This window comes from Agromyces sp. CCNWLW213 (assembly GCF_037199545.1).
In the GTDB taxonomy this organism is placed as follows: Bacteria; Actinomycetota; Actinomycetes; order Actinomycetales; family Microbacteriaceae; genus Agromyces.
In genome coordinates this window covers 1-41,045 of the sequence record NZ_JBBBDX010000013.1, presented here as the reverse complement: position 1 = coordinate 41,045, position 41,045 = coordinate 1, and the positions used below count along the sequence as shown (strand labels likewise).

The window sequence follows — 41,045 nt, the reverse complement described above, 5'->3', positions numbered from 1 at the left end:
CCCCCCCCCCCCCCCCCCCCCCCCCCCCCCCCCCCCCCCCCCCCCCCCCCCCCCCCACCCCCCCCCCCCCCCCCCCCGCACCCTGCGCCACGACCCGAACACGTGAGGAGCCCCCGTGGGTGACGGAGTCAGCATCCCGCTGTCCTCGATGGAGGAGCTGGACCGGGCGCTGAAGGACATCGTCGTCGAGTTCGACGAGGCCGGCGGACGCACCGGCCGCCTCGTCGCGGCCATCGGCCGCCCCTTCGGCCGGAGCGGACTCCGGGACGCCGCCGACGAGTTCGAGGGCGCCTGGGACGACAAGCGCGAGACGCTCAAGGGCCACCTCGTCGAGCTGCAGAAGCAGGTCGAGGGGGTCCGCGACGGATGGGAATCCCTCGATCGCGACCTCGCCAAGCACCTCGAGGCGGAGTGACGATGGGCGACACGGCCTACTTCCACCGGCATATGCCGGACTCGCCCAAGGGGCGTGAGATCGACCGCCTCGAGGGCGACGCGACCGCGATCATCGAGCGCGGCACCGCCATCGAGGAACTCGGCGAGCGGATGCAGCGCGCCGCCGACACGCTGCGGTTGCTCGCCGACGGCCAGGTGGGCCGCGGCGAGTCCCTCGACGCCGTGCGCGAGCAGGCGGAGGAGGTGCACGCCGACCTCAGGACCGCCGGACTGCGGTACGCCCCGAGCGGCACGGCCCTGCGCACCTACGGCGAGGCCGTCGCCGACGTGCAGTCCTCCCTCGACGCCGCCGCACGCCGCTGCGAGGAGCTGTGGGAGACCGTCCGGGCGCGGGCCTCCGCCGTCGACGACGCCGCCGACGTGCCCGAGGGGCCCGACGGGTCGACCGATGCCCGCGACGAGGCGCAGTCGGCCGCCGACGGCGCCCTCTCCACCGCCGAGGAGGAGTGGCGCGAGGCGGCCGCACGGTTCGACGGCTTCTACGACACCTGGGACGCGGCCTACGATCGCGCCCTCGAGGGCCTCGAGCAGGCGAACGAGGACGGTGTCGAGGACGGCTTCTGGGACGACGCCCTCCCGTTGCTCGACTTCCTCGTCGAGGTCCTCGAGGTGGTGGGGCTCGTGCTGCTCGTGCTCGCCCTCGTCGTCGGCGGCCCGCTCGTCGCGGTCCTCGCGACGATCGCCGCCATCGTCACGTTGCTCGCGACCGTGGTGCTGTTCGCGAAGGGACGCAAGAACGGCATGGACCTCGGGCTCGCGATCATCGGCGTCATCCCCTTCGGCAAGCTCGGGCGCATCTTCGCCGCCGCGGGCGAGGGGAGCGCGGTGGCCCGGTTCACCGGCCCCGCCAAGCTCTTCCTCGCCGGCGACGACGTCGCGGCGCTGCGCACGCACCTCGGCAACATCAGCGACGAGGCGGCCGCGCTCTGGACGGCGCGGGGACGGGTCGTACCGTGGGCGCACGGGTCGGTCGTGAGCCAGATGCTCTTCGAGGGCCGCGCCGGACTGAGCTACGTCGCCGCCAACACCCGCCTGCCCGGGTCCGCCGACATGTTCCTCGGCCGCCTGTGGGGCGTCGGCGACTCGCTGTCGCAGACCCTCGACTCCGGGACGGCCGGGCTCATCGACGTCGCCTTCGGCACCAAGCAGCCGTGGGCCCAGGCGGTCCAGACCGCGGACTTCATCACGGGCGAGATCGGCGAGGCCGCCGACGACCGCCTCGTAGACTCGTGGCGATGAGCCTCCGCGACGAACTGACCGCATCCGTGCGCCCCCCGGTGCCGCCGTTCGTCCTCCTCCTTCCGCCCGGCTGGGTCTCGGTCGAGCCGACCCGCGAGACGTTCGACGAGCTGCTCTCCTCGGTGTCCGGCCGGCTCCGCGCCGCGCATCGTCCCGACCTCGACGCGCGGTTCCGGAGCCTGGTCAGGCGCACCGCCGACGAGTTCCTCCGGCGCGACCCCGTCCGGCTGATCTACCAGAAGTCGGTTCCGGGGGAGCGGATGCTGCCGCTCTCGATCACCGCGGCCCGGATCGCCGGTCCCGGCGGCGGCACCCTCGACGCGCAGGTCGGCGAGCTCGTCCGCTCCCGCGGCGCCCGACCGCTCGACGACGCTCGGGTCGTCATGCGCTGGAGTTCGGACTCGACCCACCGGATCGACGGCGGCACGGTCCGCACCCGGTCCTTCGACTACCTCATCGCGATCCCCGGCACCGGTCGGCGCGAGGCGCTCGTGTTCTCCGCCGTCGTGCCCCTCGCCGCGGGCGGAGCGCAGCTCGACGACGAGGCCGCCGACCGCTTCGGCCTCCTCGCCGACGCGATCATGTCCACCTTCCGATGGAGCGGTGAGTGATGCGCTTCGAGATCACCTACGACGAGCGGATCTGGGCCGTCATGCCCGAGCCCGACGCCGGCGCCGACGACCTCTGGATCGCCGAGCAGCGCATGCGCTTCACCCACGGGCCGTTCGCCGCTCACGTCGACGCGCTCGAGACCGCGGCCCGCGAAGCGCTGCTCCGGCGCCGCACGGGCGCGGTCACGTCCCTGTTCTTCCGGCCCGACGCCGTTCCCGCGACCGGCGTGCTGCACGTGACCCTCGCCGAGGGGGCGGCACCCGACGTCGACGACCCCCTGGCCTGGCTGCCCGCCGACGTGGTCGCGCGCATCGACCCGGTCGTCACGCCCTTCGAGACCGAGCTGGTCCGGTGCGGCCGCCGCATCGCCTTCGTGAGCGACCGCGACGATGCGGGCGGCGACCCCGCGACGGGCCTCGTCTACGGCTTCCCGATCGGCGGACGCACCGGGTACGTCTTCTCGGAGGAGGCGCGCAGCGACGTGACCGGCCTCATGCAGCCGCACGCCGACGCGATCGTCGGATCGCTGAGGCTCGTGGCGTGACGGGTCCCACCGCGGCGGACTGGGCGGAGCGCGCCGACGAGACCGCCGTCGCCCTCCGGGCAGACGAGCTCGACCGGCGCGTCCTGGCGGACGCGCCGGCCGCGCGGGATGCGCTCGCCGCGATCGGCGAGCAGGCCGCCGCCGATCTCCGGCGCTGGCGCGACGCGCGCCTCGCGCGCCTGCGACGCGATGAGCCCGGGGTCGCCGCCGCCGTGCGGCCCGCCGGCGGATTCACGTGCGGCGCCGTGGTCGCGACCATCGCCGTCGCGACCGCGTTCGCGCTCTTCTTCAGCCGCGGGAACCTCGGCGTCGAGGTCGAGGTCGTCCTGTCGGCCGTCTGCCTCGTGTCCGGGGCGGCCGTCGTCGCCGTCGTGCTGCCGTGGACCCCGCCCCGCGCGGTGGGCGGCACGCACGTGACCATGGCGTGGATCCTCGCCGCGCTCGGCGTCGCCGCGGCCGTCGCCACCGCCCGGCAGGCGGAGTTCGCCGAGGGCGTCGCCTGGGCGCCGCCGGTCGCGGGACTGGCCGCACTGCTCCTCGTCGCCATGGCCTCGGTCGTGACCGTGCGTCGGTTGCGCGTGCCGCACGACGCGCGACGGGCCGAGGCCGACCGTGCCGAAGCGGTGCGCGCCGAGCTCGGGGAGCGGGTGGCGCTGGTGCGACGCGAGGCGATGGCGCGCGCCGAGCCCGTGCTCGACGCGCTCGACCCCGCGGTCGCGGCGCGCGCCGAGGCGGACCTCTCCTCCGCGTACGCGGCGCTCCGCCGTCGGCGGCTCGTGTCCGCCGACGCCTCCGCCCACCGCCCGGGCGTGCTGCTCGTGGACGCGCCGATCGGGCGCGCGGCACGCGCCTCCCGGATACCCGACGAGGGACGCCTGGTCCCCGCGCTCGCGCCCAGGCGCTGACGCGTCGCCCGGCGTAGGCTCGTGGGATGGCGAGGAACCCGACCGCCGCGTGGACCGTCGCGGGACTGGCGACGGCGCTGCACGTCGCGCTCGTGGTCGCGGCGTTCGGCATGCTGAGCCTCCTCGCGGACGCGGAGCCGATCGGGGATCCCGCCGCGGGGCGCCTCGTCGGGCCCATCACGGTCGGCGTCGCCGCGCTCGCGCTGCTCGTCGTGCTCGGGACGTCGCTCGGGCGCGGCATCCGGCCGTGGTCGCTCGCGGGGATCGCGCTGCTGGCGACGTGGGCGGCCGGGGTGGTCGGAGCCGCGCTGTCGTACGCCGCCGCGACGGGCACGATCCTCGCGGCGCTCATCTTCGCCCTGTCGTTCATGACGGTCGGGTTCGGCGCGATCATCGCCGTGGCCGGGGCGCTGGTCGCGCTGCTCGCCGCGGTGACGCTCCGCGCGCAGGAGGGCGGCGTCGAGCGGCCCCGGTGGCCGTGGGAGCGCGACGACGAGGACTGACGCGCACGGTCGCGGCGTGACACCCGTTCCGCCGTTCGGCACGGCGGCGCGGCCCCCGCAGTAGGGTGAACCGCGTGGAGGGTTCGGTCGAGGCTCGCGTGAGCCACGAGGTCGACCGCTGGCTGGCGTGGCTGCCGCGATGGCGTCCGGGCACGCACCGCGGCCGCGTACGGCTGTGCACGCGCTGCTTCGGGTCGCCGCTCCTCGCGGCCGCGGGGCTCGACACCGACGTGCCGCACCCCGTGCAGCACGCGTTCTCCATGCGCATGAAGGGCATCATCGACGCGGCCGTCGACGATTACACGGCGCGGAACCTCCCCATGCTGCATCGCGAGATCCGGCTCGCCGAGGAGCGGAAGGCGCGCCGCCCCTACCGTGCGGGGGAGGGGCTCGATCCCGAGTTCCTCGGCCTCGACCTCGATCCGGAGCCGACGCCGGGTTCGCCGTTCCTCTTCACGCTGCAGGGACTCGAGGCGGATGCCGCGGCCGAGGCGTTCGAACCGGCGCCGCGGCCCTTCTCGCCGGCCGAGAAGGAGGCGCTCCGCGAGGAGGTGCGGCTCGCCGACGAGTTCGCCAAGCAGCTCGGCCGCCGCATCTGCATCGAGCTCGCCCAGCACCGGCAGCGCATCGCGAACGCCGTCGAGCGGCTCGTCGAGCCGCAGGTCGCGGAACTGCTCGCCGACCTCGACCGCGAGCTCGACGCCCCGGGCTGGCCCGGCTAGTCGGGGGCCGCGCGTTCGCTCAGGGCGTGCCCGCGTCATCCGGCGCCATTTGACCGCATGGTTACGCCCGATTACCATTGATCGGGTGTGCGCTCTGCCGCGCGCTCGTTCATGCCCGCGATCCGCCAGCCGGAGATCGGACACGATGCGGGTTCTCATCATGGCGCACACCAGGGCACCGGCCGCCGAGGCCGGCACGCCCCCACGGCATACCCACCACGCAACGGGCGCTGCAGTTCTGCAGTGCCGGTGGGTCGTGATGTGAAATCCATCAACGCTGTCACCGTGCAGCACCAACAAGGAGAAGCAGTGCCAACCATTCAGCAGTTGGTCCGCAAGGGTCGCTCGCCGAAGGTCACCAAGACCAAGGCTCCCGCCCTGAAGGCCAACCCCCAGCAGCGCGGCGTGTGCACGCGTGTGTACACCACCACCCCCAAGAAGCCGAACTCGGCGCTCCGCAAGGTCGCCCGTGTCAAGCTCTCGAACGGCACCGAGGTCACGGCCTACATCCCCGGTGAGGGCCACAACCTCCAGGAGCACTCGATGGTGCTCGTGCGCGGCGGTCGTGTGAAGGACCTTCCCGGCGTGCGCTACAAGATCATCCGCGGCGCGCTCGACACGCAGGCCGTGAAGAACCGCAAGCAGGCCCGCAGCCGCTACGGCGCGAAGATGGAGAAGAAGTAATGCCTCGCAAGGGACCCGCTCCGAAGCGCCCCGTCGTCGCCGACCCGGTGTACGGCTCGCCGGTCGTCAGCCAGCTCGTCAACAAGATCCTCGTCGACGGCAAGAAGGACCTCGCCCAGCGCATCGTCTACGAGGCGCTCGAGAACGTCGCGAACAAGTCCGGCCAGGACGCCGTCGCCGTGCTCAAGAAGGCCCTCGACAACGTGCGCCCGACCCTCGAGGTCCGCTCGCGTCGCGTCGGCGGCTCGACCTACCAGGTCCCCGTCGAGGTCAAGCCCCACCGCGCGAACACCCTGGCGCTGCGCTGGCTCACCAGCTACGCCAAGGCCCGCCGCGAGAAGACCATGACCGAGCGCCTCACCAACGAGATCCTCGACGCGTCGAACGGCCTGGGTGCCGCGGTCAAGCGCCGCGAGGACACCCACAAGATGGCCGAGTCGAACCGCGCCTTCGCCCACTACCGCTGGTAGTCACTTCCGGTGATCGAGTAGCGGCGAAGCCGCGTACCGGGATCTCGGTACGGCCGCGATGCGGCCTACTCGATCACCGACACCCCAAGCCCCTTCCAACTTCATCCGGAGGAACCCCGTGGCACTTGACGTGCTCACCGACCTGAGCAAGGTCCGCAACATCGGCATCATGGCCCACATCGATGCCGGCAAGACCACCACCACCGAGCGCATCCTGTTCTACACGGGCGTCAACCACAAGATCGGCGAGACGCACGACGGCGCGTCGACGACCGACTGGATGGAGCAGGAGAAGGAGCGCGGCATCACGATCACGTCCGCCGCGGTCACCTGCTTCTGGAACAAGAACCAGATCAACATCATCGACACGCCCGGCCACGTCGACTTCACCGTCGAGGTGGAGCGCTCGCTGCGCGTGCTCGACGGCGCGGTCGCCGTCTTCGACGGCAAGGAGGGCGTCGAGCCCCAGTCCGAGACCGTGTGGCGACAGGCCGACAAGTACAACGTCCCCCGCATCTGCTTCGTCAACAAGATGGACAAGCTCGGCGCGGACTTCTACTTCACCGTCGACACCATCGTCAACCGCCTCGGCGCGAAGCCGCTCGTGCTGCAGCTGCCGATCGGCGCCGAGAACGACTTCATCGGCGTGATCGACCTCGTCGAGATGCGCGCGCTCGTGTGGCCCGGCGACGCCAAGGGCGACGTGACCATGGGCGCCAAGTACGAGGTCCAGGAGATCCCCGCCGACCTCAAGGAGAAGGCGGAGCAGTACCGCCAGCAGCTCCTCGAGACCGTCGCGGAGACCAGCGACGAGCTGCTCGAGAAGTTCTTCGGCGGCGAGGAGCTCACGGTCGCCGAGATCAAGGGCGCGATCCGCAAGCTGACGACCAACTCCGAGATCTACCCCGTGCTGTGCGGCTCGGCGTTCAAGAACCGCGGCGTGCAGCCCATGCTCGACGCCGTCATCGACTACCTGCCGTCGCCGCTCGACGTGCCGCCCGTGCAGGGCCACGACGTGCGCGACGAGGAGAAGATCATCGAGCGCCACGCCGACGCGACCGAGCCGTTCTCGGCCCTCGCGTTCAAGGTCGCGGTGCACCCGTTCTTCGGTCGCCTCACCTACGTGCGCGTCTACTCGGGTCGCCTCGACTCCGGTGCCCAGGTCATCAACTCGACCAAGGGCAAGAAGGAGCGCATCGGCAAGATCTTCCAGATGCACGCCAACAAGGAGAACCCGGTCGACTCGGTCACCGCGGGCAACATCTACGCGGTCATCGGCCTCAAGGACACGACGACCGGCGACACCCTGTGCGACCCGGACAACCAGGTCGTCCTCGAGTCGATGACCTTCCCCGAGCCCGTCATCGAGGTCGCCATCGAGCCGAAGACCAAGGCCGACCAGGAGAAGCTCGGCACGGCCATCCAGAAGCTCGCCGAGGAGGACCCGACCTTCCGCACCGAGCTCAACCAGGAGACCGGCCAGACCGTCATCAAGGGCATGGGCGAGCTGCACCTCGACATCCTCGTCGACCGCATGAAGCGGGAGTTCAAGGTCGAGGCGAACGTCGGCAAGCCCCAGGTGGCCTACCGCGAGACGATCAAGCGCGCGGTCGAGAAGCACGACTACACCCACAAGAAGCAGACGGGTGGGTCGGGCCAGTTCGCGAAGATCCAGTTCGCGCTCGAGCCGCTCGCGGTCGAGGGCGACAAGACGTACGAGTTCGAGAACAAGGTCACGGGTGGCCGCGTTCCGCGCGAGTACATCCCGTCGGTCGACGCCGGCTTCCAGGACGCCATGCAGTACGGCATCCTCGCGGGCTACCCGATGGTGGGCGTCAAGGGCATCCTGCTCGACGGCGCCGCCCACGACGTCGACTCCTCGGAGATGGCGTTCAAGATCGCCGGTTCGATGGGCTTCAAGGAGGCCGCTCGGAAGGCGAACCCCGTCCTGCTCGAGCCGCTGATGGCCGTCGAGGTCCGTACTCCCGAGGAGTACATGGGCGACGTCATCGGCGACCTGAACTCGCGTCGCGGCCAGATCCAGTCCATGGAGGACGCCGCCGGCGTGAAGGTCGTGCGTGCGCACGTCCCGCTCTCGGAGATGTTCGGCTACATCGGCGACCTGCGCTCGAAGACCTCGGGCCGCGCCGTGTACTCGATGGAGTTCGAGAGCTACGCGGAGGTCCCGAAGGCTGTCGCCGACGAGATCGTCCAGAAGAACAAGGGCGAGTAGCGCCCGAACGCACGAGCCGACAGGTTCGCGTAACATAACAACACAACCCCCCGTAGCACTCCGGTCGCAATCCGGCGCCCGGTGCTGCTACACGGATCCTGAGGAGGACCCACAGTGGCTAAGGCCAAGTTCGAGCGGACCAAGCCGCACGTCAACATCGGTACGATCGGTCACGTCGACCACGGCAAGACGACGCTCACCGCGGCGATCTCGAAGGTGCTCGCCGACAAGTACCCGTCGGCCACCAACGTGCAGCGCGACTTCGCGTCGATCGACTCGGCTCCCGAGGAGCGCCAGCGCGGCATCACGATCAATATCTCGCACGTCGAGTACGAGACGCCGAAGCGCCACTACGCGCACGTCGACGCCCCGGGTCACGCCGACTACATCAAGAACATGATCACCGGTGCGGCCCAGATGGACGGCGCGATCCTCGTGGTCGCGGCGACCGACGGCCCGATGGCCCAGACCCGCGAGCACGTGCTGCTCGCCAAGCAGGTCGGCGTGCCCTACCTGCTCGTCGCGCTGAACAAGGCCGACATGGTCGACGACGAGGAGATCCTGGAGCTCGTCGAGCTCGAGGTCCGCGAGCTCCTCTCGAGCCAGGGCTTCCCCGGCGACGACGCTCCGGTCGTCCGCGTCTCGGGCCTCAAGGCGCTCGAGGGCGACGAGAAGTGGGTGCAGTCGGTCCTCGACCTCATGGAGGCCGTCGACGAGTCCATCCCGGACCCGGTGCGCGACAAGGACAAGCCGTTCCTCATGCCCATCGAGGACGTCTTCACCATCACCGGTCGTGGCACGGTCGTCACGGGTCGCGCCGAGCGCGGCACGCTGAAGATCAACTCCGAGGTCGAGATCGTCGGCATCCGCCCGACGCAGAAGACCACGGTCACGGGTATCGAGATGTTCCACAAGCAGCTCGACGAGGCCTGGGCCGGCGAGAACTGCGGTCTCCTGCTCCGTGGTACCAAGCGCGAGGACGTGGAGCGCGGCCAGGTCGTCGTGGCCCCCGGCTCGGTGACCCCGCACACCAACTTCGAGGGCACCGCGTACATCCTCTCGAAGGACGAGGGCGGCCGTCACAACCCGTTCTACGCGAACTACCGTCCGCAGTTCTACTTCCGCACCACCGACGTCACCGGCGTCATCACGCTGCCCGAGGGCACCGAGATGGTCATGCCCGGCGACACCACCGACATGACGGTCGAGCTCATCCAGCCGATCGCCATGGAGGAGGGCCTCGGCTTCGCCATCCGCGAGGGTGGCCGTACGGTCGGCGCCGGTACCGTCACGAAGATCATCAAGTAGTTCTTCGCGATCGCGACCTTCGAAGGGGTCGGGCCCTCGGGCCCGGCCCCTTCGTCGTGTCCGCGGTCAGTGCGCGTCGACCTGCGTGCCGGCGATCTCGGTGTCGACGTCGATCGCGCCCTCGACGCTGCGCCCGACCGTGCACCCCTTCTCGATCGCCCGGGCCATGATGCCGACGAGCTTCGCCCGGTCGTCCGGCTCGAGCATCGAGAGGTCGACGAGCACCTCCTCGGCGATCTGCTGGTACCGGTTCGACTCGTCGTCGGACCGCCCGTGCGCCCAGACCGTCATCGCGAAGTCGTCGCCGAGACGTCGTGCCGCCACCCGGTCGACGCTCAGGCCGACGCAGCCGGCGAGGGCGAGCTTGAGCAGCTCGCCGGGGGTGAAGTGCTCGCCCTCGAGCTCGGCGCCGCCGATCTGCACGGTGGCGCCCTTCTCGTTGAGGCCCTCGTACCGGCGGGGGCCGATGCGCGCGACCGAGACGCTGCCCGGTCCGATCCGCTCGCTCACCTGGTGCACGTGCTCGGTCGTCTGGTCGGTCATCGCGTCCTCCTGTCGGGCCGTTCCCGATCCGATTCCACCATGCATCCGGGGCCGCGGCATCCGCTCGGCTGGGAGGTGGCAGTGAGCCGCCGAGGCGCGACACGCCCGGGTTGCACGGAACCCGGCGCTGTGGCAGACTCTTCTAGTTCAACATTTCGAACGGCGTGCCTTGCTGCGTGCCGTTCGAATCACTGCCAGGCAGTGCATAGCCACCGGAAGGCCCTCGCGGGCGAGTACGGGTCAGGCTAGGCCGCGGGCAGCAGGACGCACAACCGACATCCACTTCGAGCATGGTTCCGCCATGCCCGTTCGCGCGAGTGCGACACGCCCGAGCGCGGGGGTCGGTTGGGGCTCGAAGGTCGAGCGTGCCGAGGCCACCGCGCGAGCGGGGTGGCTTCGACAGGCTCGATCACCGGCCTTTGACAGAAGAACAGTGGTGCTTCACACGGAGTAGCTACGCGGCGTCCGATGCCCTCGGAAGGGGTAAGACGCCTTGACAGAGAGAGAGTCAGCAATGGCGGGACAGAAGATCCGCATTCGACTGAAGTCGTATGACCACGAGGTCATCGACACCTCGGCGCGCAAGATCGTCGACACGGTGACCCGCGCGGGCGCCACGGTCGTCGGCCCCGTGCCGCTTCCGACGGAGAAGAACGTGGTGTGCGTCATCCGTTCGCCCCACAAGTACAAGGACAGCCGCGAGCACTTCGAGATGCGCACCCACAAGCGCCTGATCGACATCGTGGACCCGACGCCCAAGGCCGTCGACTCGCTCATGCGTCTCGACCTTCCGGCCGACGTCAACATCGAGATCAAGCTCTGAGGTACGACATGTCCACCACGACCAAGAACGTGAAGGGTCTGCTCGGCACCAAGCTCGGCATGACCCAGGTGTGGGACGAGAACAACAAGCTCATCCCGGTCACCGTCATCGAGATCGCCCCCAACGTGGTCACGCAGCTCCGCACCCCCGAGAAGGACGGCTACACCGCCATCCAGATCGCCGCGGGCTCGATCGACCCGCGCAAGGTCACCAAGCCGCTCACCGGCCACTTCGACGCCGCGGGCGTCACCCCCCGCCGCCACGTCACCGAGATCCGCACCGCGGACGCCGCCGAGTACTCGCTCGGCCAGGAGCTCACGGTCGACGGCACCTTCGAGGCCGGCCAGCTGGTCGACGTCGTCGGCACCTCCAAGGGCAAGGGCTTCGCCGGTGTCATGAAGCGCCACAACTTCGCGGGCGTCTCCGCGTCGCACGGTGCGCACCGCAACCACCGCAAGCCCGGTTCGATCGGCGCCTCGTCGACCCCGAGCCGCGTCTTCAAGGGCATGCGCATGGCCGGCCGCATGGGCGGCGAGCGCGTGACCGTCCTCAACCTCCGCGTGCACGCGGTCGACGCCGAGAAGGGCCTGCTGCTCGTCAAGGGCGCCGTCCCCGGTGCGCGCGGCCGTCTCGTGTTCGTCCGCAACGCTGTGAAGGGAGCCTGACCATGGCCGCCCCCACCATCGACGTCCTCGACGTCAACGGTAAGAAGGCCGGTACGGCCGAGCTGCCCGCCGAGCTCTTCGACGTGCAGACGAACGTGCCGCTCATCCACCAGGTCGTCGTCGCCCAGCTCGCCGCTGCGCGCCAGGGCACGCACAAGACCAAGCGTCGCGGCGAGGTCTCCGGCGCCGGCCGCAAGCCCTTCAAGCAGAAGGGCACGGGCCGCGCCCGCCAGGGCTCGATCCGCGCGCCGCACATGACCGGCGGCGGCGTCGTCCACGGCCCGCAGCCCCGCGACTACGCGCAGCGCACCCCCAAGAAGATGATCGCCGCAGCCCTGCTCGGCGCCCTCTCCGACCGCGCTCGCGGCGGCCGCGTCCACGCGGTCACCTCGTTCGCGGGCGACACCCCCAAGACGAAGGACGCCGTCGCGCTCCTCGCCGGGATCGCGCCCTCGAAGCACCGGCTCGTCGTCCTCACCCGCGACGAGGAGCTGTCGGAGCGCGTCGTGCGCAACATCCCGACCGTGCACGTCCTGCCGGTCGACCAGCTGAACGCCTACGACGTGCTCGTCGCCGACGACATCGTCTTCAGCCAGGCCGCGCTCGAGGCGTTCGTCGCCGCGAAGACGGCGAAGAAGGAAGAGGTCTCCGCATGAGCGCCGCGCACAACAAGGACCCGCGCGACATCATCATCGCGCCGGTCGTCTCTGAGAAGAGCTACAACCTGATCGACGAGGGCAAGTACACGTTCATCGTGGACCCCCGTGCGAACAAGACCGAGATCAAGCTCGCGATCGAGAAGATCTTCAACGTCCAGGTCGCCTCGATCAACACCCTGAACCGCCAGGGCAAGACGCGTCGCACGCGCTTCGGCATCGGCAAGCGCAAGGACACCAAGCGCGCGATCGTCACCCTCAAGTCCGGCTCGATCGACATCTTCACGGCTGTCGGCTAAGGAGCAGAGGAAACTCACTATGGCTATTCGCAAGTACAAGCCCACGACCCCGGGTCGTCGCGGTTCGTCGGTCGCCGACTTCGCGGAGATCACGCGCTCGACGCCCGAGAAGTCGCTGCTCCGCCCGCTCTCGAAGACCGGTGGCCGCAACAACCAGGGCCGCATCACCACCCGCCACATCGGCGGCGGCCACAAGCGCCAGTACCGCGTCATCGACTTCACGCGCAACGACAAGGACGGCGTGCCCGCCAAGGTCGCGCACATCGAGTACGACCCCAACCGCACCGCGCGCATCGCGCTGCTCCACTTCGTGGACGGCACCAAGCGCTACATCCTCGCCCCGAACAAGCTCCAGCAGGGCGACCTGGTCGAGTCGGGTGCCGGCGCCGACATCAAGCCCGGCAACAACCTGCCGCTGCGCAACATCCCGACCGGTACCGTCGTGCACGCCATCGAGCTCCGCCCCGGCGGCGGCGCGAAGCTGGCCCGCTCGGCCGGTGCCTCGGTGCGCCTCGTGGCGAAGGACGGCCCCTACGCGCAGCTCCGCCTGCCGTCGGGCGAGATCCGCAACGTCGACGCGCGCTGCCGCGCGACCGTCGGCGAGGTCGGCAACGCCGAGCAGTCGAACATCAACTGGGGCAAGGCCGGCCGCAAGCGCTGGAAGGGCGTGCGCCCGACCGTCCGCGGTGTCGCGATGAACCCGATCGACCACCCGCACGGTGGTGGTGAGGGCAAGACCTCCGGTGGTCGTCACCCGGTGAGCCCGTGGGGTCAGCCCGAGGGCCGCACCCGTCGCCCCAACAAGGAGAGCGACAAGCTCATCGTCCGTCGTCGCACCGTCGGCAAGAAGCGCAAGTAGGAGTAAGAGAAGATGCCTCGCAGCCTCAAGAAGGGCCCCTTCGTCGACGAGCACCTGCTTCGCAAGGTCGCCGCGCAGAACGAAGCGGGTTCCAAGAACGTCATCAAGACGTGGTCGCGTCGCTCGATGATCGTCCCGGCCATGCTCGGCCACACGATCGCCGTGCACGACGGCCGCAAGCACATCCCGGTGTTCGTCACCGAGACCATGGTGGGCCACAAGCTCGGCGAGTTCGCGCCCACCCGCACCTTCCGTGGACACGTGAAGGACGACAAGAAGGGCCGCCGCCGCTGACGCGGTGGCGTGAAGGAGGAGAGAAATGGTGGAGTCGATCGCACGCGTGCGTCACATCCGCGTGACCCCCATGAAGGCCCGCCGCGTCGTCAACCTGATCCGCGGCAAGCAGGCACAGGAGGCCCTGGCCATCCTGAAGTTCGCCCCCCAGGGTGCGAGCGAGCCGGTGTACAAGCTCGTCGCCTCGGCCATCGCGAACGCTCGCGTCAAGGCCGATGCCACGAACACCCACCTGGACGAGCAGGACCTCTACGTCAAGCGCGCATTCGTCGACGAGGGCACCACCCTCAAGCGATTCCAGCCGCGCGCGCAGGGTCGTGCCTTCCGCATCAACAAGCGCACGAGCCACATCACCGTCGTGCTCGGCACGCCCGAGGAGGGTACGAAGTAATGGGTCAGAAGGTCAACCCGTACGGCTTCCGTCTCGGCATCACCACCGACCACGTGTCCCGGTGGTTCTCCGACTCGACGAAGCCCGGTCAGCGCTACGCCGACTACCTCGCCGAGGATGTCAAGATCCGTCGCCTGCTCCAGACGTCGCTCGACCGTGCCGGCGTGAGCCGCATCGAGATCGAGCGCACCCGCGACCGCGTCCGCGTGGACATCCACACGGCGCGTCCCGGCATCGTGATCGGCCGCCGCGGCGCCGAGGCCGAGCGCATCCGCGCCGACCTCGAGAAGCTCACCGGCAAGCAGATCCAGCTCAACATCCTCGAGGTGAAGAACCCCGAGGCCGACGCCCAGCTCGTCGCGCAGGGCATCGCCGAGCAGCTCTCCGCCCGCGTGGCCTTCCGCCGCGCGATGCGGAAGGGCCTGCAGGGCGCCCAGCGCGCCGGCGCCAAGGGCGTCCGCATCCAGGTGTCGGGCCGCCTCGGCGGCGCCGAGATGAGCCGGTCGGAGTTCTACCGCGAGGGCCGCGTGCCGCTGCACACGCTCCGCGCGAACATCGACTACGGCTTCTACGAGGCCAAGACCACCTTCGGCCGCATCGGCGTGAAGGTCTGGATCTACAAGGGCGACATCACCAACAAGGAACTCGCCCGCGAGCAGGCCTCCCAGAAGCCGTCGCGTGAGCGCAGTGACCGTCCCCGCCGTGCGCCGCGTTCGCAGGAGCCGGTGGCCGCAGGAGTTGAGGCATAACCATGTTGATTCCCCGTCGAGTCAAGTACCGCAAGCAGCACCACCCCGGCCGTTCGGGCCAGGCCACCGGCGGCACGAAGGTCACCTTCGGCGAGTTCGGCATCCAGGCCCTGAGCCCCGCGTACGTGACGAACCGTCAGATCGAGTCCGCTCGTATCGCCATGACGCGTCACATCAAGCGAGGCGGCAAGGTGTGGATCAACATCTACCCCGACCGTCCGCTCACGAAGAAGCCCGCCGAGACCCGCATGGGTTCCGGTAAGGGCTCGCCCGAGTGGTGGGTCGCCAACGTCAAGCCGGGTCGCGTCCTCTTCGAGGTCTCGGGCGTCTCCGAGGAACTCGCTCGCGAGGCCCTGACCCGTGCCATCCACAAGCTGCCCCTCAAGGCACGCATCATCAAGCGCGAGGAGGGCGACGCATAATGGCCGTCGGATCCAAGGAGCTCGCTGTCGTCGAGCTCGACACCTTCGAGGACGAGCGTCTCGTCGACGAGCTGAAGAAGGCCAAGGAGGAGCTGTTCAACCTCCGCTTCCAGGCCGCCACCGGGCAGCTCGAGAGCCACGGCCGCCTGCGCGCCGTGAAGCGCGACATCGCTCGCATCTACACGGTCATCCGTGAGCGCGAGCTCGGCATCCGTGCGACGCCGGCTCCCGCCGAGGCGCCCGCCGCCTCGGCGAAGAAGACCAAGAAGGCCAAGGCCGAGGCGGATGCCACGGCTGAGGCCGCAGAGACGAAGGAGGCCTAGTCATGGCAACCGCCAAGGAGACGAAGGGCCACGAGTCGGCCGAGCACGACGTCAAGGACGCCGACGCTCGCGGCTACCGCAAGGTCCGCCGCGGCTACGTCGTCAGCGACAAGATGGAGAAGACCATCGTCGTCGAGGTCGAGGACCGCGTGAAGCACCCGCTGTACGGCAAGGTCATCCGCCGTACCTCGAAGGTCAAGGCGCACGACGAGCAGAACACCGCCGGCATCGGCGACCTCGTCGTGATCTCCGAGACCCGCCCGCTCAGCGCCACCAAGCGGTGGCGCCTCGTCGAGATCGTCGAGAAGGCCAAGTAAGCCCCAGGGCTTGCCTCTCAGAAGGAGTACGAAGTGATTCAGCAGGAATCCCGGCTCAAGGTCGCCGACAACACGGGTGCCAAGGAGCTGCTCACCATCCGCGTGCTCGGTGGCTCCAGCCGCCGCTACGCGGGTCTCGGCGACGTCATCGTCGCCACCGTCAAGGACGCGATCCCTGGCGGCAACGTGAAGAAGGGCGACGTGGTCAGGGCCGTCGTCGTCCGCACCGTGAAGGAGACCCGTCGTCCTGACGGCTCCTACATCAAGTTCGACGAGAACGCCGCGGTGATCCTCAAGAACGACGGTGACCCCCGCGGCACCCGCATCTTCGGGCCGGTCGGCCGGGAGCTCCGCGACAAGAAGTTCATGAAGATCATCTCGCTGGCGCCGGAGGTGCTGTAACCATGGCGAACATCAAGAAGGGCGACCTCGTCCAGGTGATCTCGGGCCGCCGCGACGACCGCGGCAAGCAGGGCAAGGTCATCGAGGTCCTCGTCGACCGCAACCGCGTCGTGGTCGAGGGCGTGAACTACGTCACCAAGCACGTGCGCGTCGGCCAGACGCAGCGCGGCACGAAGACCGGCGGCATCGAGACCCACGAGGCCCCGATCCACGTGTCGAACGTCGCGCTCGTCGACCCCGAGACGAAGAAGCCGACCCGCGTCGGCTTCCGCACCGAGACCGTGACGAAGGACGGCGTCGAGAAGACCGTCCGCGTCCGCTACGCGAAGAAGTCAGGTAAGGACCTGTAATGACCGACACCGCAACTGCCGCGCCGGCTGGCAAGATCCAGCCGCGCCTCAAGCAGAAGTACCAGACCGAGATCACGAAGACCCTGACCGAGGCGAACGGCTACGCCAACCCGCACCAGGTCCCGGGCCTCGTGAAGATCGTCGTGAACATGGGCGTCGGCGAGGCGGCCCGTGACGGCAAGGTCATCGACGGCGCCATCGCCGACCTGACCCGCATCACCGGCCAGAAGCCGCAGGTCACCAAGGCCCGCAAGTCGATCGCCCAGTTCAAGCTGCGCGAGGGCCAGCCCATCGGCGCCCACGTGACGCTTCGCGGCGACCGCATGTGGGAGTTCCTCGACCGACTGCTCTCGCTCGCGCTTCCCCGCATCCGCGACTTCCGCGGCCTCTCGGACGCGCAGTTCGACGGCAACGGCAACTACACCTTCGGTCTCACGGAGCAGTCCGTGTTCCACGAGATCGACCAGGACAAGATCGACCGCGTCCGCGGCATGGACATCACCGTGGTGACCACCGCCAAGAACGACGACGAGGGTCGCGCGCTGCTCAAGGCGCTCGGCTTCCCGTTCAAGTCGACCGACAACGCGTAGTAGACTCTACGAGTTTGTGCCCGCTGGCCGGGCCTCGCACGAGGTCCGGCCGGCAGCGGCACCCGGCGGTTCGCAACCGCGTCCCGCCACCACCACAGGTCAGTCCCCGTGTAACGGGTCCTGAAACCTGGTGAACGTAAGGAAACATCCGTCATGACGATGACCGACCCGGTCGCTGACATGTTGACGCGCCTGCGCAACGCGAACTCGGCGCACCACGACTCCGTGTCGATGCCCCACTCCAAGCTGAAGGCGCACATCGCGGAGATCCTCAAGAACGAGGGCTACATCGCCGACTTCGAGGTCGCCGACGCTCGCGTGGGCAAGACGCTCACGCTGCAGCTCAAGTTCGGCCCGAACCGCGAGCGCTCGATCGCGGGCATCAAGCGCGTGTCGAAGCCCGGCCTCCGCGTCTACGCCAAGTCGACCGAGATCCCCAAGGTGCTCGGCGGCCTCGGCGTCGCGATCCTGTCCACTTCCAGCGGTCTGCTCACCGACCGCCAGGCCGAGAAGAAGGGCGTGGGTGGGGAAGTCCTCGCCTACGTGTGGTAGTTCCATGTCACGAATCGGACGACTCCCCATCGACATCCCCGCCGGTGTCGACGTGAAGGTCGACGGCCGCGCCGTCACCGTCAAGGGCCCGAAGGGCGAGCTCGCGCTCACGATCGCGCAGCCCCTCGAGGTCAAGGTCGAGGACAGCCAGGTCCTCGTCACCCGCCCCGACGACGAGCGCGCCTCGCGTTCGCTGCACGGCCTCACGCGCACCCTCATCGCCAACAACATCATCGGCGTCACCCAGGGCTACTCCAAGGGCCTCGAGATCGTCGGCACCGGATACCGCGTCGCCCAGAAGGGCTCGTCGGTCGAGTTCGCGCTCGGCTTCTCGCACCCGGTCACCGTCGAGCCGCCGGCCGGCATCACCCTGACGGTCGAGGGCAACAACAAGATCACCGTCTCGGGCATCGACAAGCAGGCCGTCGGCGAGACCGCCGCCAACATCCGCAAGATCAAGAAGCCCGAGCCCTACAAGGGCAAGGGCATCCGCTACGCCGGCGAGGTCGTGCGTCGCAAGGCCGGAAAGGCTGGTAAGTAATCATGGCCGTCAAGAGCAAGTCGGCTGCGCGTTCGCGCCGCCACACCCGGCTTCGCAAGAAGATCGTCGGCACCGAGCTGCGTCCCCGTCTCGTCGTGACGCGTTCGGCCCGCCACGTCTTCGTGCAGGTCGTCGACGACAGCAAGGGCCACACCGTGGCATCCGCCTCGACCATGGAGGCAGACCTCCGCGCGTTCGACGGTGACAAGACCGCCAAGGCCAAGAAGGTCGGCGAGCTCGTCGCCGAGCGGGCCAAGCAGGCGGGCATCGAGTCGGTCGTGTTCGACCGCGGCGGCAACAAGTACGCCGGTCGTGTCGCAGCGATCGCCGACGGAGCGCGAGAGGCAGGGCTGAACCTGTGAGCGAGAACACTGTGAAGGAGACCGAGGTGACCGCAGAGGCACCCGTCGAGACGGCAGCATCCTCGGAGCCGCAGCGCAACGAGCGCGAGGGCCGTCGTGGCGGCCGCGACCGCGGCCAGGGCCGCGACCGTCGTGACCGCGACGCCGAGAAGAGCCAGTTCCTCGAGCGCGTCGTCACGATCAACCGCGTGTCGAAGGTCGTCAAGGGCGGTCGCCGCTTCAGCTTCACGGCGCTCGTCGTCGTGGGCGACGGCAACGGCCTCGTGGGCGTCGGCTACGGCAAGGCCCGAGAGGTGCCGACCGCGATCTCGAAGGGCGTCGAGGAGGCGAAGAAGAACTTCTTCCGCGTCCCCCGCGTCGGCTCGTCGATCCCGCACCCGGTGCAGGGCGAGGCGGCCGCCGGTGTCGTCCTCCTGCGTCCGGCCGGCCCCGGTACCGGTGTCATCGCCGGTGGTCCGGTCCGTGCCGTGCTGGAGTGCGCCGGCATCCACGACGTGCTGAGCAAGTCGCTCGGCTCGTCGAACACCATCAACATCGTGCACGCCACGGTCGAGGCGCTGAAGCAGCTCGAGGAGCCCCGCGCCGTCGCCGCCCGTCGTGGTCTCGACTACGACGAGGTCGCCCCGGCCCGTCTCCTGCGTGCCGAGGCCCAGGCGGCCGAGGCCGCCGCAGCAGCGAAGGCAGGTGCCTGATGGCCAAGCAGCTCAAGGTGACCCAGATCAAGTCCAAGGTGAGCGAGAAGCAGTACCAGCGCGACACGCTCCGCAGCCTCGGACTGAAGCGCATCGGGCACTCCGTCGTCCGCGAGGACACGCCGCAGAACCGCGGTTACGTGAAGACGGTCGCCCACCTCGTGAAGGTTGAGGAGATCGACTAATGGCCGACGACAAGAAGGCAACCGAGGAGACCCCGAAGAAGGCTCCTGCGAAGAAGGCGCCGGCGAAGGCCGCTGCCGAGAAGAAGGCGCCGGCCAAGGCCGCCGCCGAGAAGAAGGCCCCGGCCAAGGCCGCCGAGAAGAAGGCGCCGGCCAAGGCCGCCGCCGCCAAGTCGGACGCCGCGGCCGAGAAGGCCCCGGCCAAGAAGGCCCCGGCGAAGAAGGCCGCCCCCAAGGCCGCCGACGACGCCGTGCGCGAGCCCGTGCTGAAGGTGCACCACCTGCGGCCGGCGCCCGGCGCCAAGAAGGACCGGACCCGCGTCGGACGCGGTGAGGGTTCGAAGGGCAAGACCGCCGGTCGCGGCACCAAGGGCTCGAAGGCCCGCAACAACATCCGCCCCGGCTTCGAGGGCGGGCAGCTTCCGTACCACATGCGTGCGCCGAAGCTGCGCGGCTTCAAGAACCCGTTCCGGGTCGAGTACCAGGTGGTCAACCTGGAGAAGCTGGCCGAGCTCTACCCCAAGGGCGGCGACGTCACCGTCGACGACCTGGTGGCCAAGGGCGCCGTCCGCAAGAACGAGCGCGTCAAGGTGCTCGGCAACGGCGACATCCAGGTCAAGCTCAACGTCGCGGTCGACAAGGTCTCCGGCTCCGCCGAGCAGAAGATCGTCGCCGCCGGCGGTTCGGTCAAGTAGGGCCGCTGCACCACCCCGAGTTCGAGCCTGTCGGGACCTCGCGTATGATTCACGGGGGTCTCGACAGGCTCGAGCCGCATAACGACTGACTCCACGACGGAGCAACAGGAGGACGAGTGTTCAACGCCATCGGGCGGATCTTCCGCACCCCCGACCTTCGCCGGAAGATCGGGTTCACGCTGGGCATCATCGCCCTGTTCCGACTCGGCTCGTTCATCCCCGCGCCGTTCGTGGACTTCGCGAACGTCCAGCAGTGCCTGGCGGCGAACCAGGGGGCCTCGGGCCTCTACGAGCTCGTCAACCTCTTCTCCGGCGGCGCGCTCCTCCAGCTCTCGATCTTCGCGCTCGGCATCATGCCGTACATCACGGCGTCGATCATCACGCAGCTGCTCCGCGTGGTCATCCCGCACTTCGAGACCCTCTACAAGGAGGGCCAGGCCGGCCAGGCGAAGCTCACGCAGTACACGCGCTACCTCACGATCGCGCTCGGCGTCCTGCAGTCGACCACGCTCATCACCGTCGCCCGCTCGGGTGCGCTGTTCCCGGCGAACTCCGACCCCGCGTGCACGCAGCTCATCACCAACGACGCCTGGTACGCGATCCTCCTGATGGTCATCACCATGACCGCCGGCACGGGCCTCATCATGTGGATGGGCGAGCTCGTGACCGAGCGCGGCATCGGCAACGGCATGTCGCTGCTGATCTTCGTCTCGATCGCGGCGACGTTCCCCGGCTCGCTCTGGGCGATCGCGGTCTCGCGCGGCTTCGACACCTTCGCGGTCGTGCTCGCCATCGGCCTCGTGATCGTCCTCGCGGTCGTGTTCGTCGAGCAGTCGCAGCGTCGCATCCCCGTGCAGTACGCGAAGCGGATGGTCGGCCGTCGCACCTACGGCGGCAACAACACCTACATCCCGATCAAGGTGAACATGGCCGGCGTCGTGCCCGTCATCTTCGCCTCGTCGCTGCTGTACCTGCCGGCCCTCATCGCCCAGTTCAACCAGCCCGCCGCCGGCGAGGAGCCGCAGGCGTGGGTCGTCTGGGTCACCAACAACCTCACGCAGGGTTCGAGCCCGCTGTACATGCTCGTGTACTTCCTGCTCATCGTCGGTTTCACGTACTTCTACGTCGCGATCACCTTCAACCCCGACGAGGTCGCCGAGAACATGAAGAAGTACGGCGGCTTCATCCCGGGCATCCGCGCGGGTCGCCCCACCGCCGAGTACCTCGACTACGTCCTCACCCGCGTGACGCTGCCGGGCTCGCTCTACCTCGGCCTCGTGGCGCTGATCCCGCTGATCGCGTTCGCGGTCGTCGGCGCCGACCAGAACTTCCCCTTCGGCGGCGCGTCGATCCTCATCATTGTCGGCGTCGGCCTCGAGACGGTGAAGCAGATCGACGCCCAGCTGCAGCAGCGCCACTACGAAGGGCTCCTCCGATGACGCACTCCGCCGCCTCCGCCCGATTCCTGATCGTGGGTCCCCAGGGCTCCGGCAAGGGCACGCAGGGCGTCCTCGTCGCCGAGGCGTTCGACGTGCCGCAGGTCGCCACGGGCGACATCTTCCGCGAGAACATCAAGGGCGGGACCGAACTCGGGCAGCAGGTCCAGGCGACCATCGAGGCGGGCCACCTGGTGTCCGACGAGCTCACCAGCGAGCTGGTGCGCGACCGCCTGGGCCAGCCCGACGCGGCGCGCGGCTTCGTGCTCGACGGCTATCCCCGCAACCGCGGCCAGGTGGCGCACCTCGACGAGTTCCTCACGGGCCGCGGCGAGTCGCTCGACGCCGTGATCGAGCTCGTCGTCCCGCGTGACGAGAGCATCGGGCGCCTGCGCCAGCGCGCGCTCGACCAGGGCCGTACCGACGATACCGAGGAGGTCATCGCGAACCGCCTCGCCATCTACGAGCGCGAGACCGCGCCGATCCTCGAGGTGTACCGCGAGCGCGACCTCGTGCTGCGCATCGACGGCGTGGGCACCCTCGACGAGGTCACCGGGCGGATCTTCGACGCCCTCGCCGAGCGCGGGCTGGTCCCGAACGGCGGCGGCGCGACCGACGCCGGCGCGGCCTAGCCCTCGCGCGTGTTCCGCCGTCACCCGCTGAAGTCCCCCGCCGAGCTGCGGGCGATGATCCCGGCGGGCGAGGCGACCGCGGGCGCCCTCGCGGCGGTGCGCGACCGGCTCGTGGTCGGCGCGACGCCGATCGAGCTCGACGCGGTGGCGGACGCCGTGATCCGCGGACGGGGCGGCCGCTCGAACTTCCGCCTCGTCCCGGGCTACCAGCACACGCTCTGCGTGTCGGTCGGCAGCGACGTGGTCCACGGCATCCCGGGCGACCGGGCCTTCCTCCCGGGCGACCTGGTGTCGATCGACGGCGGCGCCGAGGTCGGCGGGTGGAACGGCGACGCGGCCTTCACGGTCGTGCTGCCGGACCCCGACCGGCCCGATGCGGTCCGCTTCCGGCGGGCGGTGGCCGACGCCGCCGAGCGCGCGCTGTGGGCGGGCGTCGCGCGACTCGCGAGCGCACGCCACCTCAACGAGGTGGGGGAGGCCATCGAGGAGTCGGTCGCGGCATCCGGCCCGTACTCGATCATCGAGGGCTACGGCGGCCACGGCATCGGCCGCGAGATGCACGAGGAGCCGACCGTGTACAACCACGCGGTCCGCGGGCGCGGCCCGCGCGTGCAGCCCGGCCTCGTGGTGGCGATCGAGCCGATGGTCGTCGCCGGCGGGCCCGACACGTTCGTCCGCGACGACGGCTGGACCGTGGCGACCGCCGACGGCGCCGACGGCGCGCACTTCGAGCACAGCGTGGCGGTCCACCGCGACGGCATCTGGGTGCTCACGGCTCCGGACGGCGGTGCTGCGGGACTCGCGGCGTTCGGCGTGACGCCCGTCCCCATCGCCTGAGCACCGCCGGGGCACGTGGCGGCGGGCGCCCTCAGGGCGCCATGAGCACCGCGAGCTCGGCCAGCAGGCCTGGGTAGTCCACGGCGCCGCGCACGAGCCGGCGCACGTTCTCGGGCTCCGAGAACGCCTCGACGAACTGGTCGAACACGGCCTGGAACTCGGCGCGGCCGGACTCCGCGAACGCGATGAGCGCCACGACGTGCACCTCGGCCCCGCCCCAGGGGATCGGCCGCTCGTCGATGGCGATCGCGATGGCGCTGCGCTCGGCCGTCATGGTCATGGCGTGCGGTACCGCGAGGAGGTCGGTGAACGCGGTCGAGGACATCCGCTCGCGCTCGAACACGCCCTGCAGGTACGCCTCGTCGATCACCCCGGCGGCCATGAGCCGGTCGCCGAGCAGCCGGATGACGTCCTCGCGGTCGCGACCGCCGACGCCGCGGACGAACAGGTCGGGGCCGATGGTCCGCGTGAGGGTCGATGCGAGGCGCGCGCGGCGGCGTCCGCGGCGGATCCGCGCGAGCTCCTGCCGCACGCGCTCGACGTCGTCGGCGGTGGGGAACGGGGAGACGATCACGACCCCGGGGTGCGGCACGCGCGGCGGCAGCACCGACACCACGAGATCCCCCTCGTCGACGGATGCCGGGGGACCGTCGAGCGGGACGGCGTCCGCGACGACGAGCTCGACGTCGTCGCCGAGCCCGCCGCGGAGCCGTTCGAGGAGCAGGTCGCGCGCGTCGTGGTACTCCGGTGCGACGACCGCGACGCGTACGGCGTCGCCGCGCGACCGCGTGCGCTCGAGCGCCGCACCGAGGTGCATCGCGAGGTAGGCGATCTCGTCGTCGTTCACCGTGATGCCCTCGAGGCGGCCGAGCTCGGACGCGAGGAACACCGCCAGGTCGTAGATGAGCGGGTACGCGGCCTTGATCGACGCGGTGAGGGGGTTGCGCGAGTAGCTGTGCTCCGCGGCGCGCGCGGCGAGGTTGTCGACGTGCAGCGCGAGCCGCTCGAGGAACTCGTCGTCGCCGAGCTCGACGAGCCAGTCCTGCGAGATGCGTGCGACGATGCCGCGCAGCACGTCGATGCGGGCCGGGCCCTCGCGTCGCGTGGCGGCGCGCGTCCCGATGAGCCGCGCCAGGTGCGCGAGCTCCGCCGGGGGCAGCCGGACGTCGAACTCCTCGCGGACGAGCTCGTCGACGAGCGTCGCCAGCGAGTCGGGCGCGGGTCCGGCCGCACTGCCCTCGTCGCGTTCGAGGGTCCGGTCGCGTGACACGCGGTCGACCGCGATCGCGACGTGCAGCAGGACGTCGTCGAGCGCGTACTCGTTGGGCGCCCACCCCGCCCGGCGGAGCCCGTCGAGGAGCCCCCTGCGGAATCCGTCCACCGGCGGGAAGCCCGCGCGGAGGGTGGCGAGGTCGCGCACGCCCCGTCGGCCCTCCTCGCGGACGAGGGCCCCCACGAGCCGGCGCATCGCGGTCTCGGGGCCGCGCAGCCGCATCACGCCGCCCTCGCGCTCGAGCGCCAGTCCGGTGCCCTCGAGGCGCGCGCGCACGCGACCGAGGTCCGCCTCGAGCGTCGACTCGCTGACGTGCATCCGCTCCGCCGCCTCGTACACGTCGAGGCCGTCGGGTGCATCGACGAGGTCGCGGATCAGGCGCGCTCGGCGTCCCTCGGGGCCGGCGTCGGCGCCCGCGCGTCGGGCCGCGCGTCGCGACCACGCCGCGCGGTCGAGGCGGTAGCCGTCGGGACCCGACTCCACGATTGGCTCGCCCCCGCCGTTCGCCTGGGCCGCGTACGTGCGCACCGTGCGCGTGGTGACACCGAGCCGGTCGGCGAGCCGAGCCGCGGTGATCCAGCCGTCGTGGTCGGCGAGGGCCTCGACGAGGCGCTCCCACTTCTCCGGCACGTCCACTCGCTTCCGATCGGCACACTCCCGCCGCGCCGCGCGCGCCGCGCGGCGGATGCAGCCAGTCAACCACCACGCGGCCATCGGGGCAGCGGATGCCGCAGAACTTCCGGGGGTGCGGAAGCAGGTCTGGTGGCGCATCGGAGGGGTGGCGGAGCAGACTCGGCATGTTCGCGGCATCCGCCGTGACCGATCGACGAGGACCGGGCGAAGCCGGGCGAGGAGGCAGGCGATGCGGATCATCGTGGTGTGCGGAGCCGGTGCCTCGAGCACCTTCGCCGCGCTGCGGATCCGCCGGGCCGCCGAGGCGCGCGGCATCGTGGTCGACGTGCGGGCCGCGGGCGAGCAGACGCTCGCCGCCGAGCTCGCCGGCGCCGACGCCCTGCTCGTGGGAACCCACCTCGCCGAGCGGCTCACGTCGCTCGAGGAGGAGGCCGCCGCGGCATCCGTGCCACTGGCGGTCCTGCCCGGCGAGACCCGCGAACTGGACGGCGACGCCGCCCTCGACCTCGCGATCGCGATCACCGGAGGTCGTTCGTGAACGCTCCCACGCCGCGCAACCCCGTTCCCTGCGCGGACTCCCGGGTCTATGGTGAAGGCGGGAACGGACGCCAGCGACGGAGGCCTGCAACATGGTGGAACGCACTGTTCGAGTCGGATCGAGCCACGGACTGCACGCCAGGCCGGCGAAGCTGTTCACCCAGGCCGCCGCGTCATCGGGATCGAGTGTCACCATCGCGAAAGCGGGCGGCACTCCCGTCAATGCGGCGAGCATCCTCGCCGTCATCGCGCAGGGCATCGACCACGGCGACGAGGTCACCGTGGCGGTCGACGGGGGCGACGAGCAGCGCGTGCTCGACGAGCTCGTCGAGCTGCTCAGCACCGATCACGACGAATAGCCCGCGGCATCCGTCGCCCGACGAAGCGAATCGGAGGGGCGAGTGATGGAGTTCAGAGGTACGGGGATCGGCCAGGGCGTGGCCGTCGGACCGGTCGTTCGCATGGCCGAACGGCTGCCGGAGCCGGTCGACCGGCCGAGTCACCTCGACCCGGCCCGCGAGGAGGAGCGTGCCCGGGCGTCGCTCTCGGTGGTCGCCGACGACCTCCAGCGCAAGGGCGCGCAGGCCGGCGGCGCCGCGCAGGACGTGCTCGAGGCGCAGGCGATGATGGCCGAGGACCCGACGCTGATCGACGACGTCGTCACGCGACTGGCCCAGGGCAAGACCGCCGAACGCGCCGTCTTCGAGGCGTTCGCGTCGTTCCGCGACATGCTCGTCGCGATGGGCGGCTACATGGGCGAGCGCGCCGCCGACCTCGACGACGTCTCGCAGCGGGTCGTCGCGCACCTGCTGAAGGTGCCCGCGCCCGGCGTGCCGAACCCCGGTCATCCGTTCGTGCTCGTGGCGCGCGACCTCGCGCCGGCCGACACCGCGCTGCTCGACCTCGGCCAGGTGCTCGGGCTCGTGACGATCGACGGCGGCCCCACGTCGCACACCGCGATCCTCGCCCGCGAGAAGTCGATCGTCGCGGTGGTCGGGGCAGCGGATGCCGCGCGGCTGGCCGACGGCGACACGGTGATCGTCGACGCCGCGAACGACACCGTCGTGCCGGGGCCGACGCCCGAGCAGGTCGCCGCGGCGCAGCAGCGCATCGCGGAGCGAGCCGCGCGCGCGGCGGCACCGGTCACGCCGGGAGCGCTCGCCGACGGCACGCCCGTGCCGCTGCTCGCGAACCTCGGCTCCGCCGACGGCGCCGAGGAGGCCATCGCCCTCGGGGCCGAGGGCGTCGGGCTGTTCCGAACCGAGTTCCTGTTCCTCGACGCCAACACCGCTCCGTCGGTCACCGAGCAGCAGGCGCAGTACACGCGCATGCTCACCGCGTTCGCCGGGAAGAAGGTCGTGGTCCGCGTCCTCGACGCGGGCGCCGACAAGCCCCTCTCGTTCCTCAACGACGCACCCGAGGAGAACCCGGCACTCGGGCTCCGGGGCATCCGCGCCCTGCGGCACTCCGAGGTGATCCTGCGCGAGCAGCTCACGGCGCTCGCCGCGGCCGACGCCGCGACCGACGCCGACCTGTGGGTCATGGCCCCGATGATCGCGACCGTCGAGGAGACCCGGTACTTCACGAGCCTCTGCGAGGAGCTCGGCATCACGGTTTCCGGCGTCATGGTCGAGACGCCCTCCGCGGCGCTCATCGCCGAGCACATCCTCAAGGTCGCCGACTTCGCGTCCATCGGCACCAACGACCTCACCCAGTACACGATGGCGGCCGACCGGCTGCTCGGCACGGTCGCGAACCTGCAGGACGCGTGGCATCCGTCGGTGCTGCGCCTCGTGGCGCACGTCGGCGACGCCGGCCGGGCCGACGGCCGCCCCGTCGGCATCTGCGGCGAGGCCGCCGCCGACCCCCTGCTCGCCGTGGTGCTCGTCGGCCTCGGCGCCACCAGCCTGTCGATGTCCCCGTCGGCACTCGCAGACGTCCGCGCCTCCCTCGCGCGGTACACCCGGGAGGATGCCGAGCGCATCGCCCGGGCAGCCCTGGCCGCGGAGGGAGCGGCCGAGGCGAAGCAGGCGGCACAGGAGGCCGCCGCCGCATCATCCGCACCCATCCCCACCGGCACACCCGTGCCGTGACCTGCACTGGAGGCAGCCATGACGACGACGTCAGCTGAGGCGAAGCGACCCGGGGGAGCCCGCGTCCACGTCCAGAGATTCGGAACCTTCCTCAGCGGCATGATCATGCCGAACATCCCCGCGCTCATCGCGTGGGGCATCTTCACCGCGTTCTTCATCGGCGTCGGATGGACGCCGAACGCGGACCTCGCGACCATCGTCGGACCGTTCATCCACTACCTGCTGCCGATCCTGATCGGCTATACCGGCGGCTCCATGGTGTACGGCATCCGCGGCGGCGTGGTCGGCAGCATCGCCACCTTCGGCGCGATCGCGGGCTCGGACCTGCTCATCGCCCAGGTGAACGCGACCCTGCCCGAGGACAACCAGCTCGGCCAGATCCACATGTTCATCGGCGCCATGATCCTCGGCCCGCTCGCAGCGTGGACCATGAAGCGGATCGACGCGATCTGGGAGGGCAAGGTCAAGGCGGGCTTCGAGATGCTCGTCAACATGTTCTCGGCCGGCATCTGGGGCTTCGTCATGGCCGTCGTCGGGTTCTATCCGATCGCCTGGCTGGTGAACGGCATCATGAACGCCCTCTCGGGGGCGGTGAGCTGGCTCGTCGAGACCAACCTGCTGCCGCTGACCAGCATCATCATCGAGCCGGCCAAGGTGCTGTTCCTGAACAACGCGATCAACCACGGCGTGCTGACCCCGCTCGGCCTCTCGCAGGCGGCCGAGGAGGGCTCGTCGATCCTGTTCCTCCTCGAGGCGAACCCCGGCCCCGGCGTCGGCCTGCTGCTGGCGTTCACGTTCTTCGGCATCGGTGCGGCGAGGGCGTCGGCACCGGGTGCGGCCGTCATCCAGTTCTTCGGCGGCATCCACGAGGTGTACTTCCCGTTCGCGCTGATGAAGCCGATCCTGATCGTGGCGCTCATCGCGGGCGGCATGACCGGGGTCACCACCAACATGCTGCTGGGCGGCGCACTGCGGGCCCCGGCCGCGCCGGGCAGCATCATCGCGGTCCTGGCGCAGACCGCGTCGGGTGCGTACGTCGCCGTCATCCTCTCGGTGATCCTGTCGGCGGCCGTGACGTTCGCCATCGCGGCCGTCATCCTGCGGGCGTCGCGGAAGCGCGATCTCGAGGCGATGGCCGTCTCGGATGACGCGTTCGGCGCCGCGATCACGCAGACCGAGGCGGCCAAGGGCAAGAGCTCCGACGCTCTCGGCAACCTGCGCGGCGGTGCGGCGACCCAGGCCGGCGGCGGCGGCGGGCCCGCGACGGGCACGATCCGGGAGATCAGGAACGTCGTGTTCGCCTGCGACGCGGGCATGGGCTCGTCGGCGATGGGCGCGAGCGTCCTCCGCAACAAGATCAAGAAGGCGGGAATCGAGGACGTCACCGTCGTCAACAAGGCGATCGCGAACCTCGACTCGTCGGCCGACGTGGTCATCACCCACCAGGACCTGACCGAACGGGCCAGGCTGCAGACGCCCGACGCCGTCCACATCTCGGTCGACAACTTCATGAACTCGCCGAGGTACGACGAGGTCGTCGACCTGATCGAGGCGCAGCGGGAGCGCTGACGATCGCCACCGGATGACGAGCCGCCCGGGTCACGCCCTCTCGAGGGGTGCGGCCCGGGCGGTCGCGTCGTCCGGCGCCGCCCACCCACAGCGACCAGCGAACCGACGAAGAAGGAGCTCTCATGACCGACCAGATCCTGCCGGCCCAGAACGTGCGCATCGTCCCCGGCGGCGCGAGCCGCGACGACGCCATCCGCGCGGCGGGCGCCGTGCTCGTCGACGCGGGCGCGGTCGACGCGGCGTACGTCGACTCGATGCTCGAGCGCGAGGGCTCGGTGTCGACGTACATGGGCAACTGGCTCGCCATCCCCCACGGCACGAACGAGGCGAAGGATCTCATCCGCCGGTCGGCCATGTCGCTCCTGCGGTACGAGGAGCCCATCGACTGGGGCGGCGAGCAGGCGCGCTTCGTCGTGGGCATCGCGGGCCGCGGCGACGAGCACCTCGAGATCCTGTCGAAGATCGCCATCGTGTTCTCCGATGAGGACGAGGTCGAGAAGCTCCTCGCGGCGCGGTCGTCCGACGAGCTCGTCGCGCTCCTCGCCGAGGTGAACGCGTCGTGAAGGCCGTCCACTTCGGCGCGGGCAACATCGGTCGGGGCTTCATCGGGCTGCTGCTGCACGATGCGGGCTACGAGGTCGTCTTCGCCGACGTGAACGCCGAGCTGATCGACGCGCTGGCCGCGGCCGACCGGTACACCGTGCACGAGGTGGGCGAGGGCGCGCGCGACCGGGTCGTCGACCGGTTCCGGGCGGTCAACTCGCAGACGGATGCCGCCATGCTGGCCGCCGAGCTCGCCGACGCCGACGTGCTCACGACCGCGGTCGGCCCGAGCATCCTCCGATTCATCGCGCCGCACGTGCTCCAGGCGCTGCGCGACCGGGCGCCCGGGGTGCCGCCGCTCGCGGTGATGGCCTGCGAGAACGCGATCGACGCGACGAGCCTGCTGCGCGACGAGACCGCGAAGCTCGCCGGGCCCGACGAGTGGCTCGAGCTCGAGCGTCGCGCGGTGTTCGCGAACACCGCGGTGGACCGGATCGTGCCGGGCCAGCCGGGGGAGACCGGCCTCGACGTCACGGTCGAGACCTTCTCGGAGTGGGCGATCGAGCGACCGCCGTTCGGTGACGCGCCGCCGCCGATCCCGGATGCGCACTTCGTCGACCGGCTCGGCCCCTACATCGAGCGGAAGCTGTTCACCGTGAACACCGGGCACGCGTCGACCGCGTACTTCGGCTTCCTCGCCGGGCACGAGCGCATCGCCGAGGCGCTCGCCGACCCGTCGGTCGCGGCTCGGGTCGAGCGCGTGCTCGAGGAGACCTCCGCGCTCATCGTCGCCAAGCACGGCTTCACCGAGGAGCAGCAGGCGCAGTACCGGGCGACCATCCTCGGGCGCTTCCGGAACGCGGCGCTGCCCGACACCGTCGAGCGGGTCGGTCGCCAGCCGCTGCGCAAGCTGAGCCGCCGCGAGCGGTTCATCGGGCCGGCCGTCGAGCTCGCCGAGCGCGACCTGCCGGTCGACGGGCTCCTCGACGCCGTCGAGGCGGCACTGGGCTTCGACGTTCCCCCCGACCCGGAGAGCGTCGAGCTCCAGCAGCGCCTGCGAGCGGACGACGCGGACGCGATCGTGCGCGAGGTGTGCGGCGTCGAGCCGGGGCATCCGCTGCACGACCGGCTCGTCGCGGTCGTCACTCGCCGGCTCGCAAGCTGACACGCGGCCGACTGGCGAATCGACTCGGATTCGCCTATAGTTGACCCTTGGTGTTTTGCACGCCCGCTTCGGCATGCCCGATGGGCCTCGTCGAGGTCGTGCATCATCATCGCACGACCGAATACCCACACTCCAAGCGATAGTGAGGCTATGGCCAAGAAAGACGGCGTCATCGAGATCGAAGGCTCGGTCATCGAGGCACTCCCGAACGCGATGTTCCGGGTTGAGCTGACCAACGGGCACAAGGTGCTCGCCCACATCTCCGGAAAGATGCGCCAGCACTACATCCGCATCCTCCCCGAGGACCGCGTGATCGTGGAGCTGAGCCCGTACGACCTGACCCGCGGCCGCATCGTCTACCGCTACAAGTAAGGGCTGTTCGGAAAGTAACGGCCCGCGGCACCCCGCGGGTACGAGGACAGCGAACTAAGGAACCACGACTGTGAAGGTCAACCCCAGCGTCAAGCGCATCTGCGACAAGTGCAAGATCATCCGCCGCCACGGCCGCGTCATGGTGATCTGCGAGAACCCGCGCCACAAGCAGCGCCAGGGCTAGTCCCGCGCCGACGCAGAACTGAATACGGCACTTCCACGAACCCGCGCCCGTGAGGGCGCGGGGGACACCCTCGGACGGAGGCCGAGGCACCGGAAGTGCTCCACACCTCCGAACCACCAACAGGAGAAGCCACCATGGCACGTCTGGCAGGAGTCGACATCCCGCGCGAGAAGCGCGTGGAGATCGCACTGACCTACATCTACGGCGTCGGCCGCACCCGCGCGCTGGAGACGCTCGCGGAGACCGGCATCGACGGGAACATCCGCGTCAAGGACCTCACCGACGACCAGCTCGTCGCCCTCCGCGACCACATCGAGGGCACCTACAAGGTCGAGGGCGACCTCCGCCGCGAGGTGGCCGCCGACATCCGCCGCAAGGTCGAGATCGGCTCGTACGAGGGCATCCGCCACCGTCGGGGCCTCCCGGTCCGCGGCCAGCGCACCAAGACCAACGCTCGTACCCGCAAGGGCCCGAAGCGCACCGTCGCCGGCAAGAAGAAGCCCGGCCGCAAGTAACCGCTCGCGCCAAGATCTAGGAGATTTCGAACATGGCAGCACCCAAGGCGGCGACTCGCAAGCCGCGCAAGAAGGACAAGAAGAACGTCGCCGTGGGCCAGGCCCACATCAAGTCGACCTTCAACAACACCATCGTGTCGATCACCGACACGAACGGTGCCGTGATCAGCTGGGCCTCCTCGGGCGGCGTCGGCTTCAAGGGCTCGCGCAAGTCGACGCCCTTCGCCGCGCAGCTCGCCGCCGAGTCGGCCGCGCGCCAGGCGCAGGAGCACGGCATGAAGAAGGTCGACGTCTTCGTCAAGGGCCCGGGCTCGGGCCGCGAGACCGCGATCCGCTCCCTCCAGGCTGCGGGCCTCGAGGTCGGCAGCATCAACGACGTGACGCCCCAGGCGCACAACGGATGCCGCCCGCCCAAGCGCCGTCGCGTCTAGCACAACCCCGTCCTGCGGATCGAGGAGGCCGTCAGGCCGTCTCGGGATCCGGTCTCGAGACGCGTCCGGCCGCGCCGGGCGCTCCTCGACCCGCAGGGTCACGTTCTCTCTCACAACTCAAGATCCTCGAACTCGCAGGTGTCATATAGCGGACACCCTGCCGAAAGGAATCACCAGTGCTGATCGCACAGCGTCCGACGCTCACCGAAGAGAACATCTCGGAGTTCCGTTCGCGTTTCGTGATCGAGCCCCTCGAGCCGGGCTTCGGTTACACCCTGGGGAACTCGCTCCGTCGCACCCTCCTCTCCTCGATCCCCGGCGCGGCCGTGACGAGCATCCGCATCGACGGCGTGCTCCACGAGTTCTCGACCGTCCCGGGCGTGAAGGAGGATGTCACCGAGATCATCCTCAACATCAAGAACCTGGTCGTCTCCAGCGAGCACGACGAGCCCATCACGGCCTACCTGCGCAAGCAGGGCGCCGGTCAGGTCACCGCCGCCGACATCTCCGCTCCGGCGGGGGTCGAGGTGCACAACCCCGAGCTGGTCATCGCGACGCTCAACGACTCGGCGAAGTTCGAGCTCGAGCTCACGATCGAGCGCGGCCGCGGCTACGTCTCGGCCAGCCAGAACCGCAACGAGTACTCCGAGGCCGGCCAGATCCCGGTCGACTCGATCTACTCTCCGGTGCTCAAGGTCACCTACCGCGTCGAGGCGACGCGTGCGGGCGAGCGCACCGACTTCGACCGCCTCGTGGTCGACGTCGAGTCCAAGCCCGCCATCACGCCGCGCGACGCGATCGCGTCGGCCGGTCGCACGCTCGTCGAGCTGTTCGGCCTGGCCCGCGAGCTCAACAGCGCGGCCGAGGGCATCGAGATCGGCCCCGCGCCGGTCGACGCCGTGCTCTCGAGCGAGCTCTCGATCCCGATCGAGGACCTCGACCTCTCGGTGCGCTCGTACAACTGCCTCAAGCGCGAGGGCATCAACACGGTGTCCGAGCTCGTGGCCCTGTCGGAGTCGCAGCTGATGAACATCCGCAACTTCGGCCAGAAGTCGGTCGACGAGGTCAAGGACAAGCTCACCGAGATGGGCCTGTCGCTCAAGGACTCGGTCCCCGGCTTCGACGGCGCCCACTTCTACACGGGCTTCGAGGACGAGAACTAAGCAGGCCCCGGGCCGCACCAACCCCCCAACACTGGAGATACCACCATGCCGAAGCCCACGAAGGGCCCCCGCCTCGGAGGCGGACCCGCGCACGAGCGCCTGCTGCTCGCCAACCTCGCGGCCGCGCTGTACACGCACAAGCGCATCACCACGACCGAGACGAAGGCCAAGCGCCTGCGTCCGCTCGCCGAGCGCCTGATCACGTTCGCCAAGCGCGGCGACCTGCACGCCCGCCGTCGCGTGCTCGCCGTCATCGGCGACAAGTCGGTCGTGCACGAGCTGTTCACGGTCATCGCGCCGCAGGTCGCCGACCGCGAGGGCGGCTACACCCGCATAACGAAGATCGGCAACCGCAAGGGCGACAACGCCCCCATGGCGGTCATCGAGCTCGTCCTCGAGCCCGTGACCCCCAAGGCGCGCGCCGCCAAGCCGGCCGCCGCGGCCGCCCCGGCGGAGGAGCTCGCCGCCGAGGAGACCACGGACGAGGTCGTGACCGGGAACGAGGCCGCCGTCGACGAGGCCGCCGGCTCCGAGGCGTCGGCCGAGTCGGCCGAGGCTCCGGCCGAGGAGGCCGAGGAGGCCGCCGCGAAGTAGCCTTCGCGCTCCCGTTCGATGAGGGACCCCGGTGCTTCCGCACCGGGGTCCCTCGCGCATCTAGGCTGGGTCCGTGAACGAGGCGACGACGACGAGCCCGGGGGTCGATGCCGAGGCGGATGCCGCGGCATCCGTCGTGCGACTGCGCCTCGACCTGGCGTACGACGGCACCGCGTTCGCCGGGTGGAGCCGGCAGCCGTCGCTCCGGACCGTGCAGGGCACGCTCGAGCACGCGCTCGCGACGCTCTTCCGGCGCGAGGGCGTCGCGCCCCGGTTGGTGGTCGCGGGTCGCACCGACGCGGGCGTGCACGCGACCGGGCAGGTGGCGCACCTGGACGTCGACCAGGCGGCGTTCCGGGCCGTCGCCCGCCCCCGTCGCGGCGTCGGCGAGGACGACCCGGGCGCCGATCCCGGAGCGGTGCTCGCACGCCGCCTTCGCGGCCTGCTCGGCGCCGCCGACTCCGACGTCGTCGTCCGCTCGGCACGGCTCGCCCCGGACGGGTTCGATGCGCGGTTCTCGGCCGTGTGGCGCCGGTACGAGTACCGCATCGCCGACGCGGGCTCCGAGCACGACCCGCTGCAGCGGCACCGGACCGTGTGGTATCCGAAGGACCTCGACGTCGAGGCGATGGACGTCGCCGCGCAGACCCTCGTGGGCCTCGGCGACTTCGCCGCGTTCTGCAGGCCGCGCGAGGGGGCGACGACGATCCGCACGCTCCAGTCGTTCCGGTGGCGCCGCTCGCCCGACGGCGTCCTGGTCGCGTCGCTCCAGGCCGACGCGTTCTGCCACTCGATGGTGCGGGCGCTCGTCGGGTCCGGCGTCGCCGTGGGCGAGGGTCGCCTGGGCGTCGAACAGCCGGGCGAGCTCATGCACGCACGCTCGCGGACGAGCGCGTTCAAGGTGCTGCCGGCGAAGGGCCTCACGCTGACCGAGGTGGGCTACCCCGCCGACGAAGACCTGGCGGCGCGCGCGGAGCAGACGCGAGCACGTCGGGAATTGCACGTGGAAGGTGTGGTCGGCTAAGCTAGCCCTTTGGTGCCGTCGACTGCGTCGGCATCCGATGTTGAGCCCTCCACCGTGGCGTTCTCCTCGCATCGCGAGCGAACACACGCCGGAGTGGGATTCACGAACCCCTCACTCGATCAGAAAGCAGCACTACTGTGACGCGCACCTACACCCCGAAGGCGAACGAGATCCAGCGCGACTGGGTCGTCATCGACGCCACCGACATCGTGCTCGGCCGCCTCGCGAGCCACGCCGCGGCGATCCTCCGCGGCAAGCACAAGCCGATCTTCGCGAACCACGTCGACACCGGCGACCACGTGATCATCGTCAACGCCGAGAAGGTGGCCCTCACCGGCCAGAAGCTCGAGCAGAAGAAGGCCTACCGCCACTCGGGCTACCCGGGCGGCCTCAAGGCGGTCGGCTACGCCGAGCTGCTCGAGAAGAACCCCGTCCGCGCCGTCGAGAAGGCGATCCGCGGAATGCTCCCGAAGAACTCGCTCGGCCGCCAGCAGCTGAAGAAGCTGAAGGTCTACGCCGGCCCGGAGCACCCGCACGCGGCTCAGCAGCCGAAGCCGTACACCCTCACCCAGGTCGCCCAGTAAGCCCCGGCGCCGACGCGAAAAGGATTCAGAGACACCACCATGGCGAAGATCGCAGACCAGATCGACCAGGCTCCCGAGAGCTACACCACCGAGTCGGCCCCCGCGGCCGCGCCCGCTGCCGCCCGCCCCGTGCTCAACGTCTCGGGTGCGGCCGTCGGTCGACGCAAGCAGGCCATCGCGCGCGTGCGCGTCGTGCCGGGCGCCGGCACCATCACGGTCAACGGCCGTGAGTTCGCGGACTACTTCCCGAACAAGCTGCACCAGCAGCTCATCACCGACCCGTTCACCGTCCTCGAGCTCTCGGGCTCGTACGACGTGATCGCCCGCATCACCGGCGGCGGCCCCTCGGGCCAGGCCGGCGCGCTGCGCCTCGCGATCGCTCGTGCGCTCAACGAGATCGACCGCGAGAACAACCGTCCCACGCTGAAGAAGTCCGGCTTCCTCACGCGCGACGCCCGCGTCATCGAGCGCAAGAAGGCCGGTCTCAAGAAGGCCCGCAAGGCGCCCCAGTTCTCGAAGCGCTAAGCGCGAGAACGGGTCCCCCGTATGCCTCGGCTCTTCGGAACCGACGGGGTCCGGGGCCTGGCCAACCGTGAACTCACGGCTGACCTGGCCCTGGGCCTCGCCCAGGCGGCTGCCGCGGTCCTCACCCAGGGCCGGCACGCCGATGAACTCCGCGCCGCCGGCCGCCGCCCCGTCGCGGTGGTCGCGCGCGACCCCCGCGTCTCCGGCGAGTTCCTCACGGCCGCCGTGTCCGCCGGCCTCGCGAGCTCCGGCGTCGACGTGCTCGACGCGGGCGTCATCCCCACGCCCGCGACGGCGTTCCTGATCGACAGCATCCGCGCCGACTTCGGCGTGATGATCTCGGCGTCGCACAACCCCGCCCCCGACAACGGCATCAAGTTCTTCTCGCTCGGCGGCACGAAGCTCCCCGACGAGGTCGAGGACCGCATCGAGTCCTACCTCGGCCGGCAGAAGCTCGCTCCGACCGGCGACGGCGTCGGCCGCATCCGCCGCTTCGCCGACGCCGAGGACCGCTACGTCGTCCATCTGCTCGCGACGCTGCCGAACCGGCTCGAGGGGCTCAAGGTCGTCCTCGACTGCGCGCACGGCGCCGCCGCGGGCGTCTCGCCCGAGACCTTCCGCGACGCGGGCGCCGAGGTCGTCGTCATCGGCGCCGACCCCGACGGCATGAACATCAACGACGGCGTGGGCTCCACCCACCTCGAACTGCTCCAGCAGGCCGTCCGCGAGCACCGGGCCGACGTGGGCATCGCCCACGACGGCGACGCCGATCGCTGCCTCGCGGTCGACGCCGACGGCAACGTGGTCGACGGCGACCGCATCATGGCGATCCTCGCCGTCTCGATGCAGGAGCGCGGCACGCTCACCGACGACACCCTCGTGGTCACGGTCATGTCGAACCTCGGGCTGAAGCGCGCGATGGCCGAACGCGGCATCCGCGTCGTCGAGACCAAGGTCGGCGACCGCTACGTGCTCGAGGCCCTCGCCCAGGGCGGCTACGCGCTCGGCGGCGAGCAGTCCGGGCACGTCATCATGAGCGAGTTCGCCACGACGGGCGACGGCGTGCTCACGGGCCTCCACCTCGTCGCCGAGATGGCCCGGACCGGCAGGACCCTCGCCGAGCTGGCCTCCGTCATGACCGTGTACCCGCAGGTGCTCGTCAACGTGCGCGACGTCGACCATCACGCCATGGCCGACGACGCCGACATCGCCGCGGCCGTGAAGGCCGCCGAGGCCGAACTGGGCGACACGGGCCGCGTGCTGCTGCGCCCGTCCGGCACCGAGCCCATGGTCCGAGTCATGGTCGAGGCGGCCGACCAGCACGTCGCCGAGGCGCACGCCGAGAAGCTCGCCGCGGTCGTGCGCGAGCGCCTCGCGAACTGACCCCCGGCCGGACGGCCCGAGCCGCGGCATCCGCTCGCCCCGACGGGTGACGGATGCCGCGGCATCCGTCGACGCGTCGAGGCCGACCTCAGAGCTTGCGCAGCAGCACGCTCGACACGGCGTGGTCGCTGCCCTTGCGCAGCACGAGCGAGGCGCGCGACCTGGTCGGCCGGATGTTCTGGAGCAGGTTGGGCTCGTTGATCGAGTGCCAGATCGAGCGGGAGCGGGCGCGCGCCTCGTCCTCGCTGAGGCTCGCGAAGCGATGGAAGTAGGAGCGCGGGTTCGCGAACGCGCCACGCTGCAGCTTCAGGAAGCGCTCCTCGTACCAGCGCGCGATGTCGCCCGTCCGCGCGTCGACGTAGATGCTGAAGTCGAACAGGTCGCTCACCGCGAGCTTGTGGCCCGGCGCGGCCGGCTGGAGCACGTTGAGCCCCTCGACGATGAGCACGTCGGGGCGGCGCACCGTGATCTGCGCGTCGGGCACGATGTCGTACGCGAGGTGGGAGTAGAACGGCGCGCGCACCTCGGGCGCACCGGCCTTGACCTCGCTCACGAAGCGAAGCAGCGCGCGGCGGTCGTAGGACTCCGGGAACCCCTTGCGCTCCATGAGGCCGCGTCGCTCGAGCTCGGCGTTCGGGAACAGGAACCCGTCGGTCGTGACGAGCTCGACGCGCGGCGTGTGCTCCCACCGTGCGAGGAGCTCGCGCAGCAGGCGCGCGATGGTGGACTTGCCGACGGCCACCGAGCCCGCGACGCCGATCACGAACGGGGTCGACTCGAACCGCTCGCGCAGGAACGTGCTCGTCACCTCGTGCAGCGCCTTGGTGCCGCCGACGTACAGGTTGAGCAACCGGCTGAGCGGCAGGTACACCTCGGCGACCTCGACCGGGTCGAGCGGCTCGCCGAGTCCTCGCAGCTGCACGATCTCGGTCTCCCGCAGTGGGGACGGCATCGACGGTGCGAGCGCCGCCCAGTCGGCCCGGCTCAGTTCGATGAACGGGGAGATCTGGGGAGCGTGCGTCGACGGGCTCTGCGGATCGGGCACCGTGACAGTGTAGTCGCGGCGACGGCACCCGACGGGCCTCGGGCGGCCCGCGCGCCGGCCCGCGCGGCGGCCCGGACGGCGGCCCGGCAGGGGTCGGCACCCGTCCGATGCGGCGCCGGTCCGGCGCTCAGGAACACGCCGGTAGGATCGTGCGCATGTGTGGAATCGTCGGATACGTCGGAGAGCGCAACAGCCTCGACGTCCTCATGGGTGGCCTGCGCCGCCTCGAATACCGTGGCTACGACTCGGCCGGCGTCGCCGTCGTCGATGACGAGGGCGACCTCGAGTTCGCCAAGCGCGCCGGCAAGCTGCAGGTGCTCGCTGACGAGCTCGGTCGTCACCCCATCCACCGCGGCGGCACCGGGATCGGCCACACCCGCTGGGCGACCCACGGCGGCCCGACCGACCGCAACGCCCACCCCCACCTGGCCGACGACGACAAGCTCGCCCTCATCCACAACGGCATCATCGAGAACTTCTCCGAGTTGAAGGAGGAGCTCGTCGCCGACGGCGCCGAGTTCCTCAGCGAGACCGACACCGAGGTCGCCGCCGTCCTGCTCGGCAGGGAGTACCGAGCCACGGGCGACCTGCGCGAGGCGTTCCGCCGCACCGTGCGCCGACTCCAGGGCGCGTTCACGCTGCTCGCCGTCCACAAGGACGAGCCCGGGGTGGTCGTCGGTGCACGTCGCAACTCGCCGCTCGTCATCGGGCTCGGCGACGGCGAGAACTTCCTCGGCTCGGACGTCGCGGCGTTCGTCGAGTTCACCAAGCGCGCGGTCGCCATCGGCCAGGACCAGATCGTCGCGATCACCGCCGGCGAGGTCACCGTCACCGACTTCGACGGCAACCCCGTCGAGGTCGAGCCGTTCGACGTCGCGTGGGACGCCTCCGCGGCCGAGAAGGGCGGCTGGTCCTCGTTCATGGCGAAGGAGGTCGCCGAGCAGCCCGACGCCGTGGCGAACACGATCCGCGGCCGGATCGTCGACGGCGTGGTCTCGGTGCCCGAGCTCGACGAGTTCGGCGACGACGCGCTCCGCGCCATCCGACGCATCACGGTCGTGGCGTGCGGCACCGCCGCCTACGCGGGCATGGTCTCGAAGTACGCCATCGAGCAGTGGGCGCGCATCCCCGTCGAGGTCGAGCTCAGCCACGAGTTCCGCTACCGCGAGCCGGTGATCGACGACGGCACGCTCGTCGTGTCGATCAGCCAGTCGGGCGAGACGATGGACACGCTCATGGCGGTCAAGTACGCCCGCGAGCAGGGCGCGAAGGCCATCTCGGTGTGCAACACGCAGGGGGCGACGATCCCGCGCGAGTCGGATGCGGCGGTGTACACGCACGCCGGGCCCGAGGTCGCGGTCGCGTCGACCAAGGCGTTCGTCGCGCAGATCACGGCGCTGTACCTCTTCGGCCTCCACCTCGCACGCGTGCGCGGCACGCTCTCCGAGCCGGAGCTCGCGGCTCAGGTCGCCGAGCTGCAGGCGATCCCCGAGAAGATCGCGACCGTCCTCGAGCAGGGCGAGCGCGTCGGCGAGCTCGCGCACTGGATGAGCGACACCCGGTCGGTGCTGTTCCTCGGCCGCCATGTGGGCTACCCGATCGCGCTCGAGGGTGCGCTGAAGCTCAAGGAGCTCGCGTACATCCACGCCGAGGGCTTCGCGGCGGGCGAACTCAAGCACGGCCCGATCGCGCTGATCGAGCCGGGCCAGCCGGTCTTCGTGGTCGTCCCGAGTCCGCGTGGCTCGGCGACGCTGCACCCGAAGGTGGTCTCGAACATCCAGGAGATCCGGGCGCGCGGCGCGCGCGTCATCGCGATCGCCGAGGCCGGCGACGCGGCGGTGCTCCCGTTCGCCGACGAGGTCATCCGCATCCCGCTGGCGGGCCCGCTGTTCGAGCCGCTGCTCGCCGTCGTGCCGCTGCAGATCTTCGCGATGGAGCTGTCGCAGGCCAAGGGCCTCGACGTCGACCAGCCGCGCAACCTGGCGAAGTCGGTCACGGTCGAGTGACGCGGTCCGGGGGGGGGGGGGGGGGGGGGGGGGAAGGGAGGGGAGGGGGGGGGGGGGGGGGGAAAGGGGGGGGGGGGGGGGGGGGGGGGGGGGGGGGGGGGGGGGGGGGGGGGGGGGG

Annotated in this window: 54 protein-coding genes; 51 read left to right on the top strand and 3 right to left on the bottom strand. The window is 70.5% G+C overall.

From position 1 onward, the window contains the following. Window positions 1-115 precede the first annotated feature (115 nt). The 11 genes from WBQ80_RS16950 (at window position 116) to tuf (ending at window position 9,676) form a co-directional block, all read left to right on the top strand. A complete protein-coding gene (locus WBQ80_RS16950; RefSeq protein ID WP_336573487.1) occupies window positions 116-415 on the top strand; it encodes a hypothetical protein in 300 nt (99 codons plus the stop codon). Window positions 416-417: 2 nt separating this feature from the next. After that, window positions 418-1,695, top strand: a complete 1,278-nt coding sequence (locus tag WBQ80_RS16945) for a hypothetical protein (RefSeq protein ID WP_336573486.1) — start codon at window positions 418-420, stop codon at window positions 1,693-1,695. Beyond that, window positions 1,692-2,306 carry a hypothetical protein gene (locus WBQ80_RS16940; protein WP_336573485.1) on the top strand — a complete coding sequence of 205 codons (615 nt, stop codon included), beginning with the start codon at window positions 1,692-1,694 and terminating at the stop codon, window positions 2,304-2,306. Before WBQ80_RS16945 ends, WBQ80_RS16940 begins: the two co-directional genes overlap by 4 nt. Then, window positions 2,306-2,851: a hypothetical protein gene (locus WBQ80_RS16935; RefSeq protein WP_337282615.1), complete on the top strand. Its 546-nt coding sequence runs from the start codon at window positions 2,306-2,308 to the stop codon at window positions 2,849-2,851. Before WBQ80_RS16940 ends, WBQ80_RS16935 begins: the two co-directional genes overlap by 1 nt. Then, window positions 2,848-3,756, top strand: coding sequence for a hypothetical protein (locus WBQ80_RS16930; protein ID WP_336573483.1), 909 nt, complete (start codon window positions 2,848-2,850; stop codon window positions 3,754-3,756). Before WBQ80_RS16935 ends, WBQ80_RS16930 begins: the two co-directional genes overlap by 4 nt. A 26-nt stretch (window positions 3,757-3,782) precedes the next feature. Continuing rightward, window positions 3,783-4,259, top strand: a complete 477-nt coding sequence (locus WBQ80_RS16925; RefSeq protein ID WP_336573482.1) for a DUF6121 family protein — start codon at window positions 3,783-3,785, stop codon at window positions 4,257-4,259. Between the two features lie 74 nt (window positions 4,260-4,333). Further along, window positions 4,334-4,981 (top strand): spermidine/putrescine ABC transporter substrate-binding protein, encoded by a 648-nt coding sequence (locus tag WBQ80_RS16920; RefSeq protein WP_336573481.1) that lies wholly within the window; start codon window positions 4,334-4,336, stop codon window positions 4,979-4,981. A gap of 309 nt (window positions 4,982-5,290) precedes the next feature. Then, window positions 5,291-5,665 (top strand): 30S ribosomal protein S12, encoded by a 375-nt coding sequence (gene rpsL / locus WBQ80_RS16915; RefSeq protein ID WP_022889720.1) that lies wholly within the window; start codon window positions 5,291-5,293, stop codon window positions 5,663-5,665. Then, on the top strand, window positions 5,665-6,135 hold the full coding sequence (gene rpsG / locus WBQ80_RS16910) for a 30S ribosomal protein S7 (protein WP_067948599.1): 471 nt from the start codon (window positions 5,665-5,667) through the stop codon (window positions 6,133-6,135). Before rpsL ends, rpsG begins: the two co-directional genes overlap by 1 nt. 118 nt (window positions 6,136-6,253) lie before the next feature. Further along, entirely contained in the window at window positions 6,254-8,368 is a 2,115-nt protein-coding gene (fusA, locus tag WBQ80_RS16905; protein WP_336573480.1) for an elongation factor G, read from the top strand. A 114-nt stretch (window positions 8,369-8,482) separates the two neighbouring features. Beyond that, a complete protein-coding gene (tuf, locus tag WBQ80_RS16900; RefSeq protein WP_067948595.1) occupies window positions 8,483-9,676 on the top strand; it encodes an elongation factor Tu in 1,194 nt (397 codons plus the stop codon). A gap of 66 nt (window positions 9,677-9,742) precedes the next feature. Here the strand turns inward: tuf and WBQ80_RS16895 are convergent, their stop codons facing one another. Then, window positions 9,743-10,219, bottom strand: coding sequence for an OsmC family protein (locus WBQ80_RS16895; protein ID WP_336573479.1), 477 nt, complete (start codon window positions 10,217-10,219; stop codon window positions 9,743-9,745). A 514-nt stretch (window positions 10,220-10,733) separates the two neighbouring features. Between WBQ80_RS16895 and rpsJ the strand changes: the two genes are divergently transcribed. The 23 genes from rpsJ to map all read left to right on the top strand — a co-directional run bounded on the left by rpsJ (window position 10,734) and on the right by map (window position 23,288). Next, entirely contained in the window at window positions 10,734-11,042 is a 309-nt protein-coding gene (gene rpsJ, locus WBQ80_RS16890) for a 30S ribosomal protein S10 (RefSeq protein WP_017201594.1), read from the top strand. An 8-nt stretch (window positions 11,043-11,050) separates the two neighbouring features. After that, window positions 11,051-11,707, top strand: a complete 657-nt coding sequence (rplC, locus tag WBQ80_RS16885) for a 50S ribosomal protein L3 (RefSeq protein WP_336573478.1) — start codon at window positions 11,051-11,053, stop codon at window positions 11,705-11,707. Between the two features lie 2 nt (window positions 11,708-11,709). After that, window positions 11,710-12,363 carry a 50S ribosomal protein L4 gene (gene rplD / locus WBQ80_RS16880; RefSeq protein WP_336573477.1) on the top strand — a complete coding sequence of 218 codons (654 nt, stop codon included), beginning with the start codon at window positions 11,710-11,712 and terminating at the stop codon, window positions 12,361-12,363. Further along, entirely contained in the window at window positions 12,360-12,662 is a 303-nt protein-coding gene (gene rplW, locus WBQ80_RS16875; RefSeq protein WP_067948587.1) for a 50S ribosomal protein L23, read from the top strand. Before rplD ends, rplW begins: the two co-directional genes overlap by 4 nt. A 19-nt stretch (window positions 12,663-12,681) precedes the next feature. Further along, window positions 12,682-13,521 (top strand): 50S ribosomal protein L2, encoded by an 840-nt coding sequence (rplB, locus tag WBQ80_RS16870; RefSeq protein ID WP_336573476.1) that lies wholly within the window; start codon window positions 12,682-12,684, stop codon window positions 13,519-13,521. A 12-nt stretch (window positions 13,522-13,533) separates the two neighbouring features. Next, window positions 13,534-13,815 (top strand): 30S ribosomal protein S19, encoded by a 282-nt coding sequence (rpsS, locus tag WBQ80_RS16865; protein ID WP_067948583.1) that lies wholly within the window; start codon window positions 13,534-13,536, stop codon window positions 13,813-13,815. Window positions 13,816-13,840: 25 nt separating this feature from the next. After that, window positions 13,841-14,206, top strand: a complete 366-nt coding sequence (rplV, locus tag WBQ80_RS16860) for a 50S ribosomal protein L22 (protein ID WP_067948581.1) — start codon at window positions 13,841-13,843, stop codon at window positions 14,204-14,206. Then, window positions 14,206-14,955: a 30S ribosomal protein S3 gene (gene rpsC, locus WBQ80_RS16855; protein ID WP_336571952.1), complete on the top strand. Its 750-nt coding sequence runs from the start codon at window positions 14,206-14,208 to the stop codon at window positions 14,953-14,955. The genes rplV and rpsC overlap by 1 nt, the downstream gene beginning before the upstream one ends. A gap of 2 nt (window positions 14,956-14,957) precedes the next feature. Next, the gene (gene rplP / locus WBQ80_RS16850; protein ID WP_067948577.1) at window positions 14,958-15,377 is read left to right on the top strand and encodes a 50S ribosomal protein L16; all 420 of its coding nucleotides are present in this window, start codon (window positions 14,958-14,960) and stop codon (window positions 15,375-15,377) included. After that, window positions 15,377-15,700, top strand: a complete 324-nt coding sequence (gene rpmC, locus WBQ80_RS16845) for a 50S ribosomal protein L29 (protein WP_336571953.1) — start codon at window positions 15,377-15,379, stop codon at window positions 15,698-15,700. The genes rplP and rpmC overlap by 1 nt, the downstream gene beginning before the upstream one ends. 2 nt (window positions 15,701-15,702) lie before the next feature. Next, entirely contained in the window at window positions 15,703-16,017 is a 315-nt protein-coding gene (gene rpsQ, locus WBQ80_RS16840) for a 30S ribosomal protein S17 (protein ID WP_067948573.1), read from the top strand. Between the two features lie 33 nt (window positions 16,018-16,050). Further along, a complete protein-coding gene (gene rplN, locus WBQ80_RS16835; protein ID WP_336571954.1) occupies window positions 16,051-16,419 on the top strand; it encodes a 50S ribosomal protein L14 in 369 nt (122 codons plus the stop codon). A 2-nt stretch (window positions 16,420-16,421) separates the two neighbouring features. Beyond that, the gene (rplX, locus tag WBQ80_RS16830) at window positions 16,422-16,769 is read left to right on the top strand and encodes a 50S ribosomal protein L24 (RefSeq protein ID WP_336571955.1); all 348 of its coding nucleotides are present in this window, start codon (window positions 16,422-16,424) and stop codon (window positions 16,767-16,769) included. Then, the gene (gene rplE / locus WBQ80_RS16825; protein ID WP_336571956.1) at window positions 16,769-17,359 is read left to right on the top strand and encodes a 50S ribosomal protein L5; all 591 of its coding nucleotides are present in this window, start codon (window positions 16,769-16,771) and stop codon (window positions 17,357-17,359) included. The genes rplX and rplE overlap by 1 nt, the downstream gene beginning before the upstream one ends. A 153-nt stretch (window positions 17,360-17,512) precedes the next feature. Next, entirely contained in the window at window positions 17,513-17,911 is a 399-nt protein-coding gene (gene rpsH, locus WBQ80_RS16820) for a 30S ribosomal protein S8 (RefSeq protein ID WP_336571957.1), read from the top strand. A 4-nt stretch (window positions 17,912-17,915) separates the two neighbouring features. Further along, entirely contained in the window at window positions 17,916-18,452 is a 537-nt protein-coding gene (gene rplF, locus WBQ80_RS16815; protein WP_336571958.1) for a 50S ribosomal protein L6, read from the top strand. Between the two features lie 2 nt (window positions 18,453-18,454). After that, window positions 18,455-18,814 (top strand): 50S ribosomal protein L18, encoded by a 360-nt coding sequence (gene rplR / locus WBQ80_RS16810; protein WP_067948563.1) that lies wholly within the window; start codon window positions 18,455-18,457, stop codon window positions 18,812-18,814. After that, window positions 18,811-19,506: a 30S ribosomal protein S5 gene (rpsE, locus tag WBQ80_RS16805; RefSeq protein ID WP_067948561.1), complete on the top strand. Its 696-nt coding sequence runs from the start codon at window positions 18,811-18,813 to the stop codon at window positions 19,504-19,506. Before rplR ends, rpsE begins: the two co-directional genes overlap by 4 nt. Beyond that, window positions 19,506-19,691, top strand: coding sequence for a 50S ribosomal protein L30 (gene rpmD, locus WBQ80_RS16800; protein ID WP_336571959.1), 186 nt, complete (start codon window positions 19,506-19,508; stop codon window positions 19,689-19,691). The genes rpsE and rpmD overlap by 1 nt, the downstream gene beginning before the upstream one ends. Next, window positions 19,691-20,383 (top strand): 50S ribosomal protein L15, encoded by a 693-nt coding sequence (gene rplO, locus WBQ80_RS16795; RefSeq protein ID WP_336571960.1) that lies wholly within the window; start codon window positions 19,691-19,693, stop codon window positions 20,381-20,383. The genes rpmD and rplO overlap by 1 nt, the downstream gene beginning before the upstream one ends. 116 nt (window positions 20,384-20,499) lie before the next feature. Beyond that, window positions 20,500-21,822 (top strand): preprotein translocase subunit SecY, encoded by a 1,323-nt coding sequence (gene secY / locus WBQ80_RS16790; RefSeq protein ID WP_336571961.1) that lies wholly within the window; start codon window positions 20,500-20,502, stop codon window positions 21,820-21,822. Next, complete coding sequence (locus WBQ80_RS16785; protein ID WP_336571962.1) at window positions 21,819-22,451, top strand: adenylate kinase; 633 nt, start codon at window positions 21,819-21,821, stop codon at window positions 22,449-22,451. The genes secY and WBQ80_RS16785 overlap by 4 nt, the downstream gene beginning before the upstream one ends. A gap of 9 nt (window positions 22,452-22,460) precedes the next feature. After that, the gene (gene map / locus WBQ80_RS16780; RefSeq protein ID WP_336571963.1) at window positions 22,461-23,288 is read left to right on the top strand and encodes a type I methionyl aminopeptidase; all 828 of its coding nucleotides are present in this window, start codon (window positions 22,461-22,463) and stop codon (window positions 23,286-23,288) included. Window positions 23,289-23,319: 31 nt separating this feature from the next. Here map and WBQ80_RS16775 read toward each other — a convergent pair whose 3' ends face one another. Continuing rightward, window positions 23,320-25,191, bottom strand: a complete 1,872-nt coding sequence (locus tag WBQ80_RS16775) for a BglG family transcription antiterminator (protein WP_336571964.1) — start codon at window positions 25,189-25,191, stop codon at window positions 23,320-23,322. A 232-nt stretch (window positions 25,192-25,423) separates the two neighbouring features. On the opposite strand from WBQ80_RS16775, the gene WBQ80_RS16770 reads away from it, so the two are divergent. The 16 genes from WBQ80_RS16770 to glmM all read left to right on the top strand — a co-directional run bounded on the left by WBQ80_RS16770 (window position 25,424) and on the right by glmM (window position 37,876). Further along, the gene (locus WBQ80_RS16770; RefSeq protein WP_336571965.1) at window positions 25,424-25,732 is read left to right on the top strand and encodes a PTS sugar transporter subunit IIB; all 309 of its coding nucleotides are present in this window, start codon (window positions 25,424-25,426) and stop codon (window positions 25,730-25,732) included. 91 nt (window positions 25,733-25,823) lie between these two features. Continuing rightward, a complete protein-coding gene (locus WBQ80_RS16765) occupies window positions 25,824-26,090 on the top strand; it encodes an HPr family phosphocarrier protein (RefSeq protein ID WP_336571966.1) in 267 nt (88 codons plus the stop codon). A 45-nt stretch (window positions 26,091-26,135) separates the two neighbouring features. Then, window positions 26,136-27,824, top strand: a complete 1,689-nt coding sequence (ptsP, locus tag WBQ80_RS16760) for a phosphoenolpyruvate--protein phosphotransferase (RefSeq protein WP_336571967.1) — start codon at window positions 26,136-26,138, stop codon at window positions 27,822-27,824. An 18-nt stretch (window positions 27,825-27,842) separates the two neighbouring features. After that, window positions 27,843-29,393 carry a PTS mannitol transporter subunit IICB gene (locus WBQ80_RS16755; RefSeq protein WP_336571968.1) on the top strand — a complete coding sequence of 517 codons (1,551 nt, stop codon included), beginning with the start codon at window positions 27,843-27,845 and terminating at the stop codon, window positions 29,391-29,393. A gap of 122 nt (window positions 29,394-29,515) precedes the next feature. Beyond that, window positions 29,516-29,956, top strand: coding sequence for a PTS sugar transporter subunit IIA (locus WBQ80_RS16750; RefSeq protein WP_336571969.1), 441 nt, complete (start codon window positions 29,516-29,518; stop codon window positions 29,954-29,956). Further along, a complete protein-coding gene (locus tag WBQ80_RS16745) occupies window positions 29,953-31,101 on the top strand; it encodes a mannitol-1-phosphate 5-dehydrogenase (RefSeq protein ID WP_336571970.1) in 1,149 nt (382 codons plus the stop codon). Before WBQ80_RS16750 ends, WBQ80_RS16745 begins: the two co-directional genes overlap by 4 nt. Window positions 31,102-31,251: 150 nt before the next feature. After that, complete coding sequence (gene infA / locus WBQ80_RS16740; protein WP_011186713.1) at window positions 31,252-31,473, top strand: translation initiation factor IF-1; 222 nt, start codon at window positions 31,252-31,254, stop codon at window positions 31,471-31,473. Between the two features lie 70 nt (window positions 31,474-31,543). Further along, window positions 31,544-31,657 (top strand): 50S ribosomal protein L36, encoded by a 114-nt coding sequence (gene rpmJ, locus WBQ80_RS16735; RefSeq protein WP_092668570.1) that lies wholly within the window; start codon window positions 31,544-31,546, stop codon window positions 31,655-31,657. Window positions 31,658-31,791: 134 nt separating this feature from the next. Continuing rightward, window positions 31,792-32,172 (top strand): 30S ribosomal protein S13, encoded by a 381-nt coding sequence (gene rpsM, locus WBQ80_RS16730; RefSeq protein WP_336571971.1) that lies wholly within the window; start codon window positions 31,792-31,794, stop codon window positions 32,170-32,172. Between the two features lie 32 nt (window positions 32,173-32,204). Next, the gene (gene rpsK, locus WBQ80_RS16725) at window positions 32,205-32,603 is read left to right on the top strand and encodes a 30S ribosomal protein S11 (protein ID WP_336571972.1); all 399 of its coding nucleotides are present in this window, start codon (window positions 32,205-32,207) and stop codon (window positions 32,601-32,603) included. A gap of 176 nt (window positions 32,604-32,779) precedes the next feature. Then, window positions 32,780-33,766, top strand: coding sequence for a DNA-directed RNA polymerase subunit alpha (locus WBQ80_RS16720; protein ID WP_336571973.1), 987 nt, complete (start codon window positions 32,780-32,782; stop codon window positions 33,764-33,766). 45 nt (window positions 33,767-33,811) lie between these two features. Beyond that, window positions 33,812-34,360 (top strand): 50S ribosomal protein L17, encoded by a 549-nt coding sequence (rplQ, locus tag WBQ80_RS16715; RefSeq protein WP_336571974.1) that lies wholly within the window; start codon window positions 33,812-33,814, stop codon window positions 34,358-34,360. Window positions 34,361-34,496: 136 nt separating this feature from the next. After that, entirely contained in the window at window positions 34,497-35,384 is an 888-nt protein-coding gene (locus WBQ80_RS16710) for a tRNA pseudouridine synthase A (RefSeq protein ID WP_336572014.1), read from the top strand. 137 nt (window positions 35,385-35,521) lie between these two features. Then, entirely contained in the window at window positions 35,522-35,968 is a 447-nt protein-coding gene (rplM, locus tag WBQ80_RS16705; protein ID WP_336571975.1) for a 50S ribosomal protein L13, read from the top strand. 39 nt (window positions 35,969-36,007) lie between these two features. Beyond that, the gene (gene rpsI, locus WBQ80_RS16700) at window positions 36,008-36,493 is read left to right on the top strand and encodes a 30S ribosomal protein S9 (protein WP_336571976.1); all 486 of its coding nucleotides are present in this window, start codon (window positions 36,008-36,010) and stop codon (window positions 36,491-36,493) included. 21 nt (window positions 36,494-36,514) lie between these two features. Continuing rightward, entirely contained in the window at window positions 36,515-37,876 is a 1,362-nt protein-coding gene (gene glmM / locus WBQ80_RS16695) for a phosphoglucosamine mutase (RefSeq protein WP_336571977.1), read from the top strand. An 88-nt stretch (window positions 37,877-37,964) separates the two neighbouring features. Here the strand turns inward: glmM and coaA are convergent, their stop codons facing one another. Continuing rightward, on the bottom strand, window positions 37,965-38,921 hold the full coding sequence (gene coaA, locus WBQ80_RS16690) for a type I pantothenate kinase (RefSeq protein ID WP_336571978.1): 957 nt from the start codon (window positions 38,919-38,921) through the stop codon (window positions 37,965-37,967). A gap of 155 nt (window positions 38,922-39,076) precedes the next feature. Between coaA and glmS the strand changes: the two genes are divergently transcribed. Then, window positions 39,077-40,927, top strand: coding sequence for a glutamine--fructose-6-phosphate transaminase (isomerizing) (glmS, locus tag WBQ80_RS16685; RefSeq protein WP_336571979.1), 1,851 nt, complete (start codon window positions 39,077-39,079; stop codon window positions 40,925-40,927). The last annotated feature ends 118 nt before the right edge of the window (window positions 40,928-41,045 follow it).

Bases quoted from the DNA above. Each gene is read 5' to 3' on its own strand.
- rplE (WP_336571956.1), top strand. From the start codon at position 16,769: ATGACCGACACCGCAACTGCCGCGCCGGCTGGCAAGATCCAGCCGCGC.
- glmS (WP_336571979.1), top strand. From the start codon at position 39,077: ATGTGTGGAATCGTCGGATACGTCGGAGAGCGCAACAGCCTCGACGTC.
- rplF (WP_336571958.1), top strand. From the start codon at position 17,916: ATGTCACGAATCGGACGACTCCCCATCGACATCCCCGCCGGTGTCGAC.
- rpsJ (WP_017201594.1), top strand. From the start codon at position 10,734: ATGGCGGGACAGAAGATCCGCATTCGACTGAAGTCGTATGACCACGAG.
- rpsI (WP_336571976.1), top strand. From the start codon at position 36,008: ATGGCGAAGATCGCAGACCAGATCGACCAGGCTCCCGAGAGCTACACC.
- WBQ80_RS16940 (WP_336573485.1), top strand. From the start codon at position 1,692: ATGAGCCTCCGCGACGAACTGACCGCATCCGTGCGCCCCCCGGTGCCG.
- WBQ80_RS16750 (WP_336571969.1), top strand. From the start codon at position 29,516: ATGACCGACCAGATCCTGCCGGCCCAGAACGTGCGCATCGTCCCCGGC.
- rpsH (WP_336571957.1), top strand. From the start codon at position 17,513: ATGACGATGACCGACCCGGTCGCTGACATGTTGACGCGCCTGCGCAAC.
- rplX (WP_336571955.1), top strand. From the start codon at position 16,422: ATGGCGAACATCAAGAAGGGCGACCTCGTCCAGGTGATCTCGGGCCGC.
- glmM (WP_336571977.1), top strand. From the start codon at position 36,515: ATGCCTCGGCTCTTCGGAACCGACGGGGTCCGGGGCCTGGCCAACCGT.
- WBQ80_RS16785 (WP_336571962.1), top strand. From the start codon at position 21,819: ATGACGCACTCCGCCGCCTCCGCCCGATTCCTGATCGTGGGTCCCCAG.
- WBQ80_RS16935 (WP_337282615.1), top strand. From the start codon at position 2,306: ATGCGCTTCGAGATCACCTACGACGAGCGGATCTGGGCCGTCATGCCC.
- infA (WP_011186713.1), top strand. From the start codon at position 31,252: ATGGCCAAGAAAGACGGCGTCATCGAGATCGAAGGCTCGGTCATCGAG.
- rplQ (WP_336571974.1), top strand. From the start codon at position 33,812: ATGCCGAAGCCCACGAAGGGCCCCCGCCTCGGAGGCGGACCCGCGCAC.
- WBQ80_RS16895 (WP_336573479.1), bottom strand. From the start codon at position 10,219: ATGACCGACCAGACGACCGAGCACGTGCACCAGGTGAGCGAGCGGATC.
- WBQ80_RS16925 (WP_336573482.1), top strand. From the start codon at position 3,783: ATGGCGAGGAACCCGACCGCCGCGTGGACCGTCGCGGGACTGGCGACG.
- ptsP (WP_336571967.1), top strand. From the start codon at position 26,136: ATGGAGTTCAGAGGTACGGGGATCGGCCAGGGCGTGGCCGTCGGACCG.
- rplC (WP_336573478.1), top strand. From the start codon at position 11,051: ATGTCCACCACGACCAAGAACGTGAAGGGTCTGCTCGGCACCAAGCTC.
- rplB (WP_336573476.1), top strand. From the start codon at position 12,682: ATGGCTATTCGCAAGTACAAGCCCACGACCCCGGGTCGTCGCGGTTCG.
- rplP (WP_067948577.1), top strand. From the start codon at position 14,958: ATGTTGATTCCCCGTCGAGTCAAGTACCGCAAGCAGCACCACCCCGGC.
- WBQ80_RS16755 (WP_336571968.1), top strand. From the start codon at position 27,843: ATGACGACGACGTCAGCTGAGGCGAAGCGACCCGGGGGAGCCCGCGTC.
- WBQ80_RS16765 (WP_336571966.1), top strand. From the start codon at position 25,824: ATGGTGGAACGCACTGTTCGAGTCGGATCGAGCCACGGACTGCACGCC.
- rpsQ (WP_067948573.1), top strand. From the start codon at position 15,703: ATGGCAACCGCCAAGGAGACGAAGGGCCACGAGTCGGCCGAGCACGAC.
- rplD (WP_336573477.1), top strand. From the start codon at position 11,710: ATGGCCGCCCCCACCATCGACGTCCTCGACGTCAACGGTAAGAAGGCC.
- rplR (WP_067948563.1), top strand. From the start codon at position 18,455: ATGGCCGTCAAGAGCAAGTCGGCTGCGCGTTCGCGCCGCCACACCCGG.
- WBQ80_RS16770 (WP_336571965.1), top strand. From the start codon at position 25,424: ATGCGGATCATCGTGGTGTGCGGAGCCGGTGCCTCGAGCACCTTCGCC.
- rplW (WP_067948587.1), top strand. From the start codon at position 12,360: ATGAGCGCCGCGCACAACAAGGACCCGCGCGACATCATCATCGCGCCG.
- rpmD (WP_336571959.1), top strand. From the start codon at position 19,506: ATGGCCAAGCAGCTCAAGGTGACCCAGATCAAGTCCAAGGTGAGCGAG.
- rpsG (WP_067948599.1), top strand. From the start codon at position 5,665: ATGCCTCGCAAGGGACCCGCTCCGAAGCGCCCCGTCGTCGCCGACCCG.
- rpmC (WP_336571953.1), top strand. From the start codon at position 15,377: ATGGCCGTCGGATCCAAGGAGCTCGCTGTCGTCGAGCTCGACACCTTC.
- rpsS (WP_067948583.1), top strand. From the start codon at position 13,534: ATGCCTCGCAGCCTCAAGAAGGGCCCCTTCGTCGACGAGCACCTGCTT.
- rpsC (WP_336571952.1), top strand. From the start codon at position 14,206: ATGGGTCAGAAGGTCAACCCGTACGGCTTCCGTCTCGGCATCACCACC.
- rpsK (WP_336571972.1), top strand. From the start codon at position 32,205: ATGGCAGCACCCAAGGCGGCGACTCGCAAGCCGCGCAAGAAGGACAAG.
- rpsM (WP_336571971.1), top strand. From the start codon at position 31,792: ATGGCACGTCTGGCAGGAGTCGACATCCCGCGCGAGAAGCGCGTGGAG.
- WBQ80_RS16945 (WP_336573486.1), top strand. From the start codon at position 418: ATGGGCGACACGGCCTACTTCCACCGGCATATGCCGGACTCGCCCAAG.
- rplV (WP_067948581.1), top strand. From the start codon at position 13,841: ATGGTGGAGTCGATCGCACGCGTGCGTCACATCCGCGTGACCCCCATG.
- rplO (WP_336571960.1), top strand. From the start codon at position 19,691: ATGGCCGACGACAAGAAGGCAACCGAGGAGACCCCGAAGAAGGCTCCT.